Source organism: Citrobacter sp. RHBSTW-00881 (assembly GCF_013728515.1).
Classification (GTDB): Bacteria; Pseudomonadota; Gammaproteobacteria; order Enterobacterales; family Enterobacteriaceae; genus Citrobacter; species Citrobacter braakii.
Map to the genome: position 1 here is coordinate 4,778,617 of NZ_CP056269.1, position 57,671 is coordinate 4,836,287.

Below are 57,671 nucleotides of genomic sequence, written 5' to 3' on the forward strand. Positions count from 1 at the left end.
TTCCGTCAGAATGGCTTCCGTTAGCAGGGTCTGAACATTGATATTGGTTTGCATCATGGCCGCCAAATGTGACGGGAGAGAACCCACCTTCGTTGGCTGGATACCATTCGCATCGACCAGGCAAGCCACCTCCACGCAACAGCCTTGCGGCAGGTTATCAATCAGATGGTCATTGCGAACGTTGCCATACACCACGCTCGGTTCGCCGGTCCAGATAGCGTTCATGATAGTGCTGGCATATTCACGTGACGGTTTAATCTCGATCCGCGCCGCCGTTTTGTACTCTTCCAGCTCTTTGTTCTAGTTCGCCAGCTGTTCCACACAGCGTTTTGGATACTCATCCAGTGGAACCTTATAGCGCTCAATCAGATCCTCACGCCCTGGTTTGATAAACCACGGCGTATATTCCGCGAAATGCTCCGACGACTCAGTGACGAAATAGCCCAGCTTTTTGAACATTTCATAGCGCACAATGTTCTGACAACGGGTATTACCGTGAAGATTCGGTTTCGGCGCCTGACCAGATTCATAGGCCGCCAGCAGCTCCGGATAGAGATTCACATAAGCACCGTCAGCCGTTTTACGCTCAAGTTCCAGATAAAACGCCATATGGTTGATCCCGGCGCAGCGATAGCGTAAAGAGGCCGGGTCGATGTTCAAATCGCGGGCCAGCTCCTCCGCTGTCCCTTGCACCGAGTGACACAGTCCAACCTGCTTAATATGCGGATAGCGCGCATACATTGCCCAGGTGTTCATCGCCATCGGGTTAACGTAGTTAAGCATGGTGGCCTGCGGGCAGACTTCGGTCATATCCTCACAAATCTGCCATAAATGCGGGATAGTGCGCAGCGCGCGCATAATGCCGCCTGGCCCCAACGTATCGGCAATCGTCTGCTCCAGACCATGACGTTTACACACCGCAAAATCGGTAACGGTACAAGGTTCATAGCCACCAATCTGGAAAGCGACCACCACAAAATCAGCATCCTGCAATGCCGCTTTTTGATCGGTATAGCAGGTGATACGCCCGGACGCGCCCGCTGAGTCCATCAACTTACGCACCACAATGTGTGACTCTTCCAGCCGAGTAGGATTGACGTCCATCAAGGCGATATGCGCAGATTTCAGCGCATCACGATGAAAGACGTCCCCGAGGATATTTTTGACGAAAATCGTGGAACCGGCGCCGATAAAGGTAATTTTGGGTGCAGACATCATGACTCTCCAGAACATTAGTGAACACAGTCATGGTGGCACAGCGCATTGATGAAAACTTCCGACTTCCCTGGCGAGCATTCCCATAAACTCAGATCGCCTCTTTGTCCCATACTGGATCTGAGTTTATGGGACAAAATTGCACAAAAAGCAGAGTATGCGGCCCCAAAATCTCACTATGCTCAATGATATCGGTCCGATTTGTGTCCTGATTCTCAGCCTTAATGCGCAGCAAATGACATGATTCTGATAATTCAGGAAATGGAGCAACCATGAGTACATTACCGACATCGCCTCTTCCCCCCGATCCGCACATGTGCAGCAGCGATGAAGAGCAAACCCGCAGCCCATTGTCGCTGTACTCAGAATATCAACGGATGGATATTGAGCTGCGCTCACCGCATGCTATGCCTGCCAGCCACTGGCATGGGCAGGTGGAGATTAATGTGCCGTTTGATGGCGACGTTGAGTACCTCATCAACAACGAAGTGGTGCAGATAAAACAGGGACACATTACGCTTTTCTGGGCCTGTACGCCGCATCAGCTCACGCGTCCGGGCAGCTGCCAAAGCATGGCTATCTTCAATTTACCGATGCACCTTTTCCTTTCCTGGCCGCTGGATCGCGAACTGATCAACCACGTTACCCATGGCATGGTCATCAAATCGCTGGCGTCGCAGCAGCTAAGCACCTTTGAAGTTCAGCGCTGGCAACAGGAGCTGAGCAACCCGAACGAGCAAATTCGCCAGCTCGCCATTGATGAAATTGGTCTGATGCTCAAGCGGTTTAGCCTTTCCGGCTGGCAGCCAATCCTGGTCAATAAAACTTCGCGGACGCACAAAAACAGCGTTTCGCGGCACGCCCAGTTTTACGTAAGCCAGATGCTGAGTTTTATTGCCGATAACTACGATCAGGTGCTCACTATCAACGACGTCGCGGAACACGTGAAGCTCAACGCTAACTACGCGATGGGGATTTTCCAGCGCGTAATGCAACTCACCATGAAGCAGTACATCACCGCAATGCGGATCAATCACGTCCGCGCATTGCTTAGCGATACCGATAAAACCATTCTTGACGTCGCGTTGACCGCCGGATTCCGATCCAGCAGCCGTTTTTATGACACTTTCAGCAAGTTTGTCGGCATGTCGCCGCAGCAGTACCGCAAACTGAGCCAGCAGCGCCGGCAAACAATGGCTGGCTGAGCAGCCAGAAACCACCGGCGTTACTCCAGCCTACGATCCCTATCGTTCGCCGATATCAGTATCAGCCAAAAAAATATTCCCCCTGTCGATAAACAGCGGTGAAAAATCGCCAATAAGCAAACATAACTATTTGTTTAAAAACAAATTAAACACAAATCAGACTATTTATCACCCGCTTTACAGCCCATTTTGTCAGGATAATACTTGCCTGCGTCACATTCATACGGTGTGTCTGCAATCCATAAATTGCAACCTTTCCACAACCGGGTAAAAGATGATGAAAGTATTAATTGTTGAAAGTGAGTTTCTGCATCAGGACACCTGGGTCGGTAGCGCTGTCGAACGTCTGGCTGACGCATTAAGCCGCCAAAATGTTACCGTCATTAAGTCCACCTCATTCGACGATGGTTACGCAATCCTCGCCGCTAATGAAGCCATTGATTGCCTGATGTTTAGCTATCAAATGGAACAACAAGACGAGCACCTGAACGTCAGGCAATTGATCGGCAAGCTCCACGAGCGCCAGCAAAACGTTCCCGTTTTCCTGCTGGGCGATCGCGAAAAAGCCACCGCATCGCTGGATCGCGACCTGCTGGAGCTTGTCGATGAATTCGCCTGGATTATGGAAGATACCGCAGACTTTATCGCCGGACGTGCCGTTGCGGCGATGACCCGTTACCGCCAGCAGCTTCTGCCGCCACTGTTCAGCGCGCTGATGAAGTACGGCGACATCCATGAATACTCCTGGGCGGCGCCTGGTCACCAGGGCGGTGTCGGATTTACCAAAACGCCGGCGGGTCGTTTTTACCATGATTACTACGGTGAAAACTTATTCCGGAGCGACATGGGTATTGAACGCGCATCGCTCGGCTCACTGCTGGATCATACCGGCGCATTTGGCGAGAGCGAAAAATATGCCGCCCGCGTGTTTGGCGCTGACCGCTCCTGGTCCGTAGTGGTCGGGACTTCCGGCTCTAACCGCACCATCATGCAGGCTTGTATGACCGACAACGACGTCGTGGTGCTGGATCGTAACTGCCACAAATCTATCGAGCAGGGGTTGATCCTCACCGGCGCAAAACCGGTGTATATGGTGCCAAGCCGCAACCGGTACGGCATTATCGGCCCAATCTACCCGCAAGAAATGCAACCTGAAACATTGCAGAAAAAAATCAGCGAAAGCCCGCTGACCAAAGGCAAGGCCGGGCAAAAACCGTCTTACAGCGTTGTGACCAACTGTACTTATGACGGTGTTTGCTACAACGCCAAAGAGGCCCAGGACCTGCTCGCGCAAACCAGCGATCGCATCCACTTCGATGAGGCCTGGTACGGTTATGCCCGCTTTAACCCAATTTATGCCGATCACTACGCTATGCGTGGCGCGCCTGGCGATCATAACGGTCCTACCGTTTTTGCGACCCACTCGACCCACAAACTGCTGAACGCGCTCTCTCAGGCGTCTTACATTCACGTCCGTGAAGGTCGTGGGGCCGTGAACTTCTCCCGCTTTAACCAGGCGTACATGATGCACGCCACCACCTCTCCGCTGTATGCCATCTGCGCATCAAACGACGTGGCTGTCTCCATGATGGACGGCAACAGCGGTCTGTCGCTCACCCAGGAAGTGATCGACGAAGCGGTCGATTTCCGTCAGGCCATGGCGCGTTTGTACAAAGAATTTTCCGCCGAAGGCGACTGGTTCTTCAAACCGTGGAACAAAGAAGTGGTGACTGACCCGCAAACCGGCAAAACCTATGACTTTGCCGATGCGCCAACCCAACTCCTGACCACTGACCAGAACTGCTGGGTGATGCGTCCGGGTGAATCCTGGCACGGGTTTAAAGACCTGCCGGATAACTGGAGCATGCTGGACCCAATCAAAGTCAGTATTCTGGCGCCGGGGATGGGCGATGATGGCGAACTGGAAGAGAGCGGCGTACCGGCAGCGCTGGTCACCGCCTGGCTTGGCCGCCACGGTATCGTGCCGACCCGTACCACCGATTTCCAGATTATGTTCCTGTTCTCAATGGGGATTACCCGTGGGAAATGGGGCACGCTGATCAATACCCTGTGCTCATTCAAACACCATTACGATGCCAATACACCGCTGGCGCAGGTGATGCCAGAACTGGTTGAGGAACATCCTGACACTTACGCCAACATGGGCATTCACGATCTGGGCGACACCATGTTTGCCTGGCTGAAAGAGAACAACCCTGGCAGCCGACTCAACGCGGCCTACTCCGGCCTGCCTGTTGCTGAAATCACCCCGCGTGAAGCCTATAACGCGATAGTCAGCGATAACGTTGAGATGGTGGCCATTGAAAATCTGCCGGGTCGTATAGCTGCGAATTCCGTGATTCCTTACCCACCGGGAATTCCAATGCTGCTGTCCGGGGAAAACTTTGGCGACGCCAATAGCCCGCAGATTAGTTATCTACGTTCGTTGCAGTCCTGGGACCACCACTTCCCTGGATTTGAACATGAAACCGAAGGAACGGAAATTATTGACGGTGTATATCACGTCATGTGCGTGAAAGCATAATGTCATTTTATAGATAGTCCGATTTTTAAGGTAGACATGTCATGCTTGAGTAATTCCTGAGTATTGCTGCAAAACAATAACATTGTCATACCTTTTTGCGCGGGACCACCCCGCGCTTTTTTTATACGCAAATATCACGTTTCCACTTGCGTAAAAAAAAGTGTACATAAGAAAATTCCCACCAAACATTGTAATTAATTTCAGACACGTTATTTTAATGCGGTCCTGGATTCATCATACAATTTCAATTTAGCCGATATGGTTCATCTGATGGTGAGCTACGGTGTTTTATTTTCATATTCCTGGAGTTTGGGTATGAGGGTTTGCAGCAGAGCAGCTTGTGTTGTTGTATTAACGGAGAAGGATGTTTGGTTAAGGATTAACGGTAAAGAAGCCATCAGCTTAAAAGCTAATCATATGGCGCTGGTAGCATGCGATAATAATATTATCGATTTCTCATCACTTAATAACGCACTGGTCGTACATATCAGCCGTGATATCATTAAAGACTATCTACGTTTTTTAAATAAAGACCTTTCACAGATCCCACTCTGGCAACGCAGTGCCAACCCAGTGATGACCGCCGTCTGTCTGACGCCGGATGTCTTCCGGGTGGCTGCCCAATATAGCGTAATGGACACAATGGACGAAGGTGAAAGTGTGCGCACGCGCTCGCTACTGTTCACGGTGTTATCACGCTTTCTCGGCAGCAAAAAGTTTATTTCTCTGCTCATGCATATACTACGCAGTCGTATCAGCGACAGCGTTTATCACATTATTGAGAGCGATATACATAAAGACTGGAATTTAAGCATGGTTGCCAGTTGCTTATGCCTGAGCCCCAGTTTGTTAAAGAAAAAGCTCAAAAGTGAAAATACAAGTTACAGCCAAATAATTACCACGTGTCGCATGCGTTATGCCGTCAATCAATTATTGATGGATGGCAAAAACATTTCCCAGGTCTCTCAACTGTGCGGATATAACAGTACCTCGTACTTTATATCCGTATTCAAAGAGTTCTATGGGATGACGCCTCTGCATTATGTCAGTCAACATAGGGAGCCATCCGCTGCCTGATTTTTAATCAGTTAGCGATAAGCCATAATAATATCAGCATTAGCGATACCCCCAGTCCGCCATCATAAAATAGTCTTCTGAAGAGGTATGATAAGACGTCATTTATCCTTATCAGGAGTTACTAAATATGTCGACGGATGCTGATGCTCACAAAGTGGGCTTAATCCCCGTCACCCTTATGGTGTCGGGGAATATTATGGGTTCCGGTGTATTCCTGCTACCCGCAAACCTTGCGTCAACTGGCGGGATTGCAATCTACGGATGGTTGGTCACTATTATCGGTGCTTTGGCGCTGTCGATGGTGTACGCGAAAATGTCGTCCTTAGACTCCAGTCCCGGTGGTTCTTACGCTTATGCCCGCCGCTGTTTCGGTCCTTTTTTGGGCTACCAGACCAACGTCCTGTACTGGCTGGCTTGCTGGATTGGTAACATCGCCATGGTGGTTATTGGCGTCGGTTACCTGAGCTACTTCTTCCCCATCTTAAAAGATCCGCTGGTCCTGACGCTGACCTGCGTCGTGGTACTGTGGATCTTCGTATTGCTGAACATTGTCGGACCAAAAATGATCACCCGTGTACAGGCCGTCGCAACGGTACTGGCGCTGGTGCCAATTGTCGGTATTGCCGTCTTCGGCTGGTTCTGGTTCCGGGGTGAAACCTATATGGCGGCATGGAACGTCAGCGGTATGAACACCTTCGGTGCGATTCAAAGCACTCTGAACGTAACCTTGTGGTCATTTATCGGCGTGGAAAGCGCCTCCGTCGCGGCAGGTGTGGTTAAAAATCCCAAACGTAACGTGCCTATCGCCACCATGGGCGGCGTGCTGATTGCCGCCGTTTGCTATGTGCTCTCCACCACGGCGATTATGGGTATGATCCCTAACGCGGCGCTGCGTGTTTCAGCCTCCCCGTTCGGTGATGCCGCACGCATGGCGCTGGGAGACACCGCTGGGGCGATTGTCTCCTTCTGTGCCGCGGCCGGGTGCCTTGGTTCCCTGGGCGGCTGGACGCTGCTTGCCGGGCAAACCGCCAAAGCGGCAGCCGATGACGGCCTGTTCCCACCGATTTTTGCCCGTGTTAACAAAGCCGGTACGCCGGTAGCCGGGTTAATTATCGTCGGCGTTCTGATGACCATCTTCCAGTTCAGCAGCATGTCGCCAAACGCTGCGAAAGAGTTTGGTCTGGTCTCTTCGGTCTCCGTTATCTTCACGCTGGTGCCGTATCTTTACACCTGCGCCGCGCTGCTGCTGCTCGGCCATGGTCACTTTGGTAAAGCGCGTCCGATGTACTTACTGGTGACCTTTATCGCTTTTGTTTACTGTATTTGGGCCGTTGTCGGTTCCGGTGCCAAAGAGGTGATGTGGTCATTCGTCACACTGATGATCATCACCGCGCTGTATGCACTGAACTACAATCGGATCCATAAAAACCCATATCCATTGGATGCTCCGGTAAACAATAACTAACGCAAACAGTCGTCGTTGCCCGATGGCGTAAGTTCATCGGGCCAACGCCGCCCCCCGCGATTCCTGAAATCAACATTAAGAACTTAAGGTTGGCTTAATTTTACTTTGAGAGGATTTGTAGCACTTAGTCGATGGAACCCCCCTTAATGTTAAAGCACCTGTTTAAAAGACCCACTCTCGGGCTAATCAGCTGGCTTCTCCTGATCTCATTTTATCTTGCGACTTTCCTGAACATTGCGTTCTATAAACAAGTGCTGCAAGAACTGCCCCTGGATTCTGTGCGCAACCTGCTGGTGTTTTTGTCGATGCCGGTCGTCGCTTTCAGCGTCATGAACATTGTGCTGACGCTGGCCTCATTCCTGTGGCTTAATCGCCTGGTGGCCTGCGTTTTCATTCTGGTTGGCGCATCGGCCCAATATTTCATCATGACCTACGGCATCATCATTGACCGCTCGATGATCGCCAATATGATGGACACCACACCCGCCGAAACCTTTGCTTTGCTGACGCCGCAAATGCTCATCACGCTCGGAGTAAGCGGCATTCTCGCCGCGCTCATTGCCTGCTGGGTAAGAATCAAACCGATCGCCCCGGCCATGCGCAGCGTACTGTTCCGTGGCGCGAATATTCTGATCTCCGCGCTGCTGATCGTGCTGGTCGCCGCGTTCTTCTACAAAGATTACGCCTCACTGTTTCGCAACAATAAAGAACTGGTGAAATCCCTCAGCCCATCCAACAGCATTGTGGCGACCTCTTCCTGGTATTCACACCAGAGGCTGGCCCACCTGCCGCTGGTGCGCATTGGCGAAGACGCCCATCGCAATCCGTTGATGGTGAAAGAAAAGCGTAAGAACCTGACGATTGTGGTGCTCGGCGAGACCTCACGCGGCGATAACTTCTCGCTGTCAGGCTATTCGCGCCAGACCAACCCGTTGCTGGAAAAAGATGATGTGGTCTATTTCCCCCGCACCACATCCTGCGGAACGGCAACGGCAGTATCTGTCCCCTGCATGTTCTCGGGAATGCCACGCGCGCACTACGATGAAGAACTGGCGCAGCATCAGGAAGGCGTGCTCGACATTATTCAGCGGGCGGGAATTAACGTTCTGTGGAACGATAACGACGGCGGCTGCAAAGGGGCATGCGACCGGGTACCGCACCAGAATATGACTAAGCTGAACCTGCCAGGGCAGTGTATTGACGGGGAATGCTACGATGACGTGCTGTTCCACGGGCTGGAAGAGTACATTAATAACCTGCAAGGCGACGGCGTGATTGTGCTGCACACCATCGGCAGCCACGGTCCGACCTATTACAACCGCTATCCTGCGCAGTTCAAGAAATTTACGCCAACCTGTGACACCAACGAAATCCAGACTTGTTCACAGCAACAGTTGGTCAATACCTATGACAACACCATTCTTTACGTCGACTATATTGTTGATAAAGCAATCAATATACTGAAAGAGCATCAAGATAATTTCACCACCAGCCTGGTCTACCTTTCCGATCACGGTGAATCCTTAGGGGAAAATGGCATCTATTTACACGGCCTGCCATATTCGATTGCGCCAGATACGCAAAAACATGTGCCGATGCTGCTGTGGCTCTCAGAAGATTATCAGCAACGCTATCAAGTCTCTCAGACATGTTTGCAAAAACGGGCAGGCTCAGAGGACTTCTCACAGGATAATCTCTTCTCAACCCTGCTGGGATTAACAGGCGTGCAAACACAGAAATATCAGGCGGCAGATGATATTCTGCAACCCTGCCGGGGAGGCTAAACGAATGAAAATTCTGATTGTTGAAGACGATACGTTGTTATTACAGGGACTGATACTCGCCGCGCAAACAGAAGGCTATGCCTGCGACGGCGTATCAACGGCCCGTGCCGCGGAGCAGTGTCTGGAGACCGGCCATTACAGTCTGGTGGTTCTGGACCTGGGCTTACCGGATGAGGACGGCCTGCACTTCCTGAACCGCATCAGACAGAAAAAATACACCGTGCCGGTGCTTATCCTCACCGCCCGCGATACGGTGAAAGACCGGGTCAGCGGGCTGGACGTTGGCGCCGATGACTATCTGGTCAAACCGTTCGCACTGGAAGAACTGCATGCCCGCATCCGGGCGCTGCTGCGTCGTCATAACAATCAGGGTGAAAGTGAACTCATTGTCAGTAACCTGACGCTGAATATCGGTCGTCGCCAGGTGTGGATGGATGGGCAAGAAGTTATCTTAACGCCGAAAGAATACGCACTCCTGTCGCGCCTGATGCTTAAAGCGGGCAGCCCGGTACACCGGGAGATCCTGTATAACGACATCTACAGCTGGGATAACGAACCGTCGACCAATACGCTGGAAGTGCACATTCACAACCTGCGGGACAAAGTGGGTAAATCACGTATCCGCACAGTCAGGGGATTTGGCTATATGCTGGTTGCCACTGAGGAAAGCTAAGTGAAGCTACTGCAATATCTAAAAAAACCGCTCCCTCTTCGTCATCGCCTGATGCTGACCATCGGTCTTATTCTGCTGGTCTTCCAGTTGATTAGCACCTTCTGGTTGTGGCACGAAAGCACCGAACAAATACAGCTATTCGAACAGGCGTTACGCGAAAATCGTAACAACGATCGCCACATCCTGCATGAAATCCGCGAGGCCATCGCCAGCCTGATCGTCCCCGGTATCTTTATGGTCAGCCTGACGCTGCTGATTTGCTACCAGGCAGTGCGACGTATTACTCGCCCGCTGGCGGATCTGCAAAAAGAGTTAGAAACGCGGGCAGCCGATAACCTTGCTCCGATTGAAGTTCACAGTTCAACCGTTGAGATCCAGGCGGTCGTCTCAGCGCTCAACGAGCTGGTGACGCGGCTGACGAGCACCATTGAAAACGAACGCTTATTTACCGCCGATGTCGCCCACGAACTGCGCACCCCACTGTCAGGCGTTCGCCTGCATCTGGAATTACTGTCCAAAACCCATAAGGTCGACGTTTCACCGTTAATTGCCCGCCTTGACCAAATGATGGACAGCGTGTCGCAACTGCTGCAACTCGCCCGCGTTGGACAGTCGTTCTCGGCCGGGAGCTACCAGCACGTCAAACTGCTGGAGGACGTGATTTTGCCCTCCTACGATGAACTCAGCACCATGCTGGACCAGCGTCAGCAGACGCTGCTCCTACCGCAAAGCACGGCGGACGTTGTCGTACGTGGCGATGCGACGCTATTACGAATGCTGCTGCGAAATCTGGTGGAGAACGCGCATCGTTACAGCCCGGAAGGCACCCATATTACGATTAGCCTGAATACAGAGCATGATGCCGTTATCGCCGTCGAAGATGAAGGCCCTGGCATTGATGAGAGTAAATGCGGGGAGCTGAGTAAAGCGTTTGTGCGTATGGACAGCCGTTTTGGCGGGATTGGGCTGGGGCTGAGCATTGTCAGTCGTATCACCCAGTTACATCACGGGCATTTCTATTTGCAAAATCGTCAGGGAACCACCGGCACTCGCGCTTGGGTGGAATTAGCGAAAGGTCAGTAAGAACTCACCCAAACGTACAAAAAGCTGCTGACGATCAGCACGCTGCACACGGTGGTCAAACTTTCATAAATGCGGTTTTTCATGACACTCTCCTCCGATACTCTGGAGGAGAGTTTGCCTGACACAGATTAAGCCAACCTTAAGTGGATATGATAAATCACATGATTACTCATCAATCCGCGGATGCTGCTGCACCAGGCGCGTACGCTTAAGCTGCAGCTCAGCAATTTCCTGATCGATATCTTCGATTTTATGCTCAATATTATCGTAGTGCTCGCCGAGGAGCTCTTTCGCTTCATGAATATCCGAAGCGGCAGGCGTAGCCCCCTTCAGCGGCTGATTAGCCGTCTCTTTCATGGTCACGCCGGTAATTAAACCTATCACCGCAATCACCATCAGATAATAAGCAGGCATCATCAGATTCTGCGAGCTTTCCACCAGCCATGCGGCCAACGTCGGTGTCAGACCAGCGACCAATACCGAGATATTAAACGCTGCGGCCAGGGCACTGTAGCGAATATGCGTCGGGAACATCGCTGGTAACGTTGACGCCATCACCCCGGTAAAGCAGTTGAGGATCACCGCCAGCATCAGCAACCCGGCGAAAATCAGGCCGATGACGTTACTGTTAATCAGAATAAATGCCGGAATAGCCAGCACAAACAGCGCAATACTGCCCATTATCACAAACGGACGGCGTCCGAAGCGGTCGCTGAGCAGACCCATCACCGGCTGCACAAACAGCATACCAATCATGATGGCGATAATAATCAGCACGCCGTGGTCTTCAGAGTAATGCAGGTTATGCGACAGGTAGCTCGGCATATAGGTGAGCAGCATGTAATAGGTGACGTTGGTGGCAATCACCAGACCAATACATGCCAGCAGGCTGCGCCAGTGCCTGGTCGCAATCTCTTTGAACGACACCTTCGGACCGTCCTGCAGTCCCTGACGATCGCCCTGCTCCAGTTTATCCACGTGCTGCTGGAACGCCGGAGTCTCTTCCAGTGCATGACGCAGGTACAGGCCAATAAGCCCTAACGGTAGCGCCAGGAAGAACGGAATACGCCAGCCCCACTCAAGGAAGTTTTCTTCGCCGACGATAGTTGAGATCAGGACTACCACGCCCGCACCCAGCACAAACCCGGCAATCGAGCCGAAGTCCAGCCAGCTGCCCATAAATCCGCGCTTACGGTCTGGCGAGTACTCTGCGACAAAAATCGACGCCCCGGTATACTCTCCGCCGACCGAGAACCCCTGCGCCATTTTACACAGCAACAGCAGAATCGGCGCCCAGATACCAATCGAGGCATACGAGGGAATGAGACCGATACAGAAGGTACTTATCGACATAATCACAATGGTGATAGCGAGGATCTTCTGACGACCGTATTTATCGCCAAGCATACCGAAGAACAATCCGCCAAGCGGTCGAATCAGAAAGGGAACAGAGAAGGTGGCAAGTGCAGCAACCATCTGTACGCTGGGGTCAGCCCCCGGGAAGAACACTTTACCTAATGCGTAAGCAACAAACCCATAAACACCAAAATCAAACCACTCCATCGCATTACCTAACGACGCCGCGGTAATGGCTTTTCGCAGTTTACCGTCATCAATGATGGTAACGTCGCGCAGCGTAATTGGTTTTATTTTTTTCCTTTTTAGCATACTCGTCCTCATAGACTTAGCCCTGTCACGCTACAGATCGAGTCCCTCAACGCCCCTGCGTCAAGGTCATCACCGAGCGGGGAATGCACAGACACATTCCCTGTAACAAGCGTAGCAGGTTTACTTACACTGACGAGAAACGAGCAGTACAACCGAACCTGTTGACGCCTGATTGGGCGGTTAATGACCTCTTTACCCTAACAGTGTTTAAATTTGTGATCAACTTCACATATAGATTTCCATTTCGTCAACATGCGTAAATCAGGTCATTCTTAGTCAACTTTTTAACATGTAATGCTTGCGATTTTCTGGCAATTAAATACAAGAATAAATCGCTTTGTTGCACCAACAATCACAACAGTCACTATTATTCTGCTAGGCAAAAACCCACCTAATCTCTTCACAAAAAGATCACAGCTTTTTTAATAATCAGAGCACTCAGGAACTTTTGCTCGGAATATGTGATGAAGATAACTAAAACATCGTTTTATTTTGATTGAATCAATGTTCCCATGAATGCAAACTAATTCCAGACGCAATATCCCTGGGAGCAGCAACACGCTCAACGTATGCCGCGTTAGATTTTATAAAACAAAGAGATAGCTGTTTTCTTTGTTAAGAAACAACAGTAAACACTTGAATTTATTAATTTTTATTTCCTTGCGCGTGTATTACCTGCGACAAGAGATGAGGACGCTTATGAAAATTAAAGCCACGATTGAACGCATCCCTGGCGGAATGATGTTGATTCCTCTGTTATTAGGCGCAGTGTTAAATACGTTAGCTCCGGATACCGGCGCGTATTTCGGTTCGTTTACCAAAGGAATGATCAGCGGAACGGTGCCAATTCTGGCAGTGTGGTTTTTTTGTATCGGTGCATCTATTGATTTACGAGCAACCGGCACGGTATTACGCAAATCCGGCACACTGGTATTAACTAAAATAGCCGTGGCATGGGTAGTGGCAATGATTGCTGCTTCATTTATTCCTGATACCGGTATTCAAACCGGGTTCTTTGCCGGTCTTTCGGTACTGGCAATTGTTTCAGCGATGGACATGACCAACGGCGGTTTGTACGCCAGCCTGATGAACCAGTACGGAACCAAAGAAGAGTCTGGCGCATTTGTGTTGATGTCTCTGGAATCCGGTCCGTTAATGACCATGGTGATCCTTGGCTCCGCGGGTCTGGCTTCCTTCGAACCACACCATTTTGTCGGCGCGGTATTACCGTTCCTGATTGGTTTTGCGTTGGGTAACCTGGATCACGATCTGCGTTCCTTCTTCAGCAAAGCCACGCCGGTGCTGATCCCGTTCTTCGGCTTCGCGCTGGGCAACACGATTAACCTGAGCGTCATCGTTGATACGGGTCTGCTGGGCATCCTGCTGGGCGTCGCGGTTATCGTCATCACCGGTATTCCGCTGATTATTGCTGACCGCGTTATTGGTGGCGGGAACGGTACGGCAGGCGTAGCAGCCTCTTCTGCGGCAGGCGCTGCAGTGGCAAACCCGGTGATTATCGCCCAGATTAACCCGGCATTTGAACCGGTTGCCGCATCCGCTACGGCGCTGGTTGCCGCCAGCGTGATAGTCACCGCGATTCTGGTGCCGATTATCACCGCGCTGTATGCCAAACGTTTTAATAAAAACCCGGTCGTCAATGAGACGGCGGCTACCCCGGCAGACTCCCTGCACCACTAAACCTGCCTTTATCCCACTCACCGTTCCTGCTCAATTGATGAGCGGGGACGATGCAAAAATCTCCTCAACCATCGCATCAACCAGCCGCTTCGCCGAACACAATCTCGGCATGCCCAACGCCACATTTTGCCAACGCTGCGTCACCGACCAGCTCACCGGATGACGCTGCGCATCGCACCAGTCTCCGAGCCAGCTCAACATATCGTTGTGCTCACCCGAGCCGCCAACAACCGGCGTGCTGAGCCAATGATGATAGTAATGACGCGTGGCGGGGGCCGCATTCACGCTGTCTGCCAGCGCCTGAGCAGCCATCGTTCGCAGGTTGTCTTTTAGCATTGACACCACATCGGCATTTGCTAACCGGCAGGCGTCACCAAATGCTCCCCAACGCAGCTCCTCTAACGCCACAAAACAGCGTCCAGGTAACGACCAGCCGTCATACGCGCCAGCCCGCCAGCGGGTAAAAATTTGCTCGCTATGTTCGCCCGCTTGCACCGTCAGGCCGCGTTGCGTTACTGCCTTCTCTTTATAAGCGCCGCGCTGGGTAAACCAGTCAGCGAGTGAATTTATCTGCTGCAGAAGACCGGGCGTGGAGAGTCCACGCGGGTGTTCGGTTTGTTGTAAAAACATCAACCCTTCGGCGATCCGTACCAGCGCCAGATGGCCCGGATCGATCATGCCCGCCAGTTTTTCCACCAGTTTTAGACGCATCACCAGATGCTCGCTGGACACGCCTGCCAACACCCATGCTCGCAGTTGCGTCTGGGATAGCACCTCCTGCGTCAGGCGCGCACGCAGCCGCTGCTGCTGCTGCAGAAAACCGCCGGAACGTTTGGTTTCATCTCCCTGAACCAGATCGACCATAAACTTCGGGTAGACACACTCCAGCGTCCGCCCGGGGCCTTCCAGTAACACGTTAGTCATGTGTGCTCGGTTGCAAAAAGGGTATTGATATCGTCGCGCAGCAAGCGGGAATCTTCATAAAGCCATGCCGCAGTCGTAATGCGATGCTGCAGTTGTTCGTTCAAGGCATTCACCGCAGATTCATTTTGCTGGCGCAGGGTCAGACTCTCACGCAGGCTCGCCTGTAATTGCGTCAAACACAGTGAAAAATCAGCAAAAAACGTGGCCATGCCTGCCGTAACGGAAATATCGACCTGCGCAGCTAAAGCTTTACGAATTTGTTGGCAAAACTGGGTGACATAGTGCACAAGGTTCTTATGCAGTGCGCCCATATCAATGAGATAACGCGTTTTTGTTTCGACGTACTCATTCCATCCCCAGTTGGGCTGATTCAACCAGCGAGAGAAGGTATCACGCACCACACCGCCAGTTGACGGCGCATTTTCCGCCGGAATATCCTGCTCAATGGCCTCGTTAAACAACTGGCGGGTGTTGAAGTTAAACATCGCCGCATGAAACGCCGGAAAACGGATCCGCGCACGAAAACCAGCGTGGTTCAGCTCCTCTTTCACCCGCTGCTCAATGGGGCGCATGGCGTCATTTAGCGCCCGGGACAGCGTCGACTCAAGCTGTTCAAAGCGCAGAGCTAAATCCCGACTGATGCTTTCCTGCGCTGCCAGCAAGACAACTTCACAGGACGAGCGCATTTTATCCAGCACGATTTTCGCCTGCCCTTCATCGTGCAACACCAGCATTTCTCCGGCCATTTCTGCCGAGGAAACGCCAGCCCCCTGGCCATGTTGTGACATCATCAGGACGTTTTCTTTGATAAAGAACGTGTTGATGCCGCACAGAATCTCAGTCTGTTGCTCATTGAGATAGGCCGCGGCAGCCTCCAGCGCCAGCTCGACCTCATGACTGACTTCATCACTCACCCGCCCCTGACTCACTTCTAACTGCTGCATATCCTCTTCAATATGCGTGATGTTCAGCCGCAGTTTTTCATAGGCAACCGTTAACCCATGGGCGCGAAACTCCAGATATTCGTGCGCGCTTTGCGCATAGTTCAATAACTTATGCGACGCTGAGCGTAGCGCATACAGCGAAGCATTGGCGTAAGCGGCATGAATCACTTTCTGGATCGGCTGCTCAAACAGCGAATCCTCCCACAACAGATCGGCTGCATGGCGGATGTGCTCCGTATCCTCAAGATCGTTGGTGCACCAGCGTCGGCCAAGCGCCGCTTCGGCAAAATCCTGTACCCAACGTTGCACCTGGTGATCCGGCAGCCGCCCGCGAGCCATCAGCTCATGACGCGCCCTGTTCGCCAGATACCCCCACATCGAAGAAACCGGATAGATTCGCTCCGGGGCAATCCCACCTTGCATCAGCGTGCCGGAAATTAATGCCCGCACCTGCTCTTCATCGTCACTGTTGCGGTCTTTCTGATCGAATTTGTTCACCAGCGCATACAGCGGCACTGACTTGCCGACCGCCATGATCGCGTGGCGCACTTCTTCATCGGAAATCGATTTCAGTTGGGTGTAATCCATCACCACCAGTACCGCAGAAGCCCGCGCCAACTGTTCATTCAGCATCTTTTGTAGATGCGGTTGCCCGGCCTCATTCGGCCCCGGCGTATCCAGCAGGGTTAATTGCCCAGGATAGCTCGCCTGACCGGCCAAATGGACAAATTCAACCTCGATAACCGGAATATGCTCAATCGCGGCATAGGCGGCAAAAGGAAAATCCACTTCCAGTGCTTTTGACAAACGCACCAGGTCATTCAGACTTTTAAGGCAATGGAAAATAGGCTGTGCGCCAAGATAATACCGCTCAAATGCCACGCCGTTTTCAATATGCTGCAGCAGGACATTCATATCCTTATCAATTTCCAGGGTCTGCGTAAGACGCTGGCGATCGCACTCGCGTACGCGCTGCTGTAAAACCTTCATTAAGGCATCGATAGGCGTGACATGTGAAAAATGCAACACCGGCTCTTTCTGCCCCGGCGTATGGCGAATTAGCGTTGGTAGCGCCGTCATGGGACGATTACGATTAGGTAAAACTTCGGTCCCCACAATCGCGTTAATCGTCGTCGATTTTCCCGCTTTCATGGTACCGACAATCGCCAGCACCATTTCCAGACGCGTAATCTTACGCAGTTCATTATTGAGCGTTGCCTGCTGGACATCCATGCCACGCGCGCTGAAATGCAGGGGCTGAACCACCTGTCTGCTATGCTCTCCTTGTTTTAGCGCGACATCATCCAACGACGTCATAGGCAATTTTTGCAATTGCCTGAGATGTTCAAGCGAGAGCATCAGCAAGCGTTCCGCTTCCTGACTTAATTCATATATTGTCTGTGTGTGCATGGAAAATTCTTCCTTAACGCAAATGGCATTACTTTTATTTAGCCCAATCGTTTTATTTATAGATTTTTTGGCTTTTATAATTACGTGTAGAAATAATTAAAATCAAAACAACCAACTGATATTATTAAAATAAATTTGGCGTATAACCGCTGGCCGGATGCCTCTCACTTATGTAATAAGTAAGAAAGATAAACAGCGTAGTTCAGTTTTAAAAAATACCCGCGTAATCCCCCTACTAAAATTAAGGGGGTCAATGATATTCAATCACAATGGCTTAGGCATCCGTAAGCAACGTTACCTATGAATATCAGATATTTCGCCTCACCTTATCTTAAATACCTAAGCGTAGCAATTTCCCTTAAAAAATATTCCGCCATACTTTCATTGAGGTAAAAGCAAAGGGTCTTTACAGCAGATCATTTTGCATAATCACGCAGTAGTCCCGACAAAAGCAGGGATTTTATGTATAATTGCGGCCTTTTTCGGCAATCTGCCATTTTTGGGCGCATTTGCCCCTGCTGACTTTTGAGGAAATCCACATGTCATTACCACACTGCCCACAATGCAACTCCGAATACACTTACGAAGATAACGGCATGTTCATCTGCCCGGAATGCGCTCACGAATGGAACGATGCTGAACCGGCTCAGGACAGCGACGAACTGATCGTTAAAGATGCCAACGGCAACCTGCTGGCTGACGGCGACAGCGTTACCGTAGTGAAAGACCTGAAGGTAAAAGGTAGCTCTTCCATGTTGAAGATCGGGACCAAAGTGAAGAACATCCGTCTGGTTGAAGGCGACCACAACATCGATTGCAAAATCGATGGCTTTGGCCCAATGAAGCTGAAATCTGAGTTTGTGAAAAAGAACTGATGCAAATTGCCTGATGGCGCTACGTCAATCAGGCCGACGCCAGCTCATCTGCCAGGCGGGAAGCTCATACTTCCCGCCTGGCTTATTTTTGCAGACGATAACTACACTTAACTGGTTTCTTTTACCTGAGGTAAAGATTATGCCGTTAAGTCCCTATATCTCCTTCGCAGGCAACTGCGCTGATGCTATCGCCTACTACCAAAAAACATTAGGCGCTGAGCTACTCTACAAAATCAATTTCGGTGAAATGCCCAAACCGGCGCAGAACAGCGAAGAGGGTTGCCCTTCAGGCATGAAATTCCCCGATACCGCCATTGCCCACGCCAACCTGCGCGTTGCGGGCAGCGACATCATGATGAGCGATAGCGCCCCCGACGGAAATGCCCACTACTCTGGCTTTACGCTGGTACTCGACACGCAAAACGTCGACGAAGGCAAACGCTGGTTTGATAACCTGGCAGCAAACGGAAAAATCGAAATGGACTGGCAGGAAACCTTCTGGGCTCATGGTTTCGGTAAAGTGAGCGATCGGTATGGCGTGCCGTGGATGATCAACGTCGTCAAACAGCAGCAACCTACAGAGTAATCCAACGGGAGGCCAGCCCTCCCGTACTGTCATCAAAAATCGCTCAACTCTTCATCACCAAGTAACCATCCCTTAACGAAAACGTCACATTGATCCGCCACGATGGGGCCACTTTTTAAGGGAGGCCGCATCATGCAAACGATTATTCGCGTCGAAAAACTCTCCAAGTCCTTCAATCAACATCAGGCGCTCAATGCGGTTGATCTGAACATCTGTTCCGGTGAGATGGTGGCTCTGCTTGGGCCGTCTGGCTCCGGCAAATCCACCCTTTTACGTCATTTAAGCGGTTTGATCGTCGGTGATAAATCCCCTGGTAGCCACGTCGAACTGCTGGGTCGTACCGTTCAACATGAAGGCCGCCTGGCGCGCGATATCCGCAAAAGCCGCGCCCACACCGGCTACATCTTCCAGCAGTTCAATCTGGTTAACCGCCTGACGGTACTGGAAAACGTCCTGATCGGCGCACTCGGCAGCACGCCGTTTTGGCGCACCTGTTTTAGCTGGTTTAGCCAGGAACAGAAACAGCGTGCATTACAGGCGCTGACCCGCGTTGGCATGGCGCACTTTGCATACCAGCGCGTTTCCACGCTTTCGGGCGGGCAACAGCAGCGCGTGGCGATTGCCCGCGCGCTGATGCAGCAAGCCAAAGTGATCCTTGCCGACGAGCCGATAGCCTCTCTGGACCCGGAATCCGCACGCATCGTGATGGACACCCTACGCGACATTAACCAGACCGACGGCATCACCGTGGTCGTCACGCTGCATCAGGTGGATTACGCCCTGCGCTACTGCGAACGCATTGTCGCGCTTCGTCAGGGCAACGTCTTCTTTGATGGCAGCAGCCAGCATTTTGATAACGATCGTTTTGACCATCTCTACCGCAGCATGAACCGCGTCGAACAGAACGCGCAGGCTGCATAGTTCTAAAAAACCAGGCGTTATTGGCGCAGCCAGGCTGGCAAGTGAAATAGCCTGGAACAAAGACTAATTAAGGAAACAACATGAGCTATAAGACCGTTGCCGCGCTGGCCTTTACCAGCATGTTCAGCATCAGCACCTTATTCAGCCCGGCGCAGGCCGAAGAGCAAGAAAAAGCGCTGAACTTTGGCATTATTTCGACCGAATCACAGCAAAACCTGAAGCCACAGTGGGAACCGTTCCTGAAGGACATGGAAAAATCGTTGGGCGTGAAAGTGAACGCCTTCTTCGCCCCGGACTACGCCGGGATCATTCAGGGAATGCGTTTTAACAAAGTTGATATCGCCTGGTACGGCAACCTCTCGGCAATGGAAGCGGTAGATCGCGCTAACGGACAAGTGTTTGCCCAAACCGTCGCTGCCGACGGCTCCCCGGGATACTGGAGCGTGTTGATCGTTAACAAAGATAGTCCGATCAACAACCTGAACGATCTGATCGCCAAACGTAAGGATCTGACATTCGGCAACGGCGATCCCAACTCAACGTCAGGCTTCCTCGTCCCCGGTTACTACGTCTTCGCCAAAAACAACATCTCCGCCAGCGACTTCAAACGCACCGTTAACGCCGGACACGAAACCAACGCGCTGGCCGTCGCCAACAAACAGGTCGATGTCGCCACCAACAACACCGAAAACCTCGACAAGCTGAAAACCTCCGCGCCGGAAAAATTGAAAGAGCTGAAGGTTATCTGGAAGTCACCGCTGATCCCGGGCGATCCGATCGTCTGGCGCAAAAACCTCTCCGAAACCACCAAGGACAAGGTGTACGACTTCTTTATGAATTACGGCAAAACGCCGGAACAGAAAACCGTACTGGAACGCCTGGGATGGGCACCGTTCCGTGCCTCCAGCGACCTGCAACTGGTACCGATTCGCCAACTGGCGCTGTTTAAAGAGATGCAGGGCGTGAAGGGCAACAAAGGGTTGAACGAGGAAGAGAAAAGCAGCAAAACCTCGGCGCTGAAAGCGCAGCTCGACGACCTTGACCGTTTGACCGCCGCCCTGGGCGCCATGACCAGCGTGACTAAAGCGGTGCAGTAAACCTGATGCCCGGTGGCGTTTCGCTTACCGGGCAGACGATGTTCTGTAGGCCGGATAAGGCGCAAGCGCTGCCATCCGGCGATAAACCTACGCACGGAGCTAAACATGCAAACCATCACCGTCGCCCCGCCCAAACGTAGCTGGTTCTCACTGCTGAGCTGGGCCATTCTTCTCGCCGTGCTGGTGGTCTCGTGGAAAGGTGCCGAAATGGCTCCGCTCACGCTGATCCAGGATTCCGGCAATATGGCGACCTTCGCCGCCGACTTCTTTCCGCCAGACTTCAGTCAGTGGCAGGACTATCTCGGTGAAATGGCCGTCACCCTGCAAATTGCCGTCTGGGGTACCGCCCTCGCCGTTGTGCTGTCGATTCCCTTTGGCCTGATGTGCGCCGATAACCTCGTACCGTGGTGGATTTACCAGCCGATGCGTCGCCTGATGGACGCCTGCCGCGCCATCAATGAAATGGTCTTCGCCATGCTGTTCGTGGTCGCCGTGGGTTTAGGTCCGTTCGCCGGGGTAATGGCGCTGTTTATCCACACCACCGGGGTGCTCTCCAAGCTGCTTTCGGAAGCGGTAGAAGCCATTGAGCCGGGTCCGGTAGAAGGCATTCGCGCTACTGGGGCCAACAAAATTGAAGAGATTCTGTACGGCGTTCTGCCACAGGTCATGCCGCTGCTTATCTCCTACTCGCTATATCGCTTTGAATCCAACGTCCGCTCGGCCACGGTGGTCGGAATGGTGGGTGCGGGCGGTATTGGCGTGACTTTATGGGAGGCGATTCGCGGCTTTCAGTTCCAGCAAACCTGCGCTCTGATGGTGTTAATCATCGTCACCGTCAGCCTGCTGGATTTCCTTTCCCAGCGTTTGCGTAAGCACTTTATCTGATTAGCGAGGCATTGATTGCTATGCACTTGTCTACACATCCGACCAGTTATCCAACGCGTTATCAGGAAATTGCCGCGAGACTTGAGCAGGAGCTTCGTCATCATTATCGCTGCGGTGACTATCTGCCCGCCGAGCATCAGCTTGCCGCGCGCTACGAGGTAAACCGCCACACCCTGCGCCGCGCTATTGACCAGTTGGTTGAGCGTGGTTGGGTCCAGCGTCGCCAGGGCGTTGGTGTACTGGTGCTGATGCGCCCATTCGATTACCCGCTTAATGCCCAGGCGCGCTTTAGCCAGAACCTGCTGGACCAGGGTAGCCACCCCACCAGCGAAAAACTGCTGGCGGTGCTGCGCCCGGCCTCCAGCCACATTGCCGATGCGCTCAGCATTAACGAGGGCGATAACGTGATTCATCTGCGCACCCTGCGCCGGGTAAACGGTATCGCACTGTGCCAGATCGACCACTATTTTTCCGACCTCACGCTATGGCCGCTGCTGCAGGGCTTTAACAACGGCTCACTGCACGACTACCTGCGCGAACAGTCCGGTCTGACGCTCCTGCGCACACAAACGCGCATCAGCGCCCGCCGCGCACAGGCTAAAGAGAGCAAAGTGCTGGAAATCCCCAATATGGCGCCGCTGCTGTGCGTGCGCACCCTGAACCACCGTGAAGGCGAAGAACACGCGGCGGAATACTCCGTCAGCCTGACCCGCGCCGACATGATCGAATTCACTATGGAGCACTGAATGCATTTCGATACCGCTACCCGCCAGCGCTGGATGCGCGCACTGGCTTACAGCAATGCCGATGCCCTGAACGCCCGCATCCACGCGCTCAAACTGACGCCAGACTATGAACTTATCCGCGCACCGGAAAGCGGACTGATGCAGCTCCAGGCTCGCATGGGCGGCACCGGCAACCGCTTCTTTGCCGGTGATACCACGCTTACCCGCGCAGTGGTACGCCTGAAGAGCGGCACGCTGGGCTACAGCTACCTGCTGGGACGCAACAAACAACACGCCGAGCAGTGCGCGGTCATTGACGCGCTGCTGCAGGAACAAACGCATTTCCAGAGCCTAATGGAAACCTTAATTGCCCCGCTGGAAGCGGAACGCGATGCGCTGATTAGCGCACGCCGTGCCGAAGTCAACGCCAGCCGGGTCGACTTCTTCACGCTGGTACGCGGAGATAACGCATGACCTTACAAACCGCTTTTAATTTACCCGTTCAGGATGCTCAGCAGAGCTTTCGTCGCCTGCTGAAGGCCATGAGTGAGCCGGGCGTGATCGTCGCCCTGCATCAACTGAAACACGGCTGGCAGCCACTGGGCCTGGCAACCACCAGCGTGCTACTGACCCTGGTCGATGGCGACACGCCAGTCTGGCTGGCGCCGTCGATGGATAACGATATCGCCCGGCAGAATCTGCGTTTTCACACCAACGCGCCGCTGGTGGATCAGCCGCAGTTGGCGGCCTTTGCCGTCGCCGACGAACGCATCAGCAGCGAACAGCTTAACGCCCTCTCCGCCGGTTCCGCCGTCGCGCCAGAAACCAGCGCCACGCTGATTGTGCAGGTCTCTGGCTTAAGCGGTGGACGCATGCTACGTCTGACCGGCGCCGGTATCGCTGAAGAGCGCATGATCGCGCCACAGCTACCGGAATGCCTGATTCACGAACTCACCGAACGCCCGCATCCGTTCCCGCTGGGGGTCGACCTGATCCTCACCTGCGGCGAACGCCTGCTGGCTATTCCGCGAACTACCCATGTGGAGGTGTGCTGATGTACGTCGCCGTCAAAGGGGGCGAAAAGGCGATAGCCAACGCCCACGCCCTGCAGGAAAACCGACGCCGGGGCGAAGAGACCATTGCTGAACTGAGCGTGGCGCAAATCGAACAACAGATGAACCTGGCCGTCAACCGGGTGATGACCGAAGGCGGCATCGCCGACCGCGAACTGGCCGCGCTGGCGCTGAAGCAGGCCAGCGGCGATAACGTCGAAGCCATCTTTTTGCTCCGCGCCTACCGCACTACGCTGGCAAAGGTGGCGGTCAGCGAACCGGTTAACAGTGCAGAAATGCGCCTTGAGCGCCGAATCTCTGCGGTCTACAAGGATATTCCCGGCGGGCAGTTGTTAGGTCCCACTTATGACTATACCCATCGCCTGCTGGATTTTACCCTGCTGGCCAATGGCGAAATGCCACCCCTGCGCAGCGCAGACGACGCGCAGGACGCCTCTCCGCACGTCTTTTCCCTGCTGGCCAACCAGGGACTGGCAAAGCGTGAAGAGGATAACGGCGCTCAGCCGGATGATATTACCCGCACGCCACCGGTCTACCCCTGCTCACGCGCTTCACGTCTGCAACAGCTGATGCGCGGCGATGAGGGATATCTGCTGGCGCTGGCCTACTCCACCCAACGCGGCTACGGGCGCAATCACCCGTTTGCCGCTGAAATCCGCAGCGGCTATGTGGCACTGGAAACCGTACCGGAAGAGCTGGGATTTGCGGTGAACGTCGGTGAACTGCTGATGACCGAATGTGAAATGGTCAACGGTTTTGTCGCGCCAGAAAACGAATCCCCCCATTTTACCCGCGGCTACGGGCTGGTGTTCGGCATGAGCGAACGTAAAGCGATGGCGATGGCGCTGGTGGACCGCGCCCTACAGGCAGCCGAATACGATGAATCGGTCACGGGACCGGCGCAGGACGAAGAGTTCGTGCTGGCGCACGCGGATAACGTCGAGGCGGCGGGTTTTGTTTCGCACCTCAAACTTCCCCATTACGTCGATTTCCAGGCCGAGCTGGAACTGCTCAAACGCCTGCAACAGGAGGCCACCCGTGACCACTAACCTCTCCGGCTACAACTTTGCGTATCTTGATGAGCAGACCAAACGCATGATTCGCCGCGCGATTCTGAAAGCGGTGGCGATCCCCGGTTACCAGGTACCGTTTGGCGGACGTGAAATGCCGATGCCCTACGGCTGGGGAACCGGCGGTATTCAGCTCACCGCCAGCGTGATTGGCGAGCCGGACGTGCTGAAGGTAATTGACCAGGGCGCGGATGACACCACTAACGCCGTGTCGATTCGCAACTTCTTTAAACGCGTGACCGGGGTGAACACCACCGAGCGCACGGAAGACGCGACGCTGATCCAGACCCGCCACCGCATCCCGGAAACGCCGCTGGTGGAAGACCAGATCATTATCTTTCAGGTCCCGATCCCCGAGCCGTTGCGCTTTATCGAGCCGCGCGAAACGGAAACCCGCACCATGCACGCGCTGGAAGAGTACGGCATCATGCAGGTGAAACTGTATGAAGATATCGCCCGCTTCGGCCATATCGCCACCACTTACGCCTATCCGGTGAAGGTTAACGACCGCTACGTCATGGACCCGTCGCCAATTCCAAAATTCGACAATCCGAAGATGGACATGATGCCGGCCCTGCAACTGTTTGGCGCAGGCCGCGAAAAACGCATCTATGCCGTTCCACCTTACACCCGCGTGGAAAGCCTCGATTTCGACGATCACCCGTTTACCGTGCAGAGCTGGGATGAGCCTTGCGCCATCTGTGGCTCAACCCACAGCTATCTCGATGAAGTGGTGCTCGATGACACCGGCAAACGCATGTTTGTCTGCTCCGACACCGACTACTGCCGCCAACAGAGTGAGGCCCTCAGCAAATGACGCAACCGCTGCTTTCAGTCAACAACCTGACCCATCTCTACGCGCCGGGCAAGGGCTTCAGCGATGTCTCTTTTGACCTGTGGCCTGGCGAAGTGCTGGGTATCGTCGGCGAGTCCGGTTCAGGCAAAACCACGCTGCTGAAATCGATCTCTTCACGGCTAACGCCGCAGAGCGGTGAGATTTTGTATCAGAACCGTTCGCTGTACGGCATGAACGAGGCCGACCGTCGCCGTCTGCTGCGCACCGAATGGGGCGTGGTGCATCAGCATCCGCTGGATGGCCTGCGCCGTCAGGTCTCCGCTGGCGGCAATATCGGCGAACGCCTGATGGCCACCGGGGCGCGCCACTACGGCGACATCCGTGCCACCGCGCAGCGTTGGCTGGAGGAAGTGGAGATCCCGGCCTCGCGTATCGACGACCTGCCAACCACCTTTTCCGGCGGCATGCAGCAGCGCCTGCAGATCGCCCGCAACCTCGTCACCCATCCCAAACTGGTGTTTATGGACGAGCCCACCGGCGGTCTGGACGTTTCCGTACAGGCCAAACTGCTGGACCTGCTGCGCGGCCTGGTGGTGGAACTGGATCTGGCAGTGGTTATTGTCACCCACGATCTGGGCGTAGCGCGCCTGCTGGCCGACCGTTTGCTGGTGATGAAGCAGGGTCAGGTGGTGGAAAGTGGGTTAACCGACCGCGTACTCGACGACCCGCATCATCCGTATACCCAGTTGCTGGTGTCATCTGTTTTGCAAAACTGATTTTGTCTTGCCGGGTGGCGCTTCGCGACCCGGCCTACGGATCGGCATCGGTTGTAGGCCTGATAAGCGAAGCGCCATCAGGCAATCGAACGCAAAAAAGCTTAAAGGGGCTAAAAATGAACGCGATTCGCGTTGAAAACGTCAGTAAAACCTTTGTACTGCATCAGCAAAACGGCGTGCGTCTGCCAGTGCTGCAAGACGCCACGCTGGAAGTTAAAAACGGCGAATGCGTGGTGCTGCACGGTCACTCTGGCAGCGGCAAATCCACGTTGCTGCGTTCGCTGTACGCCAACTACCTGCCGGATGAAGGACACATCCACATCCGCCACAGCGGCGAATGGGTCGATCTGGTGCAGGCTCCGGCGCGTAAAGTGCTGGAAGTTCGCCGTTCAACCATCGGCTGGGTCAGCCAGTTCTTGCGCGTGATCCCAAGGATTTCTGCGCTGGATGTGGTGATGCAGCCGCTGCTGGATCTCGGCGTGTCGCGCGAGGAGTGCGCAGCCAAAGCGGCTAACCTGCTTACCCGCCTGAACGTGCCGGAGCGGCTGTGGCATCTGGCGCCGTCGACGTTTTCCGGGGGCGAACAGCAGCGCGTCAATATCGCCCGAGGGTTTATCGTCGATTACCCGATTCTACTCCTCGATGAGCCCACCGCCTCGCTGGACGCCAAAAACAGCGCCGCCGTCGTCGCATTGATTGAAGAAGCGAAAGCCCGCGGCGCGGCAATTGTCGGCATTTTTCACGATCAAACCGTGCGCGACCGCGTCGCGGATCGCCTGCACCTGATGGGAACAACAGCATGATTATCAATAATGTAAAGCTGGTGCTGGAAGATGAAGTGGTGCAAGGATCGCTGGAAATTGAGGGCGGAACGATCCGCGCCTTTGCCGAAAGTCAGAGCCAACTGGCCCAAGCGATGGACGGAGAAGGCGGCTGGCTGCTGCCAGGGCTTATCGAGCTGCATACCGACAATCTCGACAAGTTTTTCACCCCGCGCCCGAAAGTAGACTGGCCCGCCCACTCGGCGATGAGCAGCCACGACGCGCTGATGGTCGCCAGCGGCATTACCACCGTGCTGGACGCGGTGGCGATTGGCGATGTGCGCGACGGTGGCGACCGTCTGGAAAATCTGGAGAAGATGATCAACGCGGTGGAAGAGACGCAAAAGCGCGGGGTCAATCGCGCCGAGCACCGCCTGCATTTGCGCTGCGAGCTGCCGCATCACACCACCCTACCGCTGTTTGAAAAACTGGTCAGTCGTGAGCCGGTGACGCTGGTATCGCTGATGGACCACTCCCCCGGCCAGCGTCAGTTTGCCAATCGAGAGAAGTACCGCGAGTACTATCAGGGCAAGTATTCACTTACCGACGAGCAAATGGCCCGCTACGAAGAAGAACAGTTAGCTCTGGCTGCACGTTGGTCGCAACCCAACCGCACGGCGATTGCTCAGATGTGTCGTGAGCGCCAGATAGCGCTGGCGAGCCATGACGATGCCACCTGCGATCATGTGCTGGAATCGCATCAACTTGGCAGCGTGATTGCCGAATTTCCTACTACCTTTGCCGCCGCAGAGGCCTCGCGCCAGCATGGCATGAACGTGCTGATGGGCGCGCCCAACATCGTGCGCGGCGGTTCTCACTCCGGCAACGTGGCGGCGCATAAGCTGGCTGAGCTGGGGCTGCTGGATATTCTCTCCTCCGACTACTACCCCGCCAGCCTGCTCGATGCGGCATTCCGCGTGGCAGACGATGACGCCAACCGCTTTACGCTGCCGCAGGCCATTCGTCTGGTGACCCGCAATCCGGCGCGGGCATTAAATCTCGACGATCGTGGCGTTGTAGCCGAAGGTAAACGCGCGGATCTGGTGCTGGCGCATCGCAAAGGCGATCACATCCATATTGACCACGTCTGGCGTCAGGGCAAAAGGGTATTCTGACTATGGGGAAACTGATCTGGCTGATGGGGCCGTCCGGCTCCGGTAAGGACAGTCTACTGGCAGAACTTCGCCAGCAGGAACCTGCGCAACTGCTGGTGGCGCACCGTTACATCACCCGCGCCGCCAACGCCGGGAATGAAAACCATATTGCCCTCAGCGAACCAGAGTTTTTTACCCGCGCCGGGCAGAACCTGCTGGCGCTGAGCTGGCATGCCAACGGCTTCTATTACGGCGTCGGCGTAGAGATTGACCTCTGGCTGCACGCCGGTTTTGATGTGGTTGTCAACGGCTCGCGCGCGCATCTGCCCCAGGCGCAGGCCCGTTATGGTGCTTCTTTACTTCCCATTTGCTTACAGGTTTCCCCGGCCATTTTACGCCAGCGCCTGCAGGCACGTGGACGGGAGAGCGAAACGGAAATCGCTGCCCGCCTTGAACGTGCGGCACGCTACACGCCGTATGACTGCCACGTCCTGAACAATGATGGAAGTTTGCTACAGTCTGTCGATACACTGCTCACACTGATGGGACGCAAGGAGAAGAAACATGTCTGTCTGTGAATTACGCCGCGCCACGCTATACGATACCGATGCGGTTTACGCGCTTATCTGTGAGTTGAAACAGGGCCAATTCGACCTGCAGGCCTTTAGCGCCGGCTACGCCGCAAATCTGCAAGATCCCAATATGCACTACCAGCTGGCGCTGCTCGACGGACAGGTCGTCGGCTTGATCGGTCTGCACCTGCAGTTTCATCTGCACCACGCCAACTGGATTGGCGAGATCCAGGAACTGGTGGTGATGCCACAGGCGCGAGGACTAAAAGTGGGTAGTCAGTTACTGGCCTGGGCCGAAGCCACCGCGCGCGAAGCGGGCGCAGAAATAACCGAGCTTTCTACCAGTACCCAACGCCTTGACGCGCACCGCTTTTACCAGCGCGAAGGCTATACCATGAGCCATTTTCGCTTCACCAAACCGTTGTAGGGGGAGCCATGAGTCTGACCATTACGCTGACGGGAACCGGCGGCGCGCAACTGGTGCCAGCATTTGGATGTGACTGTGCGGCCTGCCAACGAGCACGCTTACAGGCGCAATACCGTCGACGCCCTTGTAGCGGGGTGGTCAAATTTAACAATGCGGTGACGCTGCTGGACGCGGGGAGCCCGCATCTGATGGACGACTGGCCAGCAGGCAGCTTCCAGCAGTTTCTGCTCACCCACTACCATATGGATCACGTGCAGGGGCTGTTTCCGCTGCGCTGGGGCGTGGGGGCGACTATCCCGGTGTACGGTCCGCCGGATGAACAGGGATGCGACGATCTATTTAAGCACCCTGGCATCCTCGATTTTAGCCATACCGTCGCGCCATTCGTGGTGTTTAACCTGCAAGGGTTGCAGGTGACGCCACTCCCGCTCAACCATTCAAAGCTGACGTTTGGCTATCTGCTGGAGACCGCGCACAGCCGCGTGGCGTGGCTCTCCGATACCGCCGGACTTCCCGACAAGACGCTGAAGTTTCTCCACAATAACCAGCCTCAGGTGATTATCATCGACTGCAGCCACGCCCCGCGCGCCGAGCCGCCACGCAATCACAGCGATGTAAATACCGTTATCGCCTTGAACGAGGTTATCCGCTGCCCACGGGTGATCCTGACGCATATCAGTCATCAGTTTGATTTGTGGATGATGGAGAATCCGCTACCGACAGGGCTCGAAGCCGGGTATGACGGAATGGAAATTGTGCTGAGGTAGGTTTACATCGCACTAAAACACTTGTTAACAGGTCTCTGCCCCCTATAACCTTGCCGGCGAAAGATTGCGCTAACGATCGTAATCTTCTTCCATTCTGCGCTCTTCGTCTTCTAACTGACGCCGTTCCTGATCGAGCTGGCACTGGCGGTCATCCAGTTGGCGGCGTCGGTCTTCAAACTGGCGGCGGCGATTATCATACTGCCTGCGACGATCGTCACTCATCTGTCGCTGCCAGCTTTCATCACGAGAGTCGTCATAATCCCGCCCGCTGTCCGGTTTGTATGCGTCGTTAATTGCCTGCTGAATATTGCCGATGGCGTCATCGATAATATCGGCCTGCGCCGATACGGTGGTCATCATCAGCAGAGTGAAAAGTAAGAATGTCGCGGAGCGTTGCATAAAACCAGCCTCATCAAGAAACTCGCCCCACGGTAATCAAAGCGTATTTGCGCGGGTAGCGGAGGAATCTCAATTACGCGAATGCCGCAGCGCCTGCGCCAGTTCTCCCCGAGTGAAGGGCTTACGCAATAACGCCACATCTGGCAGCGCCGGATTATGCGCCGGACGTAAATCCTGGCCGCTAATCAGCAGGATGTTCAGTTGTGGATAATGTGCCAGCGCATGATTAACCACATCCACACCGCTTAAACCACCGGGCAGCATTAAGTCGCTGATAAAAATATCAATCTCGGATGAAGCCGCCAGCATATGCATAGCCTGTTCGCCGTTGGCGGCCTCTAACGTCAGGTAGCCCAGCAGGTGTAATTGCTCACATAACGTCTGGCGCACATCGGCTTCATCTTCGAGAACCAGCACCAGTTTTTCACCGCGAGTCGGGGTGTGCTGTGCGATTGTCTCCACCGGTGTCTGCACCGGCACAACCGCGCGAGGAAGCTGCAATCTGACCGTCGTTCCCTGCCCAGGGGCGCTTTCAATCTCCACGCGGCCACCGGACTGGCGCACAAAACCGTAGACCATAGACAGCCCCAGCCCACTGCCGCTGCCGGTCTGTTTGGTGGTGAAAAACGGCTCGAAGACCTGAGCTTTCACCTCCTGCGACATCCCACTTCCCTGGTCGGCAACTTCCAGCATCACCATATCCTGCTTACGCCCATCGCTGCGCGTGACCCGCTGATTCCAGGTACGGATTTTAATCGTGCCCGCCTGCCCGTCCATGGCGTCACGGGCATTCATCACCAGATTAATAATGGCGTTCTCCAGTTGGCTGACATCAATCCACGCGGGCCAGGCGGGAGACTGGGCTTCAATCTCCAGCGTCAACGTAGCCGGAAGAGAGTGGCGCATCAGTTCGCCCAAATTTTCCAGCAGCGTTTTCAGCTCCACCGCATGGGGATGCAACGACTGTTTGCGCGAAAAGGCCAGCAGCCGCTGGGTAAGGAGCGCCCCGCGCTCGGCGGCTTTTAGCGCCCGATTGACCCGTGGCGCATCAGGGGAGTCTGGGTTCACCAGATCCAGGCTGCCAATAATGACCGCCAGCAGGTTATTGAAATCATGCGCTAATCCGCCCGTCAGTTGCCCTACAGCCTTCAGTTTCTGACTGTGCAACAGCGCTTCCTCCAGCCCCTGGCGCTCGGTGCGGTCGATTTCCATCTGGCTGGTTTTTTCTTTTAGCAGTCGGGTGGTGTGCTCCAGCGATGCCGTATTACGGGCGAAGACGCTAAAGGCGCGGGCCAGCTCGCCCAGCTCATCGCGCCGCTGCAGGGCCGGGACGCTAACGTCCGATTCACCGTGCGCCAGCCGGGTCATCGCCCGCGAAATGGCCGTCAGGTTAGAACCGAGGTTACGGTAGATATACCAGCCGGCAAAACCGGTGATCACCACCGCCAACAGCGCAAACACCAAAATAAACAACGCGCCGGATTGCAGTTCCTGATGGCTTTGCGCCACCCGCTGTTCGGAGATCAGCGCCACCTGCGAAGCATACCGGTTGATATCGCTGTTGAGGATCGCCACCAGCGCTTTGATATGAAACATATACCAGTTGATCGCCAAATCGCTCTGCTCCAGCGCAGAAGAAAGCGGCTCCAGCTTATGCAACTCCAGGTTGAAGTCGGTGAGGATGTTGGTAATCAGCGGATTGCTATTTTGCACAGGCAGCGCGGGCATCACGCCGTCCAGTTGTTTCACCACCGAACGCGGCGTGGGTGTTTCAATGGCGGCAACAATTAAGCGGTCTATCTGCCCCAGCAGCACGTCATCCTGCGCGCCGGTCAGCTTTTGCAGATGACGTAAATAACTTTGATTCTGATACAGCGAACTGAGCAGGGCGTTACGTTCCAGATGTCGCCGTTGCCCGCGCTGCAGCATACCTTCCACGCTGCTTTGTAGCTCCTGGCTGCGCTGGATAATACGCTCGACCAGCGCCGGCTCCTGCTGCGCCAACGGCGCGGTGGCCAACTGTTCCAGCGAATGCTTCAGCGCCCGTTGCGTCTCCTGCAGCCGCTCCGCTTCACCTTTGTATTCCAGCGCGCCGACCACCTGCGACAGCCGCACCGCCGCCGTCGCCACGTTCGCCGTATCCCGGGCCAGGTTCATGCTGCCGGTCATGTCGTCAACGGTTTGCTGCTGTACCTGTTCCTGGATTTGACTGGCATGCTGAAACCCCAGCACCGCCACACCGCTTACCATCAGCGTGACCGTCACCACCAGCAGATTGAAGAACAGCAATCGTCCGCGCGCACTGGCGAAAAAGTGACGTCCTGGTTGCGGCATATCACGCTCCGTGAAGAAAAATCGCAATATGACAAATATGAACGGCTTCTGACATTTTGCATTTACATTCCTGTGATGGACTGCTGATATCGGCCACCCCACAGGAGATCCGCTATGAGCAGGACACCGGTTCTGGAGATGCGCAAGATTGCCAAAGCGTTTGGTAAATTTTACGCGCTGAAAGGGGTCGATTTAACGGTCTGGCCGGGTGAGATTCATGCCCTGATGGGTGAGAACGGCGCGGGGAAAAGCACCCTGATGAAGATCCTTGCGGGCGCGTATACGGCCACCAGCGGTGAGATCCTGATCGACGGTCAGCCGTTTCACATTCGCGGGCCAAAAGACGCGCTCAGCGCAGGCATCACGCTGATTTACCAAGAGATGCAGCTCGCGCCGAACCTGACGGTGGCGGAAAATATCTTTCTAGGCAGCGAGCTGTCGCGCGGCGGTCTGGTCCAGCGTAAAGAGATGGTGATGCAGTCGCAGAAAGTCATCGACCGGCTCGGCGCCCAGTTTAAGGCCAGCGATCGCGTGATGACGTTGACCATCGCCGAACAGCAGCAGGTGGAAATCGCCCGCGCCCTGCACCGTAACAGCCGCATTCTGGTGATGGATGAACCCACTGCCGCCCTCTCCTCACGTGAAACCCACCGCTTGTTTGAACTGATCATGCGCCTGCGCGATGAGGGGATGGCGATTATCTACATTAGCCACCGCATGGCGGAGGTGTATGAACTCTCGGACCGCGTCAGCGTCCTGCGCGACGGGCAATATGTAGGCAGCCTGACCCGAGACAAACTCAACGCCTCTGAGCTGGTGCGCATGATGGTGGGCCGACCGTTAAGCGATTTGTTCAACAAAGAGCGCGATATTCCCTTAGGTAAAGCGCGCCTCAACGTCCACCACCTGACCGACGGCCATAAAGTCCAGCCGTGCAGTTTACTGGTGCGCTCCGGGGAGATCGTCGGCCTTGCCGGGTTAGTCGGCGCCGGGCGTTCTGAACTGGCTCAACTGATTTTTGGCGTGCGTAAAGCCATCGGCGGCATGATTGAAGTAGACGGTGAACCGGTGGTGATCCACTCCCCTCGCGAGGCAATTGACCACGGCATTGGCTTTCTGACGGAAAACCGCAAAGAGCAGGGATTGTTTTTAGAGCTGGCGGCAGCAGAGAACATCACCATGGCGACGCTGGAACGTGACGCCAACTGGGGCATGCTCGATCGCAAAAAGGCGCAGGCTATTTCCGATGACGCCATCCAATTGCTCAACATCCGCGTTCCGCACGCCCAGGTACGCGCGGGCGGGCTGTCCGGTGGTAATCAGCAAAAGCTGCTGATTTCACGCTGGGTCGCGATCGGCCCACGCATTTTGATCCTCGATGAACCCACGCGCGGCGTGGATGTTGGCGCCAAAAGCGAGATCTACCGGATCATGAACGACATGGCGCGCAAAGGCGTGGCGATCCTGATGATCTCCAGCGAATTGCCGGAAGTCGTCGGTATGAGCGATCGCGTGTACGTCATGCGGGAAGGCAGCATTGCCGGTGAGCTGAACGGGCAAAGTATTACCCAGGAAAATATTATGACGCTGGCAACCGGCGTGAACGACTCCCATCATCAGGCGGTGTCCCATGAATAATCCAACCACTCCCCAGCAGGTGGCGAAATCCGCCTCCGCGAAAAAATTGCTGATGAGCGATCTGATGCAAACGGTCGGCATCTTGCCGATTCTCATCCTGATAGTGGCGGTGTTTGGCTTTATCGCGCCAAACTTTTTTACCGAAAGCAACCTGTTGAATATAACCCGCCAGGCGTCGATCAACATCGTGCTGGCGGCTGGCATGACCTTCATTATTTTGACCGGCGGGATCGACCTCTCGGTTGGCTCGATTCTCGGCACCACCGCCGTCGCGGCTATGGTCGTTTCGCTGATCCCTGAGTTTGCCATGCTGTCGATTCCGGCGGCGCTGATGCTCGGTCTGGTGCTGGGGTTGTTTAACGGCGCGCTGGTTGCTTTTGCCGGACTGCCACCGTTTATCGTCACGCTTGGAACGTATACGGCGCTGCGCGGCGCGGCCTATCTGCTGGCCGACGGCACGACGGTGATCAATTCCAATATCAGCTTTGAGTGGATCGGTAACAACTATCTTGGTCCGGTTCCGTGGCTAGTGGTCATTGCGCTGGCGGTGGTGGTGATGTGCTGGTTCATTCTTAGGCGCACCACACTCGGCGTTCATATTTATGCGGTCGGCGGCAATATGCAGGCCGCTCGTTTAACCGGTATCAAAGTGTGGCTGGTGCTGCTGTTCGTCTACGGCATGAGCGGTGTGCTCTCAGGTCTTGGCGGGGTGATGAGCGCCTCGCGGCTATACAGCGCCAACGGCAACTTAGGCATGGGTTACGAGCTGGACGCCATCGCGGCGGTGATCCTCGGCGGTACCAGCTTTGTTGGGGGGATCGGTACCATCACCGGCACGCTGGTAGGGGCGTTGATTATCGCCACGCTCAATAACGGCATGACGCTGATGGGCGTCTCCTATTTCTGGCAACTGGTGATCAAAGGGGCGGTGATCATCATAGCGGTACTGATCGACAAATACCGTACCCGACACCATCAAAGTGCATAACAACAACATCTTACTTCGAGGAATACAGCATGAGATTGAAGCCCTTAGTCACCGCGCTCTGTGCTGGCGCACTGCTTGCTGCAGCTCCGTTTGTGCAGGCAAAAGAACTGAAATCGATCGGCGTTACGGTGGGCGATCTGGCCAACCCGTTCTTCGTGCAGATCACCAAAGGCGCGGAACTGGAAGCACGCAAACTGGCGGGTGATAGCGTTAAAGTGACGCTGGTTTCCAGCGGCTACGATCTGGGACAACAGGTGTCGCAAATCGACAACTTTATTGCCGCCAAGGTCGACATGATTATTCTTAACGCCGCCGACTCCAAAGGCATCGGCCCAGCGGTAAAACGCGCGAAAGACGCAGGGATTGTAGTGGTTGCCGTTGACGTAGCGGCGGAAGGCGCTGATGCGACCATTACCTCCGATAACACCCAGGCGGGTGAAATGGCCTGTAAATACATTACCGACCGTCTGAAAGGGAAAGGCAACGTCGTCATTATCAACGGGCCGCCGGTTTCCGCCGTCCAGAACCGCGTGGAAGGCTGCCAGACAGAGTTTAAACGCCACCCGGATATCAAGGTGCTGTCGTATAACCAAAATGCTAAAGGCAGTCGCGAAGGCGGGCTGGAGATCATGACCGCGCTGCTGGCGGCAAATCCGAAGATCGACGGCGTATTCGCCATTAACGATCCTACGGCGATCGGTGCCGATCTGGCAGCAAAACAGGCACAACGTAGCGAATTCTTTATTGTCGGCGTAGACGGATCGCCAGACGCAGAAGAAGCGTTGAAGCGGGAAAACTCACTATTTGTGGCGACGCCTGCACAAGATCCGCAGGTGATGGCTGCCAAAGCGGTCGAAATCGGCTATGACATATTGCAGGGGAAACCCGCCCCGAAAGAGCCCGTACTGATCCCGGTGACGATGATCGATAAAAACAACGTCGGCAGCTATAAGGGTTGGACGGTGAAATAACCCGCCACAACAACGCCGGATGGCGGCAAAAATGCCTTATCCGACCTACAAGATCGGTATGATTTTGTAGGCCGGATAAGCGCAGCGCCATCCGGCATGATATTAAGGAGGATTCTGCCGATGAAACGTTCCGCTATCAACGAGATACTGGGCCACACGCGCCAGTTTTTCTCTCTGCACGACGTGCATCTCCCCCCTTTCGCCAGTTTCCCGCCGACCCAATGGCGCAAGCTTGATCCCGCAGCCTGGAGCGAAGTTTTCGACCTTAAGCTCGGTTGGGATGTCACCGCGTTTGGCGGCAACAATTTCGCCGCGCAAGGGTTAACGCTGTTTACCCTGCGTAATGGCTCGCCCAAAGGAATGCCTTACGAGAAATGCTACGCCGAGAAAATCATGCATGTTCGCGATGCGCAGGTGACGCCGATGCATTTTCACTGGCGCAAACGCGAAGACATTATCAATCGCGGCGGCGGTAATTTAATTGTGGAACTGTGGAATGCGGGGCTCCGAGAACAAACGGAGGACAGCGACGTGAGCGTGGTGATTGACGGCTGTCGGCAAACCCATGCGGCAGGCAGTCAACTGCGCCTGACGCCGGGTGAAAGCATCTGCCTGCCACCGGGCCTGTATCACAGCTTCTGGGCGGAAGAAGGTTTTGGCGACGTGCTGGTCGGCGAGGTTTCTTCTGTTAATGACGACGACCACGATAACCACTTTCTGCAACCGATCGCCCGCTATAACGACATTGAAGAAGACGAACCGGCGCAGCTGGTGCTGTGTAATGAGTATCGCCTGTTCCGCTAACCAAGGAGCGCATTATGCCGTTGATATCTCTCGCCGATGGCCTTGCCCATGCCCGCGAGCACCGCTATGCCTTAGGGGCGTTTAACGTTCTGGACTCACACTTCCTGCGCGCGCTGTTTGCCGCGGCAAAGCAGGAACGTTCGCCGTTTATCATCAACATCGCCGAGGTGCATTTTAAATATATCTCGTTGGATTCTCTGGTCGAAGCGGTCAAGTTCGAAGCCGCGCGGCATGACATTCCGGTAGTGCTGAACCTTGACCACGGCCTGCACTTTGAGTCGGTGGTTCGGGCACTGCGCTTAGGTTTCAGTTCAGTGATGTTTGATGGCTCCACGCTGGAGTATGAAGAAAATATTCGTCAAACTCGCGAAGTGGTGAAGATGTGTCACGCCGTCGGCGTATCGGTGGAAGCCGAACTGGGCGCGGTGGGAGGCGATGAGGGCGGCGCGTTGTATGGTCATGCCGACGAGTCGCTATTTACCGACCCGATGATGGCGCGTGATTTCGTCGACAGAACCGGGATTGACGCGCTGGCGGTCGCCATTGGTAATGCACACGGCAAATATAAAGGCGAACCGGTGCTCGACTTTCCGCGTCTTGACGCCCTTCGCCAGCAGGCGGCGATCCCGCTGGTACTGCACGGCGGTTCCGGCATCAGCAACGACGATTTCAAGCGCGCAATTGAACTCGGCATTCACAAAATCAACTTCTATACCGGCATGTCGCAGGCGGCGCTGTCGGCAGTAGAGACAAGAATAGCGAATCGTCAGCCCCTGTACGACGAATTCGCCGAACTGCTGCTCGCCATTGAAGAGGCCATTACCGATACCGTTTCAGAACAGATGCGTATTTTTGGCAGCGCGGGACGGGTCTGATGGAACGCAGAGGCGTTATCGCCGCAGGCAACATGCTGGTCGATCATGTGCATCAAATTGTGCAGTGGCCGGAACGCGGCTGGCTGGCGGAAATCATCCGTAGCGAACGCGCGACGGGCGGTGCGCCGCTGAACGTACTGCTGACGCTGGCGAAAATGCACACCGGACTGCCGCTGCAGGCGGTGGGGTTAATCGGTCAGGATAGCGACGGCGACTACATCATGGCGATGCTGGAGCAGTATCATGTTAATCGCCAACATGTGCAGCGCACGACTTTCGCCCCCACGTCGATGTCACAGGTGATGACCGATCCCAGCGGTCAGCGCACCTTTTTCCACTCCCCCGGCGCCAACCGGCTGCTGGATCTACCCGCTTTTGAGCAACTGGATACCTCGATGAAAATCTTCCATCTTGGCTATCTGCTGCTGCTCGACAGTCTGGACATGCCGGATGAGGAGTACGGCACGCGTAGCGCACGGCTGCTGGCGCAAATGCGCGACAACGGCTTTGAAACATCACTGGATCTGGTTTCACGCAAGGGCGACCCGCGCTATCAGCCGTTGGTGATGCCAGCCCTGCGCCATCTCGACTATCTGGTAATTAACGAGCTGGAAGCCGGGGAATTCAGCGGGCTGGAGATCCGCCAGCCCAACGGGGAGCTGCATATTGCGCACATCGCCACCGCTGCGCGCGAACTGCTGAATGCGGGCGTTCGCCAGCGGGTGGTTATCCACTGTCCGGAAGGCGCCTGGGGTGAAGCGCCGGATCTGCCGGGCGTCTGGATCCCGTCACAATATCTGGCGCAGGAGGAGATCGTTGGCAGCGTCGGGGCGGGAGATGCGTTTTGCGCCGGATTTTTGTATGGCTGTCATGAACGCTGGTCGCTGACGGACAGCGTCAGGCTGGCACACGCCTGCGCACGAGCCAGTTTGCTGTGCGCCAACGCGATAGACAGCGCGAAAACGTTGGCAGAGCTAAAAGCCGATATAGCGTCCTTGTAGGCCGGATAAGACGTTTACGCCGCCTTATCATGATGCTGAACGTCGGCGGCAAACACATAGCCCAGTCCGCGCAGGGTTTTGATCAGCATCGGCTGATGCGGGTTGTTCTCTATTTTTCGCCGTAACCGCATGATTAGCACGTCAATGGTGCGGTCAAATACCTCAACGCTGTCGCTGCGCGTCAGTTCCAGCAGCTGTTCTCGGCTAAGTACCCGGCGGGCGTTTTGGGCCAGCGCCAGCAGCAGGCTGTATTCCCCCTGCGTCAACTCCACCTTCAGTTGCTGAGGATTATGTAACTGGCAACCGGCGGTATCGAGATGCCAACCGTTAAAAGAAAGCCCCGTGGTTTGCGGGCTGCCGCTTTCTGCCGTTAACACGCCGACGCGTCTGAGTACCGCCTTTACCCGCGCCACCAGCACCCGCGCATTGAACGGTTTACCGATGTAGTCGTCAGCGCCCATTTCCAACCCGACAACCACATCCGACTCGCTGCCAAGCCCGGTCAGCATCACCACCGGTAATCCGGGTCTCATCTTTTGCACCTGCTGCAGCACCATCAGACCGTTAATATCAGGCAACATCATGTCCAGCAATACCAGAGCGATTTCCGGCTGAGTCTCAATGCAGCGCAGCGCCTCCTGCCCGGTGTGACATGCGGTCACTGAAAAGACGTGTTCGCTCAGCACATCCTGTAAAAGCGTGCAGACAGCGATGTCATCATCCACAACCAGTATGGCTGGCTTCATTGTTTTTCCCCATTTCTGGCCAACTTAAATGAGTGTGATTGATTCTGCACAGAGTGACAGCGATAAGGCACAAGGATGTGTGGGAAACATAACCTCGGTCACACTGCCGGGCCGTCACGTATTGGAGATTCGTCACGTCAAATATGACGACAGCCTGTTTTTCGTCAGGGTTTTGCGCAAAATTCGCCCGTAATATCGACTAATGCCCCTGATAAAAACATGGCATAAAAGATGCATAACTCAAGCGACAAGCGCGTATGCGTGATTTGATTAACTGGAGCGAGACCGATGAAAAAAGTCGTCACGGTTTGCCCATATTGCGCATCAGGTTGCAAAATCAACCTGGTGGTCGATAACGGCAAAATCGTCCGGGCTGAAGCGGCGCAGGGGAAAACCAACCAGGGTACCTTGTGTCTGAAGGGCTACTATGGCTGGGATTTTATCAATGATACCCAGATCCTGACCCCTCGTCTGAAAACCCCAATGATCCGTCGCCAGCGTGGCGGCAAACTGGAATCCGTTTCCTGGGATGAAGCGCTTGATTACGTCGCCACTCGTCTGAGCGCCATCAAAGCGAAGTATGGCCCGGACGCTATTCAGACGACCGGTTCATCTCGCGGTACGGGTAACGAAACCAACTATGTAATGCAAAAATTCGCGCGCGCCGTTATTGGTACCAATAACGTTGACTGCTGCGCTCGCGTCTGACACGGCCCTTCGGTTGCAGGTCTGCACCAATCGGTCGGTAACGGCGCAATGAGTAATGCTATCAATGAAATTGATAACACAGATTTAGTGTTCATCTTCGGGTACAACCCGGCGGATTCCCACCCGATCGTGGCGAATCACGTGATTAACGCTAAACGTAACGGGGCGAAAATTATCGTCTGCGATCCGCGCAAAATTGAAACCGCGCGTATTGCCGATATGCACATCGCGTTGAAAAACGGCTCGAACATCGCGCTGCTCAACGCTATGGGTCATGTCATCATCGAAGAAAAACTGTATGACCAGGCGTTCGTCGCCTCCCGTACCGAAGGATTCGAAGAGTACAGCAAGATTGTCGAAGGCTACACGCCGGAGTCCGTCGAAGATATCACTGGCGTTAGCGCACAGGATATTCGTCAGGCTGCCCGTATGTACGCCACGGCAAAAAGCGCGGCCATCCTGTGGGGCATGGGTGTTACCCAGTTCTATCAGGGTGTGGAAACCGTGCGTTCACTGACCAGCCTCGCAATGCTGACCGGCAACCTCGGTAAGCCAAGCGTGGGCGTTAACCCGGTTCGTGGCCAGAACAACGTTCAGGGCGCATGCGACATGGGCGCGCTACCGGATACTTATCCGGGCTATCAGTATGTGAAAGATCCGGCTAACCGCGAGAAGTTCGCTAAAGCCTGGGGCGTGGAAAGTCTGCCTGCACATACCGGCTATCGCATCAGTGAACTGCCGCACCGTGCGGCGCATGGCGAAGTCCGCGCGGCGTACATTATGGGTGAAGATCCATTACAGACTGATGCTGAACTCTCCGCAGTGCGCAAAGGCTTTGAGGATCTGGAACTGGTCATCGTGCAGGATATCTTCATGACCAAAACTGCCGCTGCCGCAGACGTTATTTTACCGTCTACGTCATGGGGCGAGCATGAAGGCGTCTTCTCCGCGGCTGACCGTGGCTTCCAGCGCTTCTTTAAAGCCGTTGAGCCGAAGTGGGATCTGAAAACGGACTGGCAGATTATCAGTGAAATCGCCACCCGTATGGGCTACCCGATGCACTACAACAACACCCAGGAAATCTGGGATGAGTTGCGTCATCTGTGCCCGGATTTCTACGGTGCCACTTACGAGAAAATGGGCGAACTGGGCTATATCCAGTGGCCTTGCCGCGACACCTCAGAAACCGACCAGGGTACGTCTTATCTCTTCAAAGAGAAGTTCGATACCCCGAACGGTCTGGCGCAGTTCTTTACCTGCGACTGGGTAGCGCCAATCGACAAACTCACTGAGGAGTACCCGATGGTGCTGTCTACGGTGCGTGAAGTCGGCCACTACTCTTGCCGTTCGATGACCGGTAACTGTGCGGCGCTGGCCGCGCTGGCGGATGAACCGGGCTATGCCCAGATCAACACCGCCGACGCAGAACGCCTGGGCATCCAGGATGAAGAGCTGGTATGGGTTAACTCGCGTAAAGGCCGGGTCATTACCCGTGCAGCAGTCAGCGATCGTCCAAACAAAGGCGCGATTTACATGACCTACCAGTGGTGGATTGGCGCATGTAATGAGCTGGTAACCGAGAACTTAAGCCCGATTACCAAAACGCCGGAGTACAAGTACTGTGCCGTTAACGTTGAACGCATTGCCGATCAGCGCGCTGCCGAGCAGTATGTCATTGATGAGTACACCAAGCTGAAAGCCAGCCTGCGCGAAAGCGCGATGGGTTAGTCCGTTTACGTAACTGTTCTGCAACAGCCTCCGCCCGGAGGCTGTTTTTTTATCCATACGATCTCTTTATACTGTTCATTCCGTACCCTAAATAAAACTCAAAATGAAACAACTCATTGCATTGATGTTCTTTATGACATTCTTTGCCCATGCCAGTGATACTGAGCCAGGAAGCCAGTACTTACAGGCCGCTGAGGCAGGGGATCGTCGCGCACAGTACTTTCTTGCCGATACCTGGTTCAGTTCGGGCGATTTGAGCAAAGCCGAGTATTGGGCGCAAAAAGCCGCCGACAACGGCGATGCCGACGCCTGCGCGCTACTGGCGCAAATCAAAATTACAAATCCGGTCAGTCTGGATTACCCCCAGGCTAAAACGCTGGCGGAAAAAGCAGCCAAAGCAGGCAGTAAAGCGGGAGAACTTACCCTGGCGCGGATTCTGGTCAACACCCAGGCTGGACGTACCGATTACCCTAAAGCCATTACCTTGCTGCAAAACGCCTCCGAAGACCTGGAAAATGACTCCGCCGTCGACGCGCAAATGCTGCTCGGCCTGATTTACGCCAACGGCGTGGGCATTCCCGCTGACGATGAGAAAGCGACGTGGTATTTCAAACGAAGCTCAGCCATTTCCCGTACCGGTTATTCCGAATACTGGGCAGGGATGATGTTCTTAAACGGTGAACAGGGTTTTATCGTGAAGAATAAACAGAAGGCGCTGCACTGGCTGAATCTGAGCTGTATGGAAGGATTCGATACCGGCTGCGAAGAGTTTGATAAGTTAACAAACGGGTAATGATTTGCATTGCCGGATGGCGCTACGCTTATCCGGCAAGCTGTCATGAATTACTGATTAGCGGTCTTATCAAATCTACCCAGCACGTCGCGCTCATAGGCCAGCGCTTTCTTGCGGTCAAATTTGTGCTCCCACTTGGCGATAACCAGTACCGCCAGCGCATTACCCACCACGTTCAGCGCGGTACGCGCCATGTCGAGGATACGGTCAACACCGGCGATAAACGCCAGGCCTTCCAGTGGGATCCCCACGCTGCCCAGCGTAGCCAGCAGCACCACGAATGATACGCCCGGCACACCCGCAATCCCTTTTGAGGTCACCATCAGCGTCAGCACCAGCACGATTTCCTGCCACAGCGACAGGTCGATACCGTACAGCTGCGCGATAAAGATAGCGGCGATACTCTGGTACAGAGTTGAACCATCAAGGTTGAATGAGTAGCCGGTCGGCACCACAAAGCTGGTGATTGAAGCTGGCGCGCCATAGGCTTCCATCTTCTCAATAATGCGCGGCAGCACGCTCTCGGAGCTGGCGGTAGAGTAGGCCAGAATCAGCTCGTCTTTCAGAATGCGGATCAGGATCCAGATGCTCAAACCGCAGATGCGCGCCACGATCCCCAGCACCACCAGCGCGAAGAACAGAATGGCGAAATGCACCAACAGCACCAGCTTCGCCAGCGGCCACAAGGAGGCAAAACCGAAGTTCGCGACGGTAACGGCAATCAGCGCGAAAACGCCGACTGGCGCGTAGCGCATAACCATGTGAGTGACTTTAAACATGGTTTCGGAAATAGAGCGAAATACGGTAACCAACGGCTCGCGGTGAGTTGCCGGCAGGGAAGACAGACCTAAACCGAACAGCACCGAGAAGAAGATAATCGGCAGCATATCGCCTTTTGCCATCGATGCGACGATGTTGGTTGGCACCAGTGACAAAATTGTCCCCATCAGGCCATGCGCGTGGCTCTGTACTTCTGCGGTCGTGCTTTGATATTTCGAAATATCCACGGTCGCCAGTTGCGACATATCCACCCCGGTACCTGGCTGGAACACATTCGCCAGCGTGATACCAAGGATAATCGCCACGGTGGTGATCACTTCGAAATAGAGAATAGTTTTGGCGCCAATACGGCCCAGCTGTTTTGCATCACCGACCCCGGCGATACCGACAACCAGCGTAGAGATAACAATGGGCACCACAATCATTTTGATCAGATGGATAAAGATATCGCCCGCCGGTGACAGCAGGTTTACAACCAGCCATTCACGGCTGTCACTATGGTAATGCAGGTAACTCCCCAGCAGAATGCCCAGCACCATAGCGATCAGAATCTGCCATGCCAGGCTGACTTTCAAATTTTTCATAACAACGGACTTCCTCGATGGAGCGCTATTCCACATGCGGTGTGTGGTAATAGTACATACTGAAAGGGTATGAATTGTGTTGCGTTCGTTTATGGAGTTTTTTAACGCTTATTATCATTATCATTTGCGTACTGTCTCGCGCAACCCTCCAGGAACAGAGCCTTCAGCTGAATTTATGCATAAAAATGCAATTTTGTCGGGGTAATGATGAATAACTTTTTGTTATAAAAGAATTTTAATATGTTCAAAAATGAAGAAGTCATGGCGTGAGTTTTTTTTGCTCATTTGTTCGTTCGCCTGTTTTTTAAACAGGCCAAATGATACAAATCACAAAAGAAACAAATTTATTTTTGCCGATTCTGCAACAACTTCGCCATATTAATAGAGTCAATGAGCTGTGCCCGGTTCACCCTCGGCGAGTTTAAATCCATAACTTTTTGCCACACTGAAATGGCCTGGGCGTAGTCTGCCTGCATAAACGCATCTGAGGCTAACAGCATCAGCGCAGTGACCTCTGTCGGGTCCAGCGCCAGAGCCTTATCAATCATCTCGCGAGTGGGCGGTGTCATATGCTGCCCGGCCTGGTAATACAATACCGTTGCCAGCGCTGAATAGATCTCAGCATTTTCACCCCCTACACGCAGCGCCTGCTCGTAGGCCAACAGCGCATTATGATACGCGTTTTGCCAAAGATAGTACTCACCGAGTTGCGCCCATTTCACACCGTCCTGTGGATTAGCACGAATTTTCGATTGCAGCAAAAGCAGCTGTTTTTCCTGAACATTTTCATCGGTGAACGCATGTAATGGGTCCGCCAGCCGCGTCTGTTCCTGACGCACCGCCTGCCATTTGGGTGTCAACAGGTAACCTCCGATGCAGGCCACAACCATCAGCACCGTCGCAGCGGTCAGCCACTTCACGGGGAGTGGGCGTAACGGCGCAGGGGAATGGTTGGACTGGCTCATTGCACATCCTCCTCTACGCGCTGACGCCTTCTCACCCGCCAGACCACCACGCCCACCAGTAATAACAGCAGGCACGGCAACGCCCACAGCAGCAGCGTTTGCTCATTCAACGGCGGGTTGTAGCGCACAAAATCACCGTAGCGATCGGTCATCCACGTCGTTATCTCGGCTTCACTTTTCCCTTCCGCCACCATGCTATAAACCTGGTGGCGCATACTGACCGCTACCGGCGCATTGGATTCCAGCAAGTTTTGGTTTTGACACTGTGGACAGCGCAGTTGACTGGCAATAGACAACGCTTTTTCCTGTTGTTGCGGGTTGGCAAAAGTCCATGTGTCCACAACCTGGGCATGTGTCGCGAAGGCGATGAAAAACAAAATGATAGCTAAGAGTAAACATGTTCTGCCGGATGGCGCTGCGCTTATCCGACCTACCGTTTTCACACCCCGTTCGCCGCCATCTGGCAACGCGTTGATTTGTTTATGCATCGCGCTTTCTCCCTCGCCATCCGCTCAGCAGCGCACCACAGACCATTAACAGTCCTCCGCCCCAAATCCAGCGCACGCCGGTCTGCACGTACAAGCGCATGGCATAACGGTCCGGTCCGGTTTTTTCGCCGATTACCGCATACCAGTCATGCATCAGATTCCAGCGGATCCCCGGCTCCATCATCTGTTGACGGCGCGCGGCATAGAAGCGTCTTTCAGGCTGCAGGCTGCCAATGCGTTTCTCATTTTGCCACAGCGTGATCTGCGCTTTTTCACTGGTGTAGTTACCTTTTGCTTCCAGGTCGAGACGCTCAAAACGAAAAATATAGCCCGCCAGTTCCACCTGCTGCCCGGGGCTCAGATTCAGGCTTATCTCCTGGCGACTACCGCTGGAAAAGACGATCCCAGCCGCAAACACCAGCACCCCGGCATGCGCCAGCAGTGCCGGAAGCTGGCAACGCACAGACACTTTGCGGCTTCTGATTGTCGCCAACACGATAACCAGCAGCATCAGCAGGCCAAAGGGCAGCGTAGCACGGTTAAAGTACGGTGCGCCCACGGAGAGCCGCCCCCAGCCGAACAACCCGTAAATCATCGGGTAAAGGGTACCAATCAGCACAATCAGCAGCACCGCGCAAAAAAGTAATAGCGCGACCAGAATCAGCATCTCGCGCGACCAGCCGCCAAAACGCGCATTCTGGCGGACTTGCTGTCCCCGCCAGGCGTAAAGCCCGAGCGATGCCAGGCTCAATACGGTAAACAGCGCGAACAGCGGCGTGGCGCGGACGTTATCCAGCGCAAAAGCGTGCACGGAAACGAGAATGCCGGAACGCACAATCAGCGTCCCCAGCAGCGATAAAATCAGCGTGACGATCGCCAGCAGCAGCGACCAGTGGCGGAAGATCCCACGTTGGCGCGTGATGAACAGACTATGCAGCAGCGCACTGGCGGAAAGCCAGGGTAATAAGGAGGCATTTTCTACCGGGTCCCAGAACCACCAGCCGCCCCAGCCCAGCTCGCAGTAGGCCCACCAGGAGCCGAGGATAATCCCCAGCGTCAGCGCACACCAGCCAGGCAGTGCCCAGCGCCAGCACACCCCGGCGCTCTGCGCATTAAAGTCACCGCGCAGCAGCGAGGCCAGCGCCACGCCTGCCGCCACCATCAAGCCACCGTAACCCAGGTACAGCAGCGGCGGATGGAGGATTAACCCGAGATGTTGCAGCATCGGGTTAAGGTCGCGCCCTTCAATGGCTGGCGGGAAGATACGCACGAACGGATCGGACCATACCACCACAAACAGCAGCAGCAGGGCCGTTATCAGAGCGAGGACGCTGAGCGTTAACGGAAACAGCAGGTCGGAATCACGCCGATAGCGCAAGGCAAACAGCGCGCTCCAGCCGGAAAGAAACAGCACCCACAGCAGCAGCGATCCTTCATGCCCGCCCCACACCGCCGCCAGTTTTAATCCCCACGGCAGCAGGCTGTAGCTATGCTGAGCAACGTAGACCACCGAAAAATCGCTGGTCAGAAAGCAGAATATCAGAATGGCAAAGGCCAGCAGCAGCAGCGAAAACTGCGTCCACATGCCCACGCTTGCCAGGCGCATTACGCCTTGCCAGCGCTGGCGGACACCCACCAACACGGCAAGCGGGGTCAACACGTTGACCCCGAGGCTTAACAACAGTGCCAGAAAACCGGCTTCAGGAAGGAGAACGTCCAGATATCACCTTACGCAACGGTTAGCTGACCCGCATAGAGAATAAAAAAGCGCAGCAGCAGTACGCCGGTCAGGCTGGCACCGCACACTGCCAGCACGCCATGAAACGTCGAACTGCGGTTGGCCCAAGGTTTTAGCAGCATCGGCAGTATCAGCCCAAGCCCGGCCACGCCCAGCCAGAACCACCAGGTCCAGAATCCGCCGCCCAGTGCCGCCGCCAGCGCGCGCATTTTGCCGTCATCGCCCAGCGCCAGACCGACGAAAAATGCCGCCAGCAGGAAGATCTCCAGCCATACCACCGGGACTTCCATGCGATGCACAAAGTGCGCTTCGGTACTGTGCGGATTGCTACGATGACGTAACGCCATGGCGATCAGCGCCACCGCCGCGCCGGAGGAGATCCCGGAGAACAGGAACAGCACCGGCAGGATCGGGTTATTCAGGAACGGATAGGATTTCAGCGCCGACAGCAGAAAGCCGGTGTACGCCCCGAGCAGGACCGCCAGCACCAGCATTAACGTCTCCAGCGCGCGATGAAACGGCGCAATCAACGTCAGCATTTTCTGTACGATCCCTAATCGCGGCAGCCAGCGCTGTTGTAGAGCAATCACCTCTTTTTCAAAGATTTTTGCCAGCCACAGCACCAGCACCACCATGTACAACTGGAACAACATGACTCCCATCGACATCACCGAAGTGAAGCTGTAGTGGAACATCAGTTTCCAGAAGGTCCATGGACGCGTCAGGTGGAACACCAGAATCAGCAGACCGAAGATAATCGCCCCCGGCCCTAACACCAGCGTAGTGCGTAGCAGCGTGCTGTCAGAACCGCCCGCCTCCGGATGGAAACGACGCAGCAGAATCGCCAGCGTGACCAGTCCGGCGGAGATGCCAATCAGGAACAGATAAATGGCAATGGGCCAGTCCCACACCAGTGATTCAAAATGAAATGCAGAAGCGGATGTCATTGGCTCACCTCCCCAAATTTAAAGGGAACGCGGTAGACCTTCGGTTTTGTGCCCAACGCCAGCTTGTAACGGTAGGTGGTTTTCTGCAGCAACAAGCGGGAGATATCGCTGTTGGGATCGTCCAGATTACCAAACGTCAGCGCCTTCGTCGGACACGACTCAACGCAGGCGGGCTGCTTGCCCGCTTTCAGATTGGTTTTCCGACAGAAATCGCATTTATCCGCCGTTTTGCTAACCGGATGGATAAAGCGCACGCGATAAGGACACGCGGCGATACAGTACTGGCAGCCAACGCAAAGGTCCGGGTTCACATCCACAATACCGCTGGCGGCATCGCGATACGATGCCCCCGTCGGGCAGACGTCAACGCAGGGGGCATGGTCGCAATGCTGGCACGAATGACGGAAGAAGCGATACTTCACATCAGGAAACGTCCCCTGCGGCTCGCTGCGAATAATCGTCAGACGCGATACCCCTTCCGGCACGTTGTTTACTTCCCGACAAGCATCCATGCAGGCCGTACAGCCGATGCATAGTGACTCATCATGTACCATACCGTAACGTACGCCGTTGATGTTCAGCGTCTTCGCCACAACGCGTCCCGCCGTCCCGCTCACTGCCACCAGCGCGCCGACGCGGGTGATAAACTGGCGACGAGAGCAACTCATGGATGCTCCTTAAGCAACGGAACCGACGCCGGGTTAAAGTTCGGATTGTTACGCTGATCGCTGTGGCAATCGACGCAAATCTTGATCCGTCCTTTATCACTTAGCGTCTGCATCGTGTCTTGCTTCGGATGCAGTGAGTGACAGCTGGCACACGCCACTTTGGTTACGTGGACATCGTGTGGCCAGAACGCTTTTTGTAGCTGCTCAGGCAGGTGGCAGGACATACAGACGCTGTTCTGCTGTTCAACGTTGTACATCGGCTCATTAAAGCGCATCACATCCTTCACCCCTTCACGGTGGTTCGGTGACGGCTGGCCGTGACAGTTGGTGCAGGTGACCGGCAGTTTGTTATTCGGGTTGATGACTTCTGCATGCTTACCATGCATGCCTTCGGTATCTGGCTTGTGACAATCCAGACAGGCGGCATCCGGATTACGCTGTTGGGTAACCGTCCAGCGTTGATCCGACTCCTGCGGCGTTGGCGTGGCAGTGATTCCACTCAGGCTCCAGAACAAGCCTGACGCCAGCACCCCAGCAGTTAATAACGAACGTAATACGCTCATATTCACTCCGTTGAGTTATCCGCCCCTGACGGGGCGAAATGGGGTTATTGGCTTAACAGACCGTTTTTACGCGCCTGATCTTCCCACTGCGGAATCACCGTTTTGATGAAGTCCTGCTTCTCAGCATTGATTTGCTGCATGTTCAGACCAATCGCCGCCTGGGCTTTCTCTTTGGTAGAGATATCCGGTAACGGGATTTCATGGGTGATGCCTTTAGTCGCCAGCAGACGGACCAGTTTGGTACGCGCATCTGCGGCTTTATCCATGGCGCTACCCAGCATCCGCAGACCCTCTTCCGGAGCGTGCATGTGAATACCGTGTGAGGCGATAGACAGGTCCCAGCGCCATTGTGCGTGACGGATATCTTCCAGAATCGGCTTCATTTCCGCTTCAGTCGCACCCGCATCCCATGCGGCTTTCGCTTCGAAGTGCGCATGAACCAGCTGATCTTCGACCTTGATTTTCAGGTCATGAATAGCCTGTTTACGCTCGGCGACCACTTTTTGCAGGGATGCTTTATCCTGGGTGTGGCAGTTCGCACAGGTCTGAGCAAAGTTATCGAACGGGTTACCAATTTTATGGTCGGTGTAGATCTTGCCTTCCGCGTTTTGCACTTTCGGCATGTGACAGTCGATACAGGTCACGTTGTTCTTGCCGTGAATGCCCGCGCTCCAGGTTTCATATTCCGGGTGCTGCGCTTTCAGCATCGGCGTTTTCGACAGGGAGTTGGTCCAGTCAGAGAAGGCGATGGTGTCGTAGTATTTCTCCATGTTCTCGACTTTCATGCCCTCGTCCCACGGGAACTTAACGGCTTTGTTTTTACCGTCGAAATAGTATTCCACGTGGCACTGACCGCAGACCATGGATTGCTGATCAAAGCGACCGGCTTTCTCAAACGGTTTGCCGATTGCTTCCATCGCGCGTTCTGCATAAGGACGCGACAGCGTCAGCTCTGGCTTGCCTTTGGCGAAGTCTGGTGACGCAGTGTTATGGCAATCTGCACAGCCGAGATTGTTAACAATTTCCGGACCGCCGCGCGCCATTTACCATGGAAGTAGCCATCTTCACCGTCTTTCTGGATCAGACGTGCTACGTCCGGGCTTTTACAGCTCCAGCAGGCCATCGGCAGCGGGCCGTCTTCAGCCGTTTTTGGTGCGCCGGTACGTAAGGTTTCACGTACATCGGTCACGGCATAGGCGTGTCCACGCGGTTTGTTGTAATCGCGCGAGAATGGATATCCCGCCCACAGGATCACCAGACGCGGATCTTCTGCCAGCGCATCTTCACGGGCTGATTGCTCAGACGTGGCTTTCCAGGAGAGATATTGATCGGGATGCTGAGGAGCGAAGGTTTCATTCTTCGCTTCAACGGTGACGGTTTTTGCGGGTACAGGAGTTTGTTCAGCGTGAACAGCAGAAATAAATAATAAAGGTAATAACAGGCTGAAGAAACGGCGTACGCGTGATTTTATCCTTGCCATAGGGGTCTCATCCAGATGACGCCATTATCTGCAATGGCGGTTCTTTTATTGTTTTCCATAACAGCAACCACACGAATACTGTCATGACATTGCTCCACCCTATTTGTAACAAGAAACCACACTGAAAATGTTGTCTTTAATCAATTGTAAGTGTATGTAAAATACCACTTTAGAGTTATAACCCCCCTCTAACTCCTCACTCTTTTGTCTAATTCAGAGATAGATCACCTTTTCAATAATCCTTTAGATAACTACATGTTATCGCGAGATTTAATCAATTTTTGCTAGTTCCCTTCAAAATTAAGTTTGCCGCTAATTTGCACAATTCGTTTATTGCGTGATCTGCCGCGCAAATACTAAACAAAACTCTCAAAGCCCCTACATTTAACGTTTATGAGACATATTATTAACATCCTACAAGGAGAACAAAAGCCATGAGCCAAATACATAAACACGCTATTCCCGCAAACATTGCGGATCGTTGCCTGATAAACCCGGAGCAGTACGAAGAGAAATACCAGCAATCCGTTAACGAACCCGACACATTTTGGGGCGAGCAGGGAAAGATACTTGATTGGATCAAGCCGTACAGCCAGGTGAAGAACACCTCCTTCGCACCGGGCAACGTGTCGATTAAATGGTACGAAGACGGCACCCTGAACCTGGCCGCAAACTGCCTTGACCGTCATTTACAGGCAAATGGCGATCGCACCGCCATCATCTGGGAAGGCGATGACGCCACCCAAAGCAAAAACATTACTTATCGCGAACTGCATCGCGATGTTTGCCGTTTCGCCAATACGCTACTGGATTTAGGCATTAAAAAAGGCGACGTAGTGGCCATTTATATGCCGATGGTGCCGGAAGCGGCGGTTGCTATGCTGGCTTGCGCCCGCATTGGCGCGGTGCATTCGGTCATCTTCGGTGGTTTTTCACCAGAGGCGGTCGCCGGACGTATCATCGACTCCAATTCACGTCTGGTGATCACCGCCGACGAAGGCGTGCGCGCCGGCCGCGCCATCCCGCTGAAAAAGAACGTCGATGATGCGCTGAAAAACCCGAACGTGAAAACCGTGGAACATGTGGTCGTCCTCAAACGTACCGGTGGAAAAACGGAATGGCAGGAAGGCCGTGACCTGTGGTGGTCCGATCTTATCGAGAAAGCCAGCCCGGAACATCAGCCGGAAGAAATGAACGCGGAAGATCCGCTGTTTATCCTCTATACCTCCGGTTCAACCGGCAAGCCAAAAGGCGTACTGCATACCACCGGCGGATATCTGGTCTACGCCGCAACCACCTTTAAGTACGTGTTTGACTACCATCAGGGCGATATTTATTGGTGTACCGCTGACGTGGGTTGGGTAACCGGGCACAGCTACCTGCTGTATGGTCCGTTGGCCTGCGGCGCAACCACGCTGATGTTCGAAGGCGTGCCAAACTGGCCAACCCCGGCGCGTATGTCGCAGGTTGTGGACAAGCACCAGGTCAATATTCTGTATACCGCGCCGACCGCCATCCGCGCCCTAATGGCAGAAGGTGATAAAGCGATTGAAGGCACTGACCGCTCCTCGCTGCGTATCCTGGGTTCCGTTGGCGAGCCGATTAACCCGGAAGCATGGGAGTGGTACTGGAAGAAGATCGGCAACGAAAAATGCCCGGTCGTCGATACCTGGTGGCAGACCGAAACCGGTGGATTCATGATCACCCCGCTGCCGGGCGCCACCGAGCTGAAAGCGGGTTCCGCAACCCGTCCTTTCTTTGGCGTACAGCCTGCGATTGTCGATAACGAGGGTAATCCGCTGGAAGGCGCGACCGAAGGCAACCTGGTGATTACCGACTCGTGGCCGGGCCAGGCGAGAACGCTGTTTGGCGATCACGAACGCTTTGAGCAGACCTACTTTTCTACCTTCAAGAATATGTACTTCAGCGGCGACGGCGCGCGTCGTGACGAAGATGGCTATTACTGGATCACCGGTCGTGTGGACGATGTGCTGAACGTCTCTGGCCACCGTCTGGGAACGGCAGAAATCGAATCGGCGCTGGTGTCGCATCCGAAGATTGCCGAGGCCGCGGTGGTGGGTATTCCGCATAATATTAAAGGCCAGGCGATCTACGCCTACGTCACGCTGAATCACGGCGAAGAGCCGTCACCGGAGCTGTACGCCGAGGTGCGCAACTGGGTACGTAAAGAAATTGGTCCGCTGGCAACGCCAGACGTGCTGCACTGGACCGACTCACTGCCGAAAACCCGCTCCGGCAAAATCATGCGCCGTATTCTGCGTAAAATCGCGGCGGGCGATACCAGCAATCTGGGCGATACCTCGACCCTCGCCGATCCTGGCGTGGTAGAGAAACTGCTCGAAGAGAAGCAGGCCATCGCGATGCCATCATAACCATAACCGTGAAATGCCCGATGGTGCACGGCTTATCGGGCCTACAAATCCTACCCCTACCCCTCCCCTGACCGGGAGGGAAAATATAATAACCCACCCCAAAGGATTTCGCGTTGCAGGAAGGCGGCAAGCGAGCTCATCCCCAGGAGCATAGTTCACTATGTGACTGAGGTGGGCGAGTGCGGCCAACACACTTGCAACGTGAAAGACGAAGGGGGCCTCTGGAGAACTCTGTGATGAATGACTCTATTTATCAGCGGATAGAAGACAGTGCGCGTTTCAGGGAGTTAGTTGAAAAAAGGCAACGGTTTGCCACCATTCTGTCCATCATCATGCTGGCAGTTTACATCAGCTTTATTTTACTGATTGCCTTTGCGCCTGGCTGGCTGGGTACGCCGCTACACGCGGGAACCAGCGTCACCCGGGGTATTCCGATTGGGGTCGGTGTGATCCTCATCTCCTTCATCCTGACCGGGATCTATATCTGGCGGGCAAACGGTGAATTCGACCGCCTGAACAATGCGGTTCTGCACGAGGTTAAAGCATCATGAAGAGAGTCCTGACGGCGCTTGCCGCCACGCTGCCCTTCGCCGCAAACGCGGCGGATGCTATTAGCGGTGCAGTCCAACGCCAGCCAACCAACTGGCAGGCGATTGTCATGTTCCTGATTTTCGTCATCTTTACGCTCGGTATTACTTACTGGGCGTCTAAGCGCGTACGTTCGCGTAATGACTACTACACCGCCGGCGGTAACATCACTGGTTTCCAGAACGGGCTGGCGATTGCGGGCGACTATATGTCGGCGGCATCGTTTCTCGGGATTTCCGCGCTGGTGTTTACCTCCGGTTATGACGGGCTGATCTATTCACTCGGCTTCCTGGTCGGCTGGCCAATTATCCTGTTCCTGATTGCTGAGCGTCTGCGTAACCTGGGTCGTTACACCTTTGCAGATGTTGCTTCTTATCGTCTGAAGCAAGGACCAATCCGTATTCTGTCGGCCTGTGGTTCTCTGGTGGTGGTCGCGCTGTATCTGATCGCCCAGATGGTCGGCGCAGGTAAGCTGATTGAGCTGCTGTTTGGTCTGAACTATCACATCGCCGTCGTACTGGTTGGCGTGCTGATGATGATGTACGTCCTGTTTGGCGGCATGCTGGCGACCACCTGGGTACAGATCATCAAAGCCGTTCTGCTGCTGTTCGGCGCCAGCTTTATGGCCTTTATGGTGATGAAGCACGTCGGCTTTAGCTTCAACAACCTGTTCACCGAAGCAATGGCGGTACACCCGAAAGGTTCAGCCATTATGAGCCCGGGCGGACTGGTAAAAGATCCGATCTCCGCCCTGTCGTTAGGTCTCGGCCTAATGTTTGGTACGGCAGGCTTGCCGCACATCCTGATGCGCTTCTTTACGGTCAGCGATGCCCGCGAAGCGCGTAAGAGCGTGTTCTATGCCACCGGTTTTATGGGTTATTTCTACATCCTGACCTTTATCATCGGCTTTGGTGCGATCATGCTGGTGGGCGCTAATCCGGCGTATAAAGACGCTGCTGGCGCGCTGATCGGCGGTAACAACATGGCGGCGGTTCACCTGGCAAATGCGGTGGGCGGCAACCTATTCCTGGGCTTCATCTCAGCCGTGGCGTTTGCCACCATCCTGGCAGTGGTTGCAGGCCTGACGCTGGCGGGCGCATCGGCCGTTTCTCACGACCTGTACGCCAACGTGTTCCGTAAAGGCGCAACCGAACGTGAAGAGCTGAAGGTGTCGAAAATCACCGTACTGGTGCTGGGCGTGATTGCCATCCTGCTCGGCGTGCTGTTTGAGAACCAGAATATCGCCTTCATGGTAGGTCTGGCGTTTGCTATCGCAGCCAGCTGCAACTTCCCGATCATTCTGCTCTCCATGTACTGGTCAAGACTGACCACGCGTGGCGCGATGTTGGGCGGCTGGTTAGGTCTGCTGACGGCGGTGGTGCTGATGGTGCTTGGCCCGACGATTTGGGTCCAGATCCTTGGTCACGAAAAAGCCATTTTCCCGTATGAATATCCGGCGCTGTTCTCCATCAGCGTAGCGTTCCTCGGGATCTGGTTCTTCTCTGCTACCGATAACTCAGAAGAAGGTAATCGCGAACGCGAGCAGTTCCGTGCTCAGTTCATCCGTTCCCAGACCGGGTACGGCGTAGAACAAGGTCGCGCGCACTAACCACACCTACTCATCCCCGGTCTGAACGACCGGGGCATTTTTTCAGAACATCACCATCGCGACCAGCGGCGCCACCAGCACCATCACCACGCCGGAAAGCATCATCACCAGGCTGGCGACCACGCCCTCCTGCTGGCCGAGCTCATAAGAGCGCGCCGTGCCCGCACCATGCGAGGCTGCGCCAAATCCTGCGCCTTTCGCCATCCCTTCCCGAATAGAAAGCCGTAAAAACAGTACATCGCCAACCGCCATACCGAATACACCGGTCACTACCACGAACAATGCCACCAGGTCTGGTTGCCCGCCCAACGGCTCTGCTGCCGCCAGCGCAAATGGCGTGGTGACGGAGCGCACCGCCAGGCTACGCTGGATTTCATCAGGCAACATAAACAGACGCGCCAGCCACACGGAACTGGTAACGGCCACCAGCGTTGCCGTTACCACGCCCGCCGTCAGTGACATCCAGTGCCGCTTAATCACGGCAAGGTTGTCATAGACCGGAACGGCAAAAGCGATGGTCGCAGGGCCTAACAGCCACAGCAGCCAGTGCGATTCACCAATATAGTTTTGCCAGGAGATATGCCCAAAGACCAGCATCAGGATCAGCAGCGCCGGAGTGAACACTAACGGCATCAGCGGTAATTTACGAAAACGGCGATACAGGCGCTTGTTGGCAAAATAGATGCCCAGCGTAATCACCAGACACAGCACGCTTAGCTGGAAATTACTCACGGTTTAGCCTGCTCATTTCATAGCGATACACTTTATCCACGACCCACGCCGTTGCGCCAAGCACCATCAACGTACTTAGCGCAATGACGGCAAATATGCGCCAACCATCGACCAACAACAGCTGCGTATAGTTGACGACAGCCACCACCGCCGGAACAAAAAACAGCAACATTTCAGCCAGTAACCAGCGAGCGCCTGCGCGAATCCAGTTCAGCGGGATAACCCGGCAGACAATCAGCGCCAACATCAGCACCATCCCAACCAGGTTGGCAGGAAGCGGCAGATGCAGCCAGGAGACAAGATATTGAGCAAATACAAATAGACCTGCGTACAACAGAACCTGAACGGGGATCTGGAGTCGATGAATAACGGCAGGCGTCACGCGGCTTATCGCCACAGCCATGAGGGTATGTCCTTAAAAAATAGAGAGCGCCAGTATAGAGAGCCCCCGTCCAGGACTGAAATGAATTAAACTCATTGCAGGCATAGTCTTAAGGAATAATCATGGATATCAGAACGCTGCGCTATTTTGTTGAGGTGGTTCGTCAGCAGAGCTTTACCCGCGCAGCGGAGAAGCTTTTTGTCACCCAGCCCACCATCAGCAAGATGTTGAAGAACCTTGAAGACGAGCTTAACTGCACGCTGTTAATCCGCGACGGTCGGCGACTGCTGTTAACCGACACCGGACAGGTTGTTTTCGAACGCGGCCTGGCGATCCTCGCCGAGTTTCGCCAGCTCGAAGCAGAACTCAGCGACATTAATCACCTCAACAAGGGAGTACTGCGCCTCGGCATTCCGCCCATGGTCGGTATGTTGATGGCCGGGCCTATCAGCCTGTTTCGCCAGCGCTATCCCGGCGTGGAGCTGAAGGTGTCTGAATTTGGAGGCTTAACCGTCCAGCAGGCGGTGATGAATGGCGATCTGGATGTCGCGATGACCGCGCTGCCGGTTGAAGAAGAGAGCGGCCTGGCGACC

50 protein-coding genes and 3 pseudogenes (2 of these 53 only partly in view) are annotated in these 57,671 nt (G+C 54.7%); 36 read left to right on the forward strand and 17 right to left on the reverse strand.

The window, feature by feature from the left end:
- Positions 1-1,218 (reverse strand): annotated as a pseudogene (gene melA / locus HV311_RS23010) (alpha-galactosidase) (it extends 138 nt beyond the left edge of the window).
- 269 nt (positions 1,219-1,487) lie between these two features.
- On the opposite strand from melA, the gene melR reads away from it, so the two are divergent.
- The 7 genes from melR (at position 1,488) to pmrB (ending at position 11,047) form a co-directional block, all read left to right on the forward strand.
- Positions 1,488-2,420 (forward strand): transcriptional regulator MelR, encoded by a 933-nt coding sequence (melR, locus tag HV311_RS23015; RefSeq protein ID WP_016155413.1) that lies wholly within the window; start codon positions 1,488-1,490, stop codon positions 2,418-2,420.
- Positions 2,421-2,697: 277 nt separating this feature from the next.
- Complete coding sequence (gene adiA, locus HV311_RS23020; protein WP_016155412.1) at positions 2,698-4,965, forward strand: arginine decarboxylase; 2,268 nt, start codon at positions 2,698-2,700, stop codon at positions 4,963-4,965.
- 315 nt (positions 4,966-5,280) lie between these two features.
- The gene (locus HV311_RS23025) at positions 5,281-6,042 is read left to right on the forward strand and encodes an AraC family transcriptional regulator (RefSeq protein ID WP_016155411.1); all 762 of its coding nucleotides are present in this window, start codon (positions 5,281-5,283) and stop codon (positions 6,040-6,042) included.
- A 127-nt stretch (positions 6,043-6,169) separates the two neighbouring features.
- The gene (gene adiC / locus HV311_RS23030; protein ID WP_016155410.1) at positions 6,170-7,507 is read left to right on the forward strand and encodes an arginine/agmatine antiporter; all 1,338 of its coding nucleotides are present in this window, start codon (positions 6,170-6,172) and stop codon (positions 7,505-7,507) included.
- A 146-nt stretch (positions 7,508-7,653) separates the two neighbouring features.
- Positions 7,654-9,291, forward strand: coding sequence for a phosphoethanolamine transferase EptA (gene eptA, locus HV311_RS23035; RefSeq protein WP_047499583.1), 1,638 nt, complete (start codon positions 7,654-7,656; stop codon positions 9,289-9,291).
- Positions 9,292-9,295: 4 nt separating this feature from the next.
- Positions 9,296-9,964: a two-component system response regulator PmrA gene (gene pmrA / locus HV311_RS23040; protein ID WP_016155408.1), complete on the forward strand. Its 669-nt coding sequence runs from the start codon at positions 9,296-9,298 to the stop codon at positions 9,962-9,964.
- Positions 9,965-10,015: 51 nt separating this feature from the next.
- Positions 10,016-11,047, forward strand: coding sequence for a two-component system sensor histidine kinase PmrB (gene pmrB, locus HV311_RS23045; RefSeq protein ID WP_230851748.1), 1,032 nt, complete (start codon positions 10,016-10,018; stop codon positions 11,045-11,047).
- Here the strand turns inward: pmrB and pmrR are convergent.
- Positions 11,041-11,130: an LpxT activity modulator PmrR gene (pmrR, locus tag HV311_RS23050; RefSeq protein ID WP_016155406.1), complete on the reverse strand. Its 90-nt coding sequence runs from the start codon at positions 11,128-11,130 to the stop codon at positions 11,041-11,043. The two genes, pmrB and pmrR, sit on opposite strands and share 7 nt — an antisense overlap.
- An 82-nt stretch (positions 11,131-11,212) precedes the next feature.
- Positions 11,213-12,715, reverse strand: a complete 1,503-nt coding sequence (gene proP / locus HV311_RS23055; protein ID WP_016155405.1) for a glycine betaine/L-proline transporter ProP — start codon at positions 12,713-12,715, stop codon at positions 11,213-11,215.
- A gap of 699 nt (positions 12,716-13,414) precedes the next feature.
- Between proP and kdgT the strand changes: the two genes are divergently transcribed.
- The gene (gene kdgT / locus HV311_RS23060) at positions 13,415-14,413 is read left to right on the forward strand and encodes a 2-keto-3-deoxygluconate transporter (protein WP_016155482.1); all 999 of its coding nucleotides are present in this window, start codon (positions 13,415-13,417) and stop codon (positions 14,411-14,413) included.
- 30 nt (positions 14,414-14,443) lie between these two features.
- Here the strand turns inward: kdgT and HV311_RS23065 are convergent, their stop codons facing one another.
- On the reverse strand, positions 14,444-15,337 hold the full coding sequence (locus HV311_RS23065) for a diguanylate cyclase regulator RdcB family protein (RefSeq protein WP_191220516.1): 894 nt from the start codon (positions 15,335-15,337) through the stop codon (positions 14,444-14,446).
- Entirely contained in the window at positions 15,334-17,691 is a 2,358-nt protein-coding gene (gene crfC / locus HV311_RS23070; RefSeq protein ID WP_109017806.1) for a clamp-binding protein CrfC, read from the reverse strand. Before crfC ends, HV311_RS23065 begins: the two co-directional genes overlap by 4 nt.
- A gap of 539 nt (positions 17,692-18,230) precedes the next feature.
- Between crfC and HV311_RS23075 the strand changes: the two genes are divergently transcribed.
- The 16 genes from HV311_RS23075 to phnP all read left to right on the forward strand — a co-directional run bounded on the left by HV311_RS23075 (position 18,231) and on the right by phnP (position 30,176).
- Positions 18,231-18,566, forward strand: a complete 336-nt coding sequence (locus tag HV311_RS23075) for a zinc ribbon domain-containing protein YjdM (protein ID WP_003031835.1) — start codon at positions 18,231-18,233, stop codon at positions 18,564-18,566.
- A 139-nt stretch (positions 18,567-18,705) separates the two neighbouring features.
- Entirely contained in the window at positions 18,706-19,152 is a 447-nt protein-coding gene (gene yjdN / locus HV311_RS23080) for a VOC family metalloprotein YjdN (protein WP_016155401.1), read from the forward strand.
- Between the two features lie 132 nt (positions 19,153-19,284).
- The gene (phnC, locus tag HV311_RS23085) at positions 19,285-20,073 is read left to right on the forward strand and encodes a phosphonate ABC transporter ATP-binding protein (protein ID WP_016155400.1); all 789 of its coding nucleotides are present in this window, start codon (positions 19,285-19,287) and stop codon (positions 20,071-20,073) included.
- A gap of 80 nt (positions 20,074-20,153) precedes the next feature.
- Entirely contained in the window at positions 20,154-21,170 is a 1,017-nt protein-coding gene (gene phnD, locus HV311_RS23090; RefSeq protein WP_016155478.1) for a phosphonate ABC transporter substrate-binding protein, read from the forward strand.
- Between the two features lie 105 nt (positions 21,171-21,275).
- Complete coding sequence (gene phnE / locus HV311_RS23095) at positions 21,276-22,055, forward strand: phosphonate ABC transporter, permease protein PhnE (protein ID WP_016155398.1); 780 nt, start codon at positions 21,276-21,278, stop codon at positions 22,053-22,055.
- A 20-nt stretch (positions 22,056-22,075) separates the two neighbouring features.
- Positions 22,076-22,801 carry a phosphonate metabolism transcriptional regulator PhnF gene (phnF, locus tag HV311_RS23100; protein ID WP_016155477.1) on the forward strand — a complete coding sequence of 242 codons (726 nt, stop codon included), beginning with the start codon at positions 22,076-22,078 and terminating at the stop codon, positions 22,799-22,801.
- Positions 22,802-23,254: a phosphonate C-P lyase system protein PhnG gene (gene phnG / locus HV311_RS23105; protein ID WP_019077841.1), complete on the forward strand. Its 453-nt coding sequence runs from the start codon at positions 22,802-22,804 to the stop codon at positions 23,252-23,254.
- Positions 23,251-23,835, forward strand: coding sequence for a phosphonate C-P lyase system protein PhnH (phnH, locus tag HV311_RS23110; protein WP_003031824.1), 585 nt, complete (start codon positions 23,251-23,253; stop codon positions 23,833-23,835). The genes phnG and phnH overlap by 4 nt, the downstream gene beginning before the upstream one ends.
- Positions 23,835-24,902, forward strand: coding sequence for a carbon-phosphorus lyase complex subunit PhnI (locus HV311_RS23115; RefSeq protein WP_191220517.1), 1,068 nt, complete (start codon positions 23,835-23,837; stop codon positions 24,900-24,902). The genes phnH and HV311_RS23115 overlap by 1 nt, the downstream gene beginning before the upstream one ends.
- Positions 24,903-24,948: 46 nt before the next feature.
- Positions 24,949-25,740: an alpha-D-ribose 1-methylphosphonate 5-phosphate C-P-lyase PhnJ gene (phnJ, locus tag HV311_RS23120; protein ID WP_049259807.1), complete on the forward strand. Its 792-nt coding sequence runs from the start codon at positions 24,949-24,951 to the stop codon at positions 25,738-25,740.
- Entirely contained in the window at positions 25,737-26,495 is a 759-nt protein-coding gene (gene phnK / locus HV311_RS23125) for a phosphonate C-P lyase system protein PhnK (RefSeq protein ID WP_003844769.1), read from the forward strand. Before phnJ ends, phnK begins: the two co-directional genes overlap by 4 nt.
- A 116-nt stretch (positions 26,496-26,611) precedes the next feature.
- The gene (gene phnL, locus HV311_RS23130) at positions 26,612-27,298 is read left to right on the forward strand and encodes a phosphonate C-P lyase system protein PhnL (RefSeq protein ID WP_047499592.1); all 687 of its coding nucleotides are present in this window, start codon (positions 26,612-26,614) and stop codon (positions 27,296-27,298) included.
- Positions 27,295-28,431 (forward strand): alpha-D-ribose 1-methylphosphonate 5-triphosphate diphosphatase, encoded by a 1,137-nt coding sequence (gene phnM, locus HV311_RS23135; protein ID WP_016155393.1) that lies wholly within the window; start codon positions 27,295-27,297, stop codon positions 28,429-28,431. Before phnL ends, phnM begins: the two co-directional genes overlap by 4 nt.
- 2 nt (positions 28,432-28,433) lie before the next feature.
- The gene (gene phnN, locus HV311_RS23140) at positions 28,434-28,988 is read left to right on the forward strand and encodes a ribose 1,5-bisphosphokinase (protein ID WP_016155392.1); all 555 of its coding nucleotides are present in this window, start codon (positions 28,434-28,436) and stop codon (positions 28,986-28,988) included.
- Positions 28,975-29,409: an aminoalkylphosphonate N-acetyltransferase gene (gene phnO, locus HV311_RS23145; RefSeq protein WP_046274567.1), complete on the forward strand. Its 435-nt coding sequence runs from the start codon at positions 28,975-28,977 to the stop codon at positions 29,407-29,409. Before phnN ends, phnO begins: the two co-directional genes overlap by 14 nt.
- Before the next feature lie 8 nt (positions 29,410-29,417).
- The gene (gene phnP, locus HV311_RS23150) at positions 29,418-30,176 is read left to right on the forward strand and encodes a phosphonate metabolism protein PhnP (RefSeq protein WP_191220518.1); all 759 of its coding nucleotides are present in this window, start codon (positions 29,418-29,420) and stop codon (positions 30,174-30,176) included.
- A gap of 69 nt (positions 30,177-30,245) precedes the next feature.
- Here the strand turns inward: phnP and yjdP are convergent, their stop codons facing one another.
- Both yjdP and HV311_RS23160 read right to left on the reverse strand, forming a co-directional pair.
- Entirely contained in the window at positions 30,246-30,575 is a 330-nt protein-coding gene (yjdP, locus tag HV311_RS23155; RefSeq protein WP_191220519.1) for a DDRRRQL repeat protein YjdP, read from the reverse strand.
- A 69-nt stretch (positions 30,576-30,644) separates the two neighbouring features.
- Entirely contained in the window at positions 30,645-32,909 is a 2,265-nt protein-coding gene (locus HV311_RS23160) for a hybrid sensor histidine kinase/response regulator (protein ID WP_191220520.1), read from the reverse strand.
- A 114-nt stretch (positions 32,910-33,023) separates the two neighbouring features.
- On the opposite strand from HV311_RS23160, the gene HV311_RS23165 reads away from it, so the two are divergent.
- The 6 genes from HV311_RS23165 (at position 33,024) to HV311_RS23190 (ending at position 39,186) form a co-directional block, all read left to right on the forward strand.
- Positions 33,024-34,547 carry a sugar ABC transporter ATP-binding protein gene (locus HV311_RS23165; protein ID WP_191220521.1) on the forward strand — a complete coding sequence of 508 codons (1,524 nt, stop codon included), beginning with the start codon at positions 33,024-33,026 and terminating at the stop codon, positions 34,545-34,547.
- Complete coding sequence (locus HV311_RS23170) at positions 34,540-35,535, forward strand: ABC transporter permease subunit (protein WP_016155386.1); 996 nt, start codon at positions 34,540-34,542, stop codon at positions 35,533-35,535. The genes HV311_RS23165 and HV311_RS23170 overlap by 8 nt, the downstream gene beginning before the upstream one ends.
- A 29-nt stretch (positions 35,536-35,564) precedes the next feature.
- The gene (locus HV311_RS23175; RefSeq protein WP_019077849.1) at positions 35,565-36,506 is read left to right on the forward strand and encodes an ABC transporter substrate-binding protein; all 942 of its coding nucleotides are present in this window, start codon (positions 35,565-35,567) and stop codon (positions 36,504-36,506) included.
- A 120-nt stretch (positions 36,507-36,626) separates the two neighbouring features.
- Positions 36,627-37,310 (forward strand): D-lyxose/D-mannose isomerase, encoded by a 684-nt coding sequence (locus HV311_RS23180; protein WP_053389713.1) that lies wholly within the window; start codon positions 36,627-36,629, stop codon positions 37,308-37,310.
- A 14-nt stretch (positions 37,311-37,324) separates the two neighbouring features.
- The gene (locus HV311_RS23185) at positions 37,325-38,185 is read left to right on the forward strand and encodes a ketose 1,6-bisphosphate aldolase (RefSeq protein WP_016155383.1); all 861 of its coding nucleotides are present in this window, start codon (positions 37,325-37,327) and stop codon (positions 38,183-38,185) included.
- Positions 38,182-39,186, forward strand: a complete 1,005-nt coding sequence (locus HV311_RS23190) for a carbohydrate kinase family protein (RefSeq protein ID WP_191221219.1) — start codon at positions 38,182-38,184, stop codon at positions 39,184-39,186. The genes HV311_RS23185 and HV311_RS23190 overlap by 4 nt, the downstream gene beginning before the upstream one ends.
- A gap of 14 nt (positions 39,187-39,200) precedes the next feature.
- On the opposite strand, the gene HV311_RS23195 is transcribed toward HV311_RS23190, so the two are convergent.
- Entirely contained in the window at positions 39,201-39,932 is a 732-nt protein-coding gene (locus tag HV311_RS23195; protein WP_191220522.1) for a response regulator, read from the reverse strand.
- Positions 39,933-40,220: 288 nt separating this feature from the next.
- Between HV311_RS23195 and fdhF the strand changes: the two genes are divergently transcribed.
- Both fdhF and yjcO read left to right on the forward strand, forming a co-directional pair.
- Complete coding sequence (gene fdhF, locus HV311_RS23200; protein ID WP_191220523.1) at positions 40,221-42,368, forward strand: formate dehydrogenase subunit alpha; 2,148 nt, start codon at positions 40,221-40,223, stop codon at positions 42,366-42,368.
- Between the two features lie 103 nt (positions 42,369-42,471).
- A complete protein-coding gene (yjcO, locus tag HV311_RS23205) occupies positions 42,472-43,161 on the forward strand; it encodes a Sel1 family TPR-like repeat protein YjcO (protein ID WP_016155379.1) in 690 nt (229 codons plus the stop codon).
- Between the two features lie 50 nt (positions 43,162-43,211).
- Here the strand turns inward: yjcO and gltP are convergent, their stop codons facing one another.
- From gltP to nrfA, 7 genes and pseudogenes are all read right to left on the reverse strand, one after another.
- Complete coding sequence (gene gltP / locus HV311_RS23210) at positions 43,212-44,525, reverse strand: glutamate/aspartate:proton symporter GltP (protein ID WP_016155456.1); 1,314 nt, start codon at positions 44,523-44,525, stop codon at positions 43,212-43,214.
- 344 nt (positions 44,526-44,869) lie between these two features.
- Positions 44,870-45,490, reverse strand: coding sequence for a heme lyase NrfEFG subunit NrfG (gene nrfG / locus HV311_RS23215; RefSeq protein ID WP_101700873.1), 621 nt, complete (start codon positions 45,488-45,490; stop codon positions 44,870-44,872).
- A pseudogene (gene nrfF / locus HV311_RS23225) lies at positions 45,487-47,698 on the reverse strand (heme lyase NrfEFG subunit NrfF). Before nrfF ends, nrfG begins: the two are co-directional and overlap by 4 nt.
- A gap of 8 nt (positions 47,699-47,706) precedes the next feature.
- Entirely contained in the window at positions 47,707-48,663 is a 957-nt protein-coding gene (nrfD, locus tag HV311_RS23230; RefSeq protein WP_016155452.1) for a cytochrome c nitrite reductase subunit NrfD, read from the reverse strand.
- Positions 48,660-49,331 (reverse strand): cytochrome c nitrite reductase Fe-S protein, encoded by a 672-nt coding sequence (gene nrfC, locus HV311_RS23235; protein WP_016155373.1) that lies wholly within the window; start codon positions 49,329-49,331, stop codon positions 48,660-48,662. The genes nrfD and nrfC overlap by 4 nt, the downstream gene beginning before the upstream one ends.
- Positions 49,328-49,894, reverse strand: a complete 567-nt coding sequence (gene nrfB / locus HV311_RS23240; protein WP_005132587.1) for a cytochrome c nitrite reductase pentaheme subunit — start codon at positions 49,892-49,894, stop codon at positions 49,328-49,330. The genes nrfC and nrfB overlap by 4 nt, the downstream gene beginning before the upstream one ends.
- A gap of 110 nt (positions 49,895-50,004) precedes the next feature.
- Positions 50,005-51,374: pseudogene (nrfA, locus tag HV311_RS23245) on the reverse strand (ammonia-forming nitrite reductase cytochrome c552 subunit); the annotation flags it as partial.
- 434 nt (positions 51,375-51,808) lie between these two features.
- Here nrfA and acs point away from each other — a divergent pair.
- From acs to actP, 3 genes are all read left to right on the forward strand, one after another.
- Positions 51,809-53,767 carry an acetate--CoA ligase gene (gene acs, locus HV311_RS23250; protein ID WP_016155371.1) on the forward strand — a complete coding sequence of 653 codons (1,959 nt, stop codon included), beginning with the start codon at positions 51,809-51,811 and terminating at the stop codon, positions 53,765-53,767.
- Between the two features lie 236 nt (positions 53,768-54,003).
- The gene (locus HV311_RS23255) at positions 54,004-54,318 is read left to right on the forward strand and encodes a DUF485 domain-containing protein (protein WP_016155370.1); all 315 of its coding nucleotides are present in this window, start codon (positions 54,004-54,006) and stop codon (positions 54,316-54,318) included.
- Positions 54,315-55,964: a cation/acetate symporter ActP gene (gene actP / locus HV311_RS23260; RefSeq protein ID WP_016155369.1), complete on the forward strand. Its 1,650-nt coding sequence runs from the start codon at positions 54,315-54,317 to the stop codon at positions 55,962-55,964. Before HV311_RS23255 ends, actP begins: the two co-directional genes overlap by 4 nt.
- Positions 55,965-56,006: 42 nt before the next feature.
- Here actP and HV311_RS23265 read toward each other — a convergent pair whose 3' ends face one another.
- Both HV311_RS23265 and HV311_RS23270 read right to left on the reverse strand, forming a co-directional pair.
- On the reverse strand, positions 56,007-56,696 hold the full coding sequence (locus HV311_RS23265; protein ID WP_191220525.1) for an LrgB family protein: 690 nt from the start codon (positions 56,694-56,696) through the stop codon (positions 56,007-56,009).
- Positions 56,689-57,099: a CidA/LrgA family protein gene (locus HV311_RS23270; protein WP_016155367.1), complete on the reverse strand. Its 411-nt coding sequence runs from the start codon at positions 57,097-57,099 to the stop codon at positions 56,689-56,691. Before HV311_RS23270 ends, HV311_RS23265 begins: the two co-directional genes overlap by 8 nt.
- Positions 57,100-57,200: 101 nt before the next feature.
- Here HV311_RS23270 and HV311_RS23275 point away from each other — a divergent pair, with 101 nt between their 5' ends.
- A protein-coding gene (locus HV311_RS23275; protein WP_016155366.1) for a LysR family transcriptional regulator crosses the window boundary here: on the forward strand, positions 57,201-57,671 show its 5' portion. 420 nt of this gene lie beyond the right edge of the window; 471 of the gene's 891 nt are visible here — the first part of the coding sequence; the start codon lies at positions 57,201-57,203; its stop codon lies off the right edge, out of view.

Coding starts and splice junctions, on each gene's coding strand:
- melR (WP_016155413.1), top strand. CDS start 1,488: ATGAGTACATTACCGACATCGCCTCTTCCCCCCGATCCGCACATGTGC.
- adiA (WP_016155412.1), top strand. CDS start 2,698: ATGAAAGTATTAATTGTTGAAAGTGAGTTTCTGCATCAGGACACCTGG.
- HV311_RS23025 (WP_016155411.1), top strand. CDS start 5,281: ATGAGGGTTTGCAGCAGAGCAGCTTGTGTTGTTGTATTAACGGAGAAG.
- adiC (WP_016155410.1), top strand. CDS start 6,170: ATGTCGACGGATGCTGATGCTCACAAAGTGGGCTTAATCCCCGTCACC.
- eptA (WP_047499583.1), top strand. CDS start 7,654: ATGTTAAAGCACCTGTTTAAAAGACCCACTCTCGGGCTAATCAGCTGG.
- pmrA (WP_016155408.1), top strand. CDS start 9,296: ATGAAAATTCTGATTGTTGAAGACGATACGTTGTTATTACAGGGACTG.
- pmrB (WP_230851748.1), top strand. CDS start 10,016: ATGCTGACCATCGGTCTTATTCTGCTGGTCTTCCAGTTGATTAGCACC.
- pmrR (WP_016155406.1), bottom strand. CDS start 11,130: ATGAAAAACCGCATTTATGAAAGTTTGACCACCGTGTGCAGCGTGCTG.
- proP (WP_016155405.1), bottom strand. CDS start 12,715: ATGCTAAAAAGGAAAAAAATAAAACCAATTACGCTGCGCGACGTTACC.
- kdgT (WP_016155482.1), top strand. CDS start 13,415: ATGAAAATTAAAGCCACGATTGAACGCATCCCTGGCGGAATGATGTTG.
- HV311_RS23065 (WP_191220516.1), bottom strand. CDS start 15,337: ATGACTAACGTGTTACTGGAAGGCCCCGGGCGGACGCTGGAGTGTGTC.
- crfC (WP_109017806.1), bottom strand. CDS start 17,691: ATGCACACACAGACAATATATGAATTAAGTCAGGAAGCGGAACGCTTG.
- HV311_RS23075 (WP_003031835.1), top strand. CDS start 18,231: ATGTCATTACCACACTGCCCACAATGCAACTCCGAATACACTTACGAA.
- yjdN (WP_016155401.1), top strand. CDS start 18,706: ATGCCGTTAAGTCCCTATATCTCCTTCGCAGGCAACTGCGCTGATGCT.
- phnC (WP_016155400.1), top strand. CDS start 19,285: ATGCAAACGATTATTCGCGTCGAAAAACTCTCCAAGTCCTTCAATCAA.
- phnD (WP_016155478.1), top strand. CDS start 20,154: ATGAGCTATAAGACCGTTGCCGCGCTGGCCTTTACCAGCATGTTCAGC.
- phnE (WP_016155398.1), top strand. CDS start 21,276: ATGCAAACCATCACCGTCGCCCCGCCCAAACGTAGCTGGTTCTCACTG.
- phnF (WP_016155477.1), top strand. CDS start 22,076: ATGCACTTGTCTACACATCCGACCAGTTATCCAACGCGTTATCAGGAA.
- phnG (WP_019077841.1), top strand. CDS start 22,802: ATGCATTTCGATACCGCTACCCGCCAGCGCTGGATGCGCGCACTGGCT.
- phnH (WP_003031824.1), top strand. CDS start 23,251: ATGACCTTACAAACCGCTTTTAATTTACCCGTTCAGGATGCTCAGCAG.
- HV311_RS23115 (WP_191220517.1), top strand. CDS start 23,835: ATGTACGTCGCCGTCAAAGGGGGCGAAAAGGCGATAGCCAACGCCCAC.
- phnJ (WP_049259807.1), top strand. CDS start 24,949: ATGATTCGCCGCGCGATTCTGAAAGCGGTGGCGATCCCCGGTTACCAG.
- phnK (WP_003844769.1), top strand. CDS start 25,737: ATGACGCAACCGCTGCTTTCAGTCAACAACCTGACCCATCTCTACGCG.
- phnL (WP_047499592.1), top strand. CDS start 26,612: ATGAACGCGATTCGCGTTGAAAACGTCAGTAAAACCTTTGTACTGCAT.
- phnM (WP_016155393.1), top strand. CDS start 27,295: ATGATTATCAATAATGTAAAGCTGGTGCTGGAAGATGAAGTGGTGCAA.
- phnN (WP_016155392.1), top strand. CDS start 28,434: ATGGGGAAACTGATCTGGCTGATGGGGCCGTCCGGCTCCGGTAAGGAC.
- phnO (WP_046274567.1), top strand. CDS start 28,975: ATGTCTGTCTGTGAATTACGCCGCGCCACGCTATACGATACCGATGCG.
- phnP (WP_191220518.1), top strand. CDS start 29,418: ATGAGTCTGACCATTACGCTGACGGGAACCGGCGGCGCGCAACTGGTG.
- yjdP (WP_191220519.1), bottom strand. CDS start 30,575: ATGCAACGCTCCGCGACATTCTTACTTTTCACTCTGCTGATGATGACC.
- HV311_RS23160 (WP_191220520.1), bottom strand. CDS start 32,909: ATGCCGCAACCAGGACGTCACTTTTTCGCCAGTGCGCGCGGACGATTG.
- HV311_RS23165 (WP_191220521.1), top strand. CDS start 33,024: ATGAGCAGGACACCGGTTCTGGAGATGCGCAAGATTGCCAAAGCGTTT.
- HV311_RS23170 (WP_016155386.1), top strand. CDS start 34,540: ATGAATAATCCAACCACTCCCCAGCAGGTGGCGAAATCCGCCTCCGCG.
- HV311_RS23175 (WP_019077849.1), top strand. CDS start 35,565: ATGAGATTGAAGCCCTTAGTCACCGCGCTCTGTGCTGGCGCACTGCTT.
- HV311_RS23180 (WP_053389713.1), top strand. CDS start 36,627: ATGAAACGTTCCGCTATCAACGAGATACTGGGCCACACGCGCCAGTTT.
- HV311_RS23185 (WP_016155383.1), top strand. CDS start 37,325: ATGCCGTTGATATCTCTCGCCGATGGCCTTGCCCATGCCCGCGAGCAC.
- HV311_RS23195 (WP_191220522.1), bottom strand. CDS start 39,932: ATGAAGCCAGCCATACTGGTTGTGGATGATGACATCGCTGTCTGCACG.
- yjcO (WP_016155379.1), top strand. CDS start 42,472: ATGAAACAACTCATTGCATTGATGTTCTTTATGACATTCTTTGCCCAT.
- gltP (WP_016155456.1), bottom strand. CDS start 44,525: ATGAAAAATTTGAAAGTCAGCCTGGCATGGCAGATTCTGATCGCTATG.
- nrfG (WP_101700873.1), bottom strand. CDS start 45,490: ATGAGCCAGTCCAACCATTCCCCTGCGCCGTTACGCCCACTCCCCGTG.
- nrfD (WP_016155452.1), bottom strand. CDS start 48,663: ATGACATCCGCTTCTGCATTTCATTTTGAATCACTGGTGTGGGACTGG.
- nrfC (WP_016155373.1), bottom strand. CDS start 49,331: ATGAGTTGCTCTCGTCGCCAGTTTATCACCCGCGTCGGCGCGCTGGTG.
- nrfB (WP_005132587.1), bottom strand. CDS start 49,894: ATGAGCGTATTACGTTCGTTATTAACTGCTGGGGTGCTGGCGTCAGGC.
- acs (WP_016155371.1), top strand. CDS start 51,809: ATGAGCCAAATACATAAACACGCTATTCCCGCAAACATTGCGGATCGT.
- HV311_RS23255 (WP_016155370.1), top strand. CDS start 54,004: ATGAATGACTCTATTTATCAGCGGATAGAAGACAGTGCGCGTTTCAGG.
- actP (WP_016155369.1), top strand. CDS start 54,315: ATGAAGAGAGTCCTGACGGCGCTTGCCGCCACGCTGCCCTTCGCCGCA.
- HV311_RS23270 (WP_016155367.1), bottom strand. CDS start 57,099: ATGGCTGTGGCGATAAGCCGCGTGACGCCTGCCGTTATTCATCGACTC.